This is a genomic window from Mesorhizobium sp. M7A.F.Ca.CA.001.04.2.1 (genome assembly GCF_003998485.1).
Classification (GTDB): domain Bacteria; phylum Pseudomonadota; class Alphaproteobacteria; order Rhizobiales; family Rhizobiaceae; genus Mesorhizobium; species Mesorhizobium ciceri.
In genome coordinates this window covers 1-41,050 of the sequence record NZ_RZQT01000054.1, presented here as the reverse complement: position 1 = coordinate 41,050, position 41,050 = coordinate 1, and the positions used below count along the sequence as shown (strand labels likewise).

Here is a 41,050-nt window from a genome sequence, read left to right as displayed (position 1 = left end):
GCCTGGATCGCCGGCTTCTCGGCCAGGATCTCGGTCAGCCGTTCGGCAGCACCCGCCGCTTGCGCAAGTTCGCCCCACACTTCCGACAGCGCGCCCAGCGCGCCGGCGGCGAACACCGAATAGAGCAGGAACTGGCCGAGCGTGCCTGGCGATATCGAGCCTTCGAGTACGTCGCGCGAGCCGAACCACAGCACCGCCACGACGGACGAGAAGATGGTGAAAATGGCGAAGAAGGTTAAGAAGGAGCGCGCGAAGATCGAGGAGCGTGCCGCCTCGAAAGCAGCTTCCACCGCAGCCGAGAAATGCCCGGTGACCAGCTTCTCATTGGTGAAGGCCTGCAGCGTGCGCACCGCGCCGATCTGCTCGCTGGCATAGGCGGTGGCATCGGCCAGCGTATCCTGCGCCTGGCGTGATTTGCGCCGCACCGAACGGCCGAAGGCGACCAGCGGCAGCACGATCACGGGTATTGCCGCGATGACCAGGCCGGACAGTTTCGGGCTGGTGATGACCATCATCCCCACCGCGCCAAGGCCGAGGATGACATTGCGCAGCGCCACCGAGGCCGTCGCTCCGACCGCCGACTTGACCTGCGTCGTGTCGGCGGCAAGCCGCGACACGATCTCGCCCGACTGGGCGGTGTCGAAGAAGGCAGGCGACAGCGTCGTCACATGGGCAAACACATCGCGCCTGATATCGGCGACGACGCGCTCGCCCAGCGTGATGACGAAATAGTAGCGGCCGGCCGATGCTGCCGCCAGCAGGGCGGCCATAGCCACCAGCGCTGCGAAATATTCGGCAATGAAGGTCGTGCTGGACGACGAGAAGCCATGATCGATCATGCGACGCACCGCCAGCGGCAGCGCCAGCGTGGTTGCCGCCGCGATAACCAGCGAGATAATGGCGCCGACGACCAGCGTGCGGTAGTGCGTGATGTAGGGGAACAGGCGCTTGAGCGGCTTGAGCGAACGCCGGCGCTCGTCTGCGCTGGTGATTTGCGCCATCCCGATGTTTCCTCCAGCCGTCCTTGGGGTCTGCGCCTCAATATGCGCTTGCCGCGGCCTTGTGATTCAATTCCGGCTGATGTATAGGCTCGCCGACCGTTTTAGAAGCCGTGGCTCCTCAATAGCTGCGGCTTCGAGTTTTAAAAAGGGGCGCATCGACGCAGGCTTATGCCCGTCGGCAGCGCCGGCAAGCCAGGAACCGAACCATGAAGACCGACATCCATCCCGATTACCACACCATCAAGGTCGTCATGACCGACGGCACCGAATACACGACCCGTTCGACCTGGGGCAAGGAAGGCGATACGATGAACCTCGATATCGACCCGACCACCCATCCGGCTTGGACCGGCGGCCAGCAGACCCTGCTCGACCGCGGCGGCCGCCTGTCGAAGTTCAAGAAGCGTTTCGAAGGTTTCGGCATCTAATTGCATGTCGCCCAAAAGTGCGAAGCGGTTTTGGGATAACGACTTGCATCAAGTAAGAACTTAAGCCAAACGAGCTTTCACAGATCGAAAACCCGCCCTTGTGGCGGGGTTTTTGTTGCGGCGCGGTCCTACTCGGCCAGCAATTCCCTTAACGCCATGCGCTTGTAGGCGGCGACCAGCCTGTCGCCCTCCTGCCGCTCAACCGAGATCGCCAGCCGCATGGCGGCCTCGCCCATCTGCCAGACCAGAAACGCCGTGGTTTCCAGTGTCGCCGGATCGGCTGCCGGCCGCAGCCGTTTCAGCACCGCGCTGAGGAATTCGGCGTTGGCACGGCTGTCGGCGAGTTCGAGCTGGCGCAGCGCCTTGTCAGCCTGCGTGCCCGACCAGATGTCGCGGATCACCGGCTCGGCCAGGAACAGCCGGTAATAGATGTCGACCAACTCTGAAAACGCGGACTGCAGGCCTTCGGCGTCGCTGATGCCAGCCAGTGCTGCCGAAATGCAGGACTGGCTTTCGGCGGTGTAGCGCTCGGCCAGCGCCCAGATGATCGCCCGCTTGTCCGGAAAGAACTGATAGAGCGACCCGATCGACACCCCAGCGCGCTCCGCCACCTCACCCATGCGCATGGCATCGCTGCCTTGCTCGGCGATCAGCGCCGAGGCAGCCGCCAGCATGCGCTCGACCCGCTCGCGGCTGCGCTGCTGGCTCGGCGCCCGACGCGGTGAAGCAGCCTGCTTCTGTGCGGAAACGGGGGTTGCCGCGTCTTCCATACCTGACTCCAAATGCCGCCAAAATCACTTGACTCGAAAAATACGAGGGTTTATCACGTTTTGCAAATGTGAGGATTAATCACGTTTATGCGGAGGAAAGCACATTGGGCATCTGGAGCAACTGACATGATCGCGAAACTTCTTCCCACTCTCATCTTCATTGCCGCACTTGGCTCAGGCGTCGTCGGCGGCGTCTTCTTTGCTTTCTCCAGCTTCGTCATGCCGGGCCTCGCCCGCATGCCAGCCGCAAGCGGCATTGCCGCGATGAATTCCATCAACGTCACAGCGGTGACGCCGCTGTTCATGACAGCACTGTTCGGCACGGCTCTCGTCTGCATCGTTGTCGCCATCGGTGCGGTGATCGGCTGGAACCAGCCAGGCTCGCTCTGGCTGGTTGCCGGCAGCCTGCTCTATCTCATCGGCATCGTGGTGGTGACGATGATCTTCAACGTCCCGCTCAACGATGCGCTCGCCGCCCTCGATCCGGCCAGCAGCAATGGCGCAAGCCTGTGGTCGCGCTACCTCAACGAGTGGGTGATGTGGAACCATGTCCGCACCATCAGCGGCATAGCCGCGCTGGCATTCTTCTGGTTCGCCGCGCGTTGAAAAGGATGGATGGAGCCACCGATGAAGGGTCAATATTCGAATATGGCCTTCGGCATGGCAATCGGAGTTGGTGTCGGTGCCGCGGTCGGCACCGCTCTGGATGACCTTCCGATGGGCGTCGCCGTGGGTATTGCGATTGGCGCCGCCTTCGGAGCGTGGCGACGCAAGTGACGGCAGCGCCGGCGGCCTCTACGCCTTTGTCTTCCGATCGGAATGACCGAGGTCGCGGTCCGGATCAATGACATCGCGGACCAGTTGCTTCAGCTTGGCCGCGTCCGGAAAACCGCCGTCGCGCTTGCGATCCCAGACAAGCACGTCATTGCAGGAAATGGTGAAGATGCCGCCGGTGCCCGGCACCAGCGTCACCTCGCCAAGGTCCGTGCCGAAGGTCGACAGCAGCTCCTGCGCCATCCAGCCGGCGCGCAGCAGCCACTGGCACTGCGTGCAATAGGTGATGCGGATGGCGGGGAGGATCTGCTCGCTCATGCCGGGCTGAGCTCCGCTCATGCCGCGCTGAGCTTGGCCATGGTCTCGTCGTCGACTTCGAAGTTGGCGTAGACGCTCTGCACGTCGTCGTCGTCCTCGAGCGTGGCGACCAGTTTCATCAGCGACTGTGCCCGCTCCTCGTCGACCGGAACGTTGTTCTGCGGCCGCCAGATCAGCTTCACCGATTCTGCCTCGCCGAGCGAGGTTTCCAGAGCCTTCGACACCTCACCGAGATTCTCGAAGGCGCAATAGATGGTGTGGCCTTCCTCGTCGGTTTCCACGTCGTCGGCGCCGGCTTCGATTGCCGCTTCCATGACCTTGTCGGCGCTGCCGGCCGATGCCGGATAATAGATCTCGCCGACGCGGTCCCACATGAAGGAAACCGAGCCCGTTTCGCCCATCGCGCCGCCGGCCTTGGTGAAGGCAGCACGCACATTGGACGCCGAGCGGTTGCGGTTGTCGGTCAGCGCCTCGACAATGACAGCGACGCCGCCCGGGCCATAGCCCTCATAGCGCACGGCTTCGTAATTCTCGGCATCGCCCATCGAGGCCTTGTTGACGGCGCGCTGGATGTTGTCCTTCGGCATCGACACTGCCTTGGCGTTCTGGATCGCCAGCCGCAAGCGCGGGTTCATCGATGGATCGGGCGTCCCGCTTTTAGCGGCGACGGTGATTTCGCGCGCCAGCTTGGAAAACATTTTCGACCGCACCGCATCCTGGCGGCCCTTGCGGTGCATGATGTTCTTGAACTGTGAATGGCCAGCCATGGCACCCCTGTCGTCTTCTCGGCTAGAGCATCGCGAAGCGAAGTGATCTGACCTCGTCTTCCGCAATGCCCGAATTCAAAATTTCAGAGCGTCCCAGGTGCACCTCTTGGAAGCACGGCGTTCTCTGTCGGAATGGCCGGCTTATAGATAAATCGGCTCAATTCGTCCAGCCGCACCGCGCACGGGACGCGCGCCATGGGCTGCAGCAAGCATTCACGCCTCCAGATCGGATTTCAGCCGGTCGATGATGCTGAGCGCATGGCCGGCATACTGGCTGATCCAGCGGTCGTGGATCTGCTTGATCGGCAGCGCGTTGAGATGGTTCCAGCGCTCGCGGCCGTCGCGCCGCGCAACGATCAGGTCGGCCTCCTCCAGCACCTTCAGATGCAGCATGACCGTGCAGCGATCGATATCGGGAAAGGCCTCGCACAACATGCCGGTCGTCTTCGGCGCGTCCTTCAGCTGATCCAGCATTTCGCGCCGCCGCGGATGCGCCAGCGCCTTGAAAACATTGTCGTCTTGCGATCGGCTTGACATGTTATGTTTATATAACATATTGTTGAACCGATCAAGGGAAGGAGCTGTGGATATGTCACTTGGATTCAGTGTTTCCGGACGCATCGGCAAGCCGGTCGCCGACGTCTTCGACGCAGTCGTCAATCCGAAGAAACTGAGCGGCTATTTCACCACGATCGGCGGCGCCAGCGCCCCGCTGGAAGCCGGCGCCGGCGTCGTCTGGTGGGGCAAGGTGCAGGTCGAGGTCGACGAAGTGGTCAAGGACCGCCGCATCGTGCTGCGCTGGGTTGCCACCGATGAGGACGGCAAGCCGGCCTACAAAACCCGCATCGAGATGAACTTCGAACCGCTGGACGATGGCGGCACCTTCGTCACCATCGCCGAGAGCGGCTGGCAGGAAGGCGCGGTCGGCCTGAAGAAGTCCTACCTCAATTGCGAGGGCTGGTCGCAGATGCTGGCCTGCATGAAGGCCTATCTCGAGTACGGCATCAATTTGCGCGACGGCTACTACCGCAGCGAGATGAAAGGCGAACCCGCCAACGAGACCAATATCTGACCATTAGGAGCATTCCATGGACATCCACGAAAAACCGACCGCCGAAGCCGGCATGCTGATCCGGCGGCCTGTCGCCGAAGTGTTCGAGGCCTTCGTCGACCCGGCCATCACCACAAAATTCTGGTTTACCCATGGCAGCGGCCGGCTGGACAGCGGCGAGCAGATCCACTGGGAATGGCGCATGTACGGCGTCTCGACGACGGTCGACGTCTGCGAGATCGTTCCGAACGAAAAGATCGTCATGCAGTGGAGCGATCCACCGACCACCGTGGTCTGGACTTTCACCGAAATGCCTGGCGAGACAACTTTTCTCGAGGTTCGCAATTTTGGCTTCGCCGGCGATGGCGACGGGCAGGTGAAAGAGGCCGTCGGCTCAACCGGCGGCTTCACGCTGGTACTGGCCGGTGCCAAGGCGTGGCTGGAACAAGGCCTGACGCTCGGCCTGATCGGCGACCGTCACCCGAAGGGCGTGCCGGCTAACTGAACCGGCGGGCTTGGGATCGCCGCTTTTCCTGCTCACGACGAGCTTGAGCCCAATTCTCGGCCGGAGCTTCCGGAATTTCCAAGATATCGATCTCGCTGTCAGGCAATTCAGCCAGCTTGGCCAACTGATCGCGCTGATCCTGGCTAAGGTCCCTGCTGCTCATGCCTCAATGCCCGCCGCCCGGCTTCTTGCGCCGCCGCGCCAGCATGTTGAGCCCCTCGACCAATGCCGAAAAGCCCATCGCCGCATAGATGTAGCCCTTGGGCACATGGTAGCCCATGCCGTCGGCGATCAGTGTCATGCCGATCATCAAAAGGAAGCCCAGCGCCAGCATGACAATGCTCGGGTTCTTGGCGATGAAGTTGGCCAGCGGCCCGGCCGCCAGCATCATCACGCTGACCGCCACGATCACGGCGATGTACATGATAGCGATCTCGTCGGTCATGCCGACGGCGGTGATGATCGAATCGATCGAGAAGACCAGGTCGAGCAGCAGGATCTGGAAGATCGCGCCGGCGAGGCTGATCTGCAGCGTCTCGCCCATCATCGTATCCTTGTGGTCGTCGGGATCGACCGTGTGATGGATCTCCTTGGTCGCCTTCCAGACCAGGAACAGGCCGCCGGCGATCAGGATCAGGTCGCGCCAGGAAAAACCATGGCCGAAGGCCGTGAATACCGGCGTGGTCAGCTGGACGATGATCGAAATGGTGGCCAGCAGCACCAGCCGCATGATCAGCGCCGCCGAGATGCCGAGCCGGCGGGCACGGGCCCGTTGTGCTTCCGGCAGCTTGTTGGTTAGGATCGAGATGAAGATCAGATTGTCGATGCCGAGCACGACCTCGAGCACAATCAGCGTCAGCAGCGCGACCCAGGCGGTTGGATCGGACACAAATTGAAAATGCGGCGCCAGGAATTCGATGAGCTGCATGGAGGTCGTCCCCTCTTTTAACGATCTAGAGCAGTGTCGCCGGCAGTTAGGTACTAAGCGTGCCTATATCAATGTCATGACCAGAAGGACGGTGCGGTTTCCTCCAGCCGCGGGCCGCGACGAAACGGCGCGATCCGCTCGGTCAGCCCGGTGCGGTCGGAAATATCGACGCCGACGCCGCACAAGGTCGCCGGTCCGGTCGCCGCTTCGAAGCGGCCTTTCGGCACTTTCGACAGGAACCGGTTGAGCGGCTCCTCCTTGTCCATGCCGAGCGAGGAATCATAGTCGCCGCACATGCCGGCGTCGGACATATAACCGGTACCGCCATTGAGGATCTGGTGATCGCCGGTCGGCTGGTGGGTGTGGGTGCCGACGACGAGGCTGGCGCGGCCGTCGACGAAATGCGCGAAGCACATCTTTTCCGAGGTCGCCTCGGCGTGGAAGTCGATGATCACGGCATCCGCCTGCTCGCCGAGCGGACAGGCGGCAAGCTCGCGTTCGCCGGCCTGGAAGGGATCGTCGAGTTCGGGATGCATGAACACCCGGCCCATGATGTTGGCGACCAGCACGCGCGCGCCGCTCCTGGCGATGTAGACGCCGGAGCCGCGCCCGGGCGTGCCCTTGGGAAAGTTCGAGGGGCGCAGGAAGCGCTCTTCGCGCGGCGCGAAGGCGAGTGCGTCGCGCTGGTCCCAGACATGGTTGCCGGTTGTGACGACATCCGCACCGGCCGCGATCGTCTCGCGAAAGATATCTTCGGTGATGCCGAAGCCGCCGGCGGCGTTCTCACCGTTGACGATGACGAAATCGAGTTTGAAGTCGGAGATCAAGCCGGGCAGTTGTTCCCACACCGCCGTCCGTCCTGTCTTTCCAACCATGTCACCGAGGAAGAGAAGTCTCATATGATCCCGCACCGAAGGTCAGCGAAGCAAAAGCTGCATGACGTCTGTGAAAGATCATGCGTCCTTTTATCTACAATTTTGACGCGAAGCGGCGCAACCCGCTCTCGGTCAGTATTTCCGGAATGACGACGTCATGTTCCTCATCCGGCACCATTGCCACCTCCTGGCAGTCGAAGGCGATGCCGACCAGCCGCGGCGGCTGTCCCTTGTCGATCAGCTTGGCGATGGCGCGGTCGTAATAGCCGGCACCATAGCCGATGCGATGGCCGCGCGCATCGAAGGCGGCGAGCGGCACCAGCATCACCGAGGGGTCGAGCACTTCTGCTTCTTCATGCGGGCCGACCGTGCCGAAACCCATCTCGACCATCGGCGCGCCGCGCACCAGTTCGCGAAAGACGATCGTGGTTTTGTCGAGAATGGCCGGCAGGCAAAGCCGCGCGCCCCTTTCGCGCAAGGCAAACATCAGCGGCCTGACGTCGACTTCCGAGCGCATCGGCCAGAAGCCGGAAACGATCTGGCCCGGCTCAATGTGGAGGTGATCGCGTGCCGTCTCTGCCATTTCAAGCGCGACCTCCACCCGCCAGAATTCGTCGAGCGCATCGCGGCGTCCGAGGGCCTCGCGGCGAAGCTGCTTTTTCAGGTCTTTGAGAGAGGTCATGCAGTCAGGGTAGAAAAGGTCAGATCTGGATGGAGTGTTGGGAGCGACGTTTTCCACCGCAATCATCCACCGAAATGCGGGACGCGTGGCAGTAAGTGACGATCCACACAACCGGTGGAGAGAGCGATCCCGGGAACCTACAAAGTAGGTGGGCGCCGTGTGAGAAAACCCACGGGTCTTCCCAGGGACAGCTCCCTAAGGATCGTTAAGGCCCCGGGGAAAATGTTCTCCTGCCGGGAAGCACAGACCGTCCCGCCCAATATAGGCTGCCGGCCGGCTAAGCGCCAGTGAGACGGGCACTCTTTCCGTGTTGGGTTCAGGCCCTCGCGCCGCCAACACCTCACCCTTGCACAGGCACGGCCTCGTCCTTACGGTCGCGATGACCAACCGAGGAGCAAGAATGCGTTTCGAAGGCACGGCGGCCTATGTCGCCGACAAGGATCTGATGGTGGCCGTCAATGCAGCGATCGCGCTGGAGCGGCCCTTGCTGATCAAGGGCGAGCCCGGCACCGGCAAGACGGAACTGGCCCGCCAGGTGGCGGCTGCACTCGGCCTCGACCTCATCGAATGGCACGTCAAGTCGACGACGCGGGCGCAGCAGGGCCTGTACGAATATGATGCCGTCTCGCGGCTGCGCGACAGCCAGTTGGGCGACGAGCGCTTTAACGACATCAGGAACTACATCAAGCGCGGCAAACTCTGGGAGGCTTTCGCCGCCGGCAGGAAGGTCGTGCTCTTGATCGACGAGATCGACAAGGCCGACATCGAATTCCCAAACGATCTCCTGCAGGAACTCGATCGGATGGAGTTCTTCGTCTACGAGACCGGCGAAACCATCCGCGCCGCCGTCAGGCCGATCGTCATCATCACCTCCAACAACGAGAAGGAGTTGCCGGACGCGTTCCTGCGCCGCTGCTTCTTCCATTACATCCGCTTTCCCGACGTCGACACGCTGCACAGAATCGTCGACGTCCACTATCCCGGCATCAAACAGAACCTGGTTCGGGCAGCCCTCACCCAGTTCTACGAGATCCGCGAAGTGCCAGGGCTGAAGAAAAAACCGTCGACCTCCGAGGCGCTCGACTGGATCCGCCTGCTGGTCGCCGACGATATCGCGCCCGAGGATCTGCGCGCCGACCCGAAGAACGCGTTGCCCAAGCTGCATGGCGCATTGCTGAAGAACGAACAGGATGTCCATCTGTTCGAGCGGCTTGCCTTCATGGCGCGCAGGCAAGGGTGAGGCGCCGGGCACTGGCTACGATCGAGCTTCGCTTGCGCCCTGAGCACGATGACGGTCCCTTGCCTCTTGCGGCGCGACGTTTCTGGGGCCGAAGACGACGAAGCTGATGACGGCAAGGGCAAGAACGCCGATCCCGCTATAGAGCATGACCCAGCCAAAACCGTTGACTAAGGCGGCATGCGCAAGCGCGCCGGACGGGTCGAGGGTCGCCAGCCTGGGCGAATATTGGGAGAGGCCATCGAGATTTCCGGTGGCGATCTTTTCCGCCAACGCGCGCAATTCGTCCGGGTCAAGGGCAGTGCCCAATGCGGTTTTGAGATAGGAAGCAATTCCCTGCGTCAACAGCAGGCCCAGCACCGCGATGTTGATGGCGAGCGTGATCAGCCGCGCGCTGATATCGATGCCCGAAGCCATGCCGGCGCGATCCGGCGACACCGAACCCGTCGTGGTGTTGGTGGTCGGTGAGTTGGTGAGGCCGATACCGATACCGGCGATCAGCGTACCGGGCAGCATGGTCAGCCAGCTGGCTCCCTCAAGGCTCGAACCTATCCTCATGGCGATAAAGCCGACCCCCAATGTCAGCAACCCGAGCGGGATCGCCACCCGCGCCTGATAGCGGGCGCGCAGGCGCTCGGCGGTCGAGGACATCAGCATCAAGGGAAGCGTGTAGACGAGCAGCAGCAGGCCGGTCGTGGTGCTGTCGTAGCCGAGCACACCCGAAAAATAGATCGGCAGATAGATGATGAACGGCCAATAGCTGAAATTCATGCCGATGCCGCCCATGATCGCTCCCGAAAATTGACGGATCCGGAACACCGAGAAATCGAACATCGGGTAGGGGCTGATCTTCTCGGCAACGAGGAACGCGGCGAAGGCCAGCACGGCAGCACTTGCCACGCCGATGCGGGCGCCAGAGCCGAGATCGGCCCCTTGCGTGATCAGATAGGAGAAGCCGAACACCGCGAACGAGAGCGTCAGGATACCGGCACGGTCAAGCTTCTGGGCATTGTGGTCGCGTGATTCGGTGACACCGGCACCGATGAAGACCAGCGCAAGGATGGCAAGCGGCACATGGATGAGGAACACCCACTGCCAGCTCGAGAACGCGACGATCAATCCACCGATGGCGGGACCAAAGCCAAGCCCGATCCCCGAGACGACGCTCCAGGCCACAAAAGCCTTGCCGCGTTCGCTGCCGTCCTGAAACTGGTGGGACAAGACGGCCACGCTGCAAGTGAACATCGCCCCTCCCGCCAGGCCTTGCAGGAAGCGTGCAATGATGAGGAGCGAAGCGCTCGGCGCGAGGCCGCACAGCAGTGAGGCCAGGCCGAAGGCGATGGTGGCGATCACCATCACCCGTTTGCGGCCGAAGCGGTCGGCCAGCGTTCCTGTCGCCATCAGCACCGTGGTGCAGGCAATGGTGTAGGCGTTCATGATCCATTGCAGATCCTTGAAGTCGGCGGCGAGCACGCTTTCCAGTTTCGGAAGGATCACCGGGACGCTGGAGATTTCGAGGCCGAACAGCAGCGAGGCAAGGCAGGCCCCGGCAAGCGCAACGGTGTTTCGGTCGATTTGAAACGTCATGTCGATCACTTTCTGTCGAAGCATTCTGGAACCGGGCTGGCTCTTCAAACTGCGGTCGAGATGACATAGACGAGGCTTGACCATGAAAAAAGACTATGCATTTCTATTTCAGAGATAACAAAATGGAATGCCGGAGATGGCCAGTCTCGATGTCGATGCCGTGCGCACTTTCGTCATGGTGGCCGACCTGCAGAGCTTCACCCGGGCGGCTGCAGCACTTGGCAGCACCCAGGCGACGATCAGCGTCAAGTTGCGGCGGCTCGAGGAAAAGCTCGGCGCACGTTTGATCGAACGAACCCCGCGCCGCGTGGCACTGTCGGAAAGGGGGGCTGTCTTCCTGCCCGTGGCCCGCGAATTCCTTGCCGCCCATGAACGCGCCGTCGCGGAATTTTCCGCGGCGCCATGTCGGCTTGCGCTCGGCTTCGTCGATCATGTCGCGGGGCCTGAGCTTTCCACGCTGATCGCCCAGCTTCATGCCCACGATCCGTCGCTCGCGCTCAACATACGGATCGATACCAGCTCCATGCTGGAAGAAGCTTTCGATCGCGGCGAACTCGATGCGGTGATTGTGCACCAGGAAGATGACAGTCGACGCGGTGAAGCTTTGTCGCGCACCCACTATGGCTGGTTCGCGGCACCTGGCTTCGAATGGCGACCAGGCACGCCCCTGCGCCTGGCTCTTTTAAGCACCAGATGCAATTGCCCGGACCGTATGAGAGCGGTCGAGGCGCTGGACCGGGCAGGCATCGCCTGGAATGAGGCTTTCGTCGGCGGCGGCGGCGCTGCCGTCAACATCGCGGTATCGGCGGGCTTTGCCCTTTCCGCCCTCGCTTACCGGGTTGTGCCCCCGGGCTTGATCGAGGTGGGCCGCAAACTCGGCCTGCCACCAATTCCCCCCTCCGAGATCGTTTTGCAGTCGCACGCTCTGCCGCCGCGGGCGCGGGAGGCGCTGCACATGCTCGCGACCGCTTTTCGCGAATATAGTTCGCCTGCCGAATAGGCAAGGGTGTTCCTGATCCCGATTCTATTGGTATGGATCGGGTTCCAGACTTCAGAGGGAACGAAATGTCCGAGATAATCGTCCGCCCGCTCGCGCAGTCCGACCACGCCGATTGGCGGCGCCTGTGGACCGACTATCTCACCTTCTATGAGACGAAGCTGCCGGAAGAGGTCTACGCCGTCACCTGGAAGCGGCTGTTCACTCCGGGCGAATTCGAGCCAAAAGGCTTCATCGCCACACTGGACAGCAAGGCGGTCGGTCTCACGCACTACCTGTACCACCGCTCCGGCTGGTCGGAGAAAAACAACTGCTATCTGCAGGATTTGTTCGCCGACCCGAATGTGCGCGGCAAGGGGATCGGCGCCGCCCTTATCAACGCAGTGAAGGAAGAGGCGGCAAAGATCGGCGTCAAGAATGTCTACTGGATGACGCACGAGACCAACGCCACCGCGCGCAAGCTTTACGACCACGTCGCCCGCCGCACGGGCTTCATCGAGTATGATTTGCTGTAACCGGCCATGTTCATCCCCTTCTTCCTTGAACTGAAGGCTGCACGCGTTCCCGTCTCGCTCAGGGAATATCTGTCGCTGCTGGAGGGTCTGGAAGCTGGGCTGGTCGACTACGACGTCGAAGGTTTTTATTACCTCGCCCGCGCCGCCCTGGTGAAGGACGAGCGCCACATCGACCGCTTCGACCAGGTGTTCGCGCATGTCTTCAAGGGCATTGAAGCGCTGGGCGGACCGGATGCAGTCGATATCGCCAACATCCCCGAGGAATGGTTGCGCCGCCTCGCCGAAAAGCACCTGACCGACGAGGAGAAAAAACTGGTTGAAGCGCTCGGCGGTTTCGAGAAACTGATGGAGACATTGAAACAGCGGCTGCAGGAGCAAAAAGGCCGTCACCAGGGCGGCTCGAAATGGATCGGCACCGGCGGCACCTCGCCTTTCGGCGCCTATGGCTACAATCCCGAAGGCGTGCGCATCGGCCAGCATGAAAGCCGCAACCGCCGCGCGGTTAAGGTCTGGGACAAGCGCGAGTTCAGGAATTTCGACGATGCCGTCGAACTCGGCACCCGCAACATCAAGATCGCGCTGAAACGCCTGCGCCGCTGGGTGCGCGAGGGTGCCGAGGAAGAGTTCGACCTGCCCGGAACCATCCACGCCACGGCCGAACACGGCTATCTCGACGTGCAGACGCGGCCAGAGCGGCGCAACGCGGTGAAGCTTTTGATGTTCTTCGATGTCGGCGGTTCGATGGACGACCACATCAAAGGCGTCGAGGAGCTATTCTCGGCCGCCCGCGCCGAATTCCGCCAGCTCGAATATTTCTATTTCCACAACTGCCTCTATGAGGGCGTGTGGAAGGACAATCGCCGCAGGCATGCCGAGGTGATTCCGACCTTCGACCTGCTTCACAAATACGGTCCGGACTACAAGGTGATCGTCGTCGGCGACGCCTCGATGAGCCCTTACGAGATCGCTCACCCCGGCGGTTCGGTCGAGCACTGGAATCCGGAGGCAGGCAGCGTCTGGCTCGGCCGTCTGCTGCAGCAATGGCCGAACGCGGTATGGCTGAACCCCGAAGACCCCAAGAACTGGGGCTACACCCATTCGATTGCGATGATCCGCGACATCTTCGGCGGCCGCATGTTCCCGCTGACGCTGGCCGGGCTGGAGGGCGCGACCAAGCAGCTTTCAAGAAAGCACTGAAAGACCGACAGGAGATCCGATGACCTGCTTCCTCTGCCTGCAATGCGGCGTCCAGTTCGCGGCGACAGAGACGCCGCCAGAACATTGCCCGATCTGCGAGGACGAGCGCCAATATGTGCGCTGGGAGGGCCAAGCGTGGATCACGCCGGAGGAACTTGCCGAAGGGCACCGGCTTGTGATGAAGGACGATGCCGGCGTTCTCGCCTTCGGCATCGAGCCGCGCTTCGCCATCGGCCAACGGGCGCTGCTGGCGCAGACGCCACACGGCAACGTGCTGTGGGACTGCGTTTCGATGGTCAGCGACGAGGCGGTGGCCGAGATCAACCGCCGCGGTGGCCTGGCGGCGATCGCCATCTCGCACTGCCACTATTATTCGGTGATGGCCAGTTGGAGCGAGGCGTTTGGCGGCGTGCCGATTTATCTCCATGCCGACGACCGCCAATGGATCATGCGACCGCACAAGGCGATCGTCAGTTGGGAAGGCGAGACGCTGGCCATAAACCCTTCGCTGACGCTCATCCGCTGCGGCGGCCACTTTGCCGGCGGTCAGGTGCTGCACTGGAAACGCGATGTCGGCGACGTCTTGCTGGCCGGCGATATCTTGCAGGTGACGCCGACGCGCCGCCATGTCAGCTTCATGTACAGCTATCCGAACTACATTCCGCTCAATGCAGCGGCTGTGCGCCGCATCGCGGCGGCACTGGAGCCATTCGCGTTCGACCATATCTATGGTGCATGGTGGAACCAGAGTGTCATCGGGGGCGCAAAAGCGGCCTTGGCTGCTTCGGTCGATCGCTATCTCAGGGCGATCGCATAAAGATCACGATCGAAAATGCGGGCAAATCGCGTAACAAATGCCTATCTTGGTGCGAATATGAGGTTGCAATCCGCGCATGATCCCGAACCTCCGGTTCGGAAAGGATTATGCGCAAAACCAAAGTACTACAGCGTCCCTTTGCGCGTCCGATGGGCGCGCGGCGCTGTAGTGGCGAGCCGGCAAGGCTGAGGAGATCACATGGACACCCACACCTACCCTGTAACCCGCACCGACGCCGAATGGCGCGCCCGGCTGACGCCGGAGCAGTATGCCGTCATGCGCGGCCACGGCACCGAGCGGCCGGGAAGCTGCGCTTTGCTCTACGAGAAGCGCGCCGGCACCTTTTCCTGCGTCGGCTGCGACCAGCCTTTGTTTGAATCCAAGTTGAAGTTCGAGAGCGGCACCGGCTGGCCGAGCTTCAACGACCCGGTGCCGGGTTCGGTCGAAAACACCGTCGACCGCAGCTACGGCATGGTTCGCACCGAATGCCATTGCGCCCGCTGCGGCAGCCATCTCGGCCATGTTTTCGAGGACGGCCCGCCGCCGACCGGCCTGCGCTATTGCATCAACGGCGTGGCGCTGAAATTCGAGCCGGCGGCCTGAACCGAAATTCGATTGAATGAAGGAAAAGGGCGGCTGCGGCCGCCCTTTTCATTGCCCCCCGGCCGAACCCGGCGAACGCGGTGGGCGCCCGTGTCCGCTCTCAGACCACGACCGTCAGGATCAGCCATAATGTGGCGCCGAGCGTCATCAGTGAGGCCTTGGCGCCACCGGCCTTTTCCGTGGTTCGCCATACGGAAAAGGTCAGAAAGAGGTTGTAGGGCACCGGTGCGAAATGCACCGCCAGAACCAGCGCCAGCGGCAGCTTCAGTCCGAGCAGGACGATCGCGGCCACCAGAGATGCGACGTTGAGCGCCGTGCCGACAAGAACAAGGTCGCGCCAGAACAGCCGGTCGAGCGGCACCTGGCCTTGCCAGCGTGAGCGGAAAAAGGAGCCGATACCCTCTGGCAACACCGGATGTCTATCCCTGCCTCAGGACTTCGGTTACCGCGCGCTCGAAGCGCGAACATTCGGTCACCAGCCAGTCGGCCATGGCTGGCCAGTTGTCCTCGGCATAGCAGTTCACCCGCCACATCGAATTGATGCCGAGATCCTCGCAACTCTGTTCCGGCTTGAGCTTCAGCCTGGCTTCGATATCAGGCTGGAACGGTTTCAACCGCGACCACGCTTGCGTGGCGCCGAACTTCTCGTTGCGGCCGAAGAAGACGCCGACCTGGCTCTGCGCCGGCGCGACATACATGGAAAGGACCAAGGCGAAATCGGGCAGCCCGCGCTGCCAGAACCAGGGTCCGCGCCTCGCCATCAGAGCCCTTTCTCCCGGATGCCGCTCGGCGAACAGCGTCCAGAAGCCGCGCTGGCGGAATTCAGAGGCGCGGCGGGCGCCGAAGTCGAATTCGCTCATGGCTCGATGCTCGCTCCGGCATCATGCTCGGCCGGAGACTGTTTCGAAATTCGCTCCGGCGAGTCAGATGGTGGTGGTTTCGAGAACCGGAGCGGAGCGTACTTAAAGTACGTGAGCTCAGTTCTACTGCATTGCAGTAGAACTAGGGAAGCGCAGAAAACGCCACCAGATGGCCGCCGGATTAGAATTTCCAGACGGTCTCTACACCATGCCGAGTGCGGCCTTATACAGATCGAGGATGGTTTCCTCTTCCTGACGCTCGGCCTGGTCCTTCTTGCGCAGCCGGATGATCGTGCGCATCGCCTTGGTGTCGAAGCCTGTGCCCTTGGCCTCGGCGAACACTTCCTTGATGTCGTCGGAAATGGTCTTCTTCTCTTCCTCGAGCCGCTCTATGCGCTCGATGAAGGCACGCAGCTGGCCGGCGGCAACAGTCTGGCTGGTATCGGTGATATCGTCGGCCATATTTTTCTCCACATCGTTTCTGCGCCGCGACTCGGGATGCATGCAGCGGCGAATTGAGCGGGCTCGATGCCCGACCGGCGGCGGCGGGTCAAGCTGTTATCGATGATCGAACTGACGCTGCCGCCACGATGCGGACAGCGATCCCCAGGAAGGTATCAATTAGCTGAAAGCGATCAGCAGATCCTTGGCATCGATCTGGTCGCCTGCCTTGACCAGCACCTCGGCGACCGTGCCGTCGCGCTCGGCATGCAGCGCCGTCTCCATCTTCATCGCTTCGATGGAAAGCAGCACGTCACCGGCCTTCACAGCCTGGCCGGCAGCCACCGAAAGCGCAGAAACGACGCCCGGCATCGGTGCGCCGACATGCGCCTCGTTGCCGGGTTCGGCCTTGCGGCGGGCCTTGGCGGCGGACGCGCCATGCGCCCGGTCGGGCACCTTGACACGGCGCGGCTGGCCGTTGAGCTCGAAGAACACGGTGACCATGCCCTTCTCGTCGACATCGCCGATGGCAAGGCACCGCACCACCAGCGTCTTGCCCTTCTCGATGTCGACGAAAATCTCGTCTTCCGGCTTCATGCCGTAGAAATAGGTCGGCGTCGGCAGCACGCTGACCGGCCCATAGGTTTCCTGTGCGCCGGCGAAATCCGTGAACACCTTCGGATACATCAGCCACGAGGCGAATTCGAACTCCGACAGCTTGCGCTCGAGCTTCTCCTCGATTTCCTTGCGGTTGGCCTTGAGGTCGGCTGGCTTGAGCAGCGAGCCGGGCCGCACCGTGATCGGCTTGTCGCCCTTGAGCGCCTTCCTCTGCAGCGCCGCCGGCCACCCGCCTGGCGACTGGCCGAGATCGCCGCGCAGCATCGAGACGACCGAATCCGGGAAGGCGATATCCCTGTCGGGATTTTCGACATCGGCAACGGTCAGGTCCTGGCTGACCATCATCAATGCCATGTCGCCGACGACCTTGGACGACGGCGTCACCTTGACGATGTCGCCGAACATCAGATTGACGTCGTGATAGGTCTGCGCCACCTCGTGCCAGCGCGTCTCCAATCCGAGCGAGCGAGCCTGTTCCTTCAGATTGGTGAACTGCCCGCCCGGCATCTCGTGCAGATAGACTTCCGAGGCCGGCCCTTTGAGATCGCTTTCGAAGGCGGCGTACTGGTTGCGCACCGCTTCCCAGTAGAACGAGATCTTCCTGATCCATTGCGGGTCGAGACCGGGGTCGCGTTCGGTGCCCTTCAGCGCCTCGACGAGTGAGCCAAGGCATGGCTGCGAGGTGTTGCCGGAGAAGGCATCCATCGCCGCGTCTATGGCGTCGACGCCGCTTTCCACCGCCGCCAGCACCGTCGCCGCCGACAGGCCCGACGTGTCGTGGGTGTGGAAATGGATCGGCAGGTCGGTCGCCTCGCGCAGCGCCTTGAACAGCACGCGTGCTGCGGAAGGCTTCAGCAGACCGGCCATGTCCTTGACGGCGATGATGTGGGCGCCGGCCGCCTGCAATTCCCTGGCTAGGCCGACATAGTATTTGAGGTCGTATTTCGCCCGAGCCGGATCGAGGATATCGCCGGTGTAGCAGATCGCCGCTTCGATCAGCTTGCCCTCGGCGCCGACCGCATCCATGGCGACGCGCATGTTGTCGACCCAGTTCAGGCAATCGAAGACCCGGAACAGGTCGATGCCACCGCTTGCTGCCTGCTTGACGAAATGCTGCACGACATTGTCGGGATAGTTGGTGTAGCCGACGCCATTGGCACCGCGCAGCAGCATCTGCAACAGCAGATTGGGCGCCGCCTCGCGCACCAGCGACAGCCGCTCCCACGGATCCTCGGTGAGGAAGCGCATGGCGACGTCGAAGGTGGCGCCACCCCAGCATTCCAGCGATAGAAGCTGCGGCAAGGCACGCGCATAGGTACCGGCGATGCCGGCAATGTCATGCGTGCGCATGCGCGTCGCCAGCAGCGATTGATGGCCATCACGCATCGTCGTGTCGGTGACCAGAACCTCCTTCTGATCGCGCATCCAGGCGGCGAACTTCTGCGGGCCCAGCACATCCAGCTTCTGCTTGCTGCCGCCGGGCACATTGCCGTTGAGGTAAGGCACCACGGGTGCCGCGGCGTCGGCCTTCGGCTGCGGCCGGCCGCGCGTCTCGGGATGGCCGTTGACGCTGACGTCGGCGAGATAGTTGATGAGCTTGGTGGCGCGGTCCTGGCGCTTGACCTGCTGGAACAGTTCCGGCGTCGTGTCGATGAACTTGGTCGTGTAGGAATTGTCGGCGAAGCTCGGATGGTTGATGATCGCTTCGAGGAAGGTCAAATTGGTGGCGACGCCGCGGATGCGGAACTCGCGCAGCGCCCGATTCATGCGGGCGATCGTCTCGGCCGGCGTCGGCGCCCACGCCGTCACCTTCTCCAGCAGCGGATCGTAGAAGCGGGTGATGACCGCGCCCGAATAAGCGGTGCCGCCATCGAGGCGGATGCCGAAGCCCGTCGCGCCGCGATAGGCGGTGATGCGGCCGTAATCCGGGATGAAATTGTGCTCGGGATCTTCCGTGGTGATACGGCACTGCAGCGCGTGGCCGTTCAGCCTTATGTCCTTCTGCGCCGGCACGCCTGATTCCGGTGTGCCGATGGCAAAGCCGTCGAGGATATGGATCTGCGCCTTGACGATATCGATGCCGGTCACCTGCTCGGTGACGGTGTGCTCGACCTGGATGCGCGGGTTGACCTCGATGAAATAGAATTTGCCGGTGTCGGCATCCTGCAGGAACTCGACCGTGCCGGCGCCGATATAGCTGGTTTCGCGGGCGATCTTGAGCGCATGGCCGCAAAGCTCCTCGCGCTGCGACATTTCGAGATAGGGCGCCGGCGCCCGCTCGACGACCTTCTGGTTGCGGCGCTGGATCGAACAGTCGCGCTCGAACAGGTGCACGGCATTGCCATGGGTATCGCCCAGCACCTGCACCTCGACATGACGGGCGCGTTCGATCAGCTTTTCGAGATAGACCTCGTCCTTGCCGAAGGCGGCTTTCGCCTCGCGCTTGCCTTCGGTGACTTCGCGGGCAAGGTCGGCTTCGGCGCGGATGGCCCGCATGCCGCGGCCGCCGCCGCCCCATGATGCCTTCAGCATCACCGGATAGCCGATTTCCTTGGCCAGTGCCTTGACCGTCTCCATGTCATCCGGCAACGGATCGGTGGCGGGGATCACCGGCACGCCGACCTCGATGGCGAGATTGCGCGCCGCGACCTTGTTGCCGAGCCGCCGCATTGTGTCCGGCCTCGGCCCGATGAAGGTAATGCCGGCTTCGGCACAGGCGTCGGCGAATTCGGGGCTTTCCGACAACAATCCGTAGCCGGGATGGATAGCATCGGCACCCGACAGCCTGGCGACGCGGATCACCTCCTCGATCGACAGATAGCTTTCGATCGGCCCCATGTCCCTGGTCAGATGCGGCCCGCGTCCGACCTGGTAGCTCTCGTCGGCCTTGAAGCGATGCAGGGAGTATTTGTCTTCCTCCGCCCAGATCGCCACGGTTTTGAGTCCGAGTTCGTTGGCCGCGCGGAAGACGCGAATGGCGATTTCGGACCGGTTGGCGACGAGGATCTTCGTGATGGCCAAGGACTGGGCTCCAGCGACGGAAGGAAGAGAAATCGGCGCAATGATTAGCGTGAAAATGCTGCAGTGCAAACGAAATTGACGCGCACTTAAACCGATTGAAATAAAAACATTGCGCCAAGGACCCTTCCCATTCCTCCGAACAGCCAAAAAAGAGCCGGCTTTCCGGTTAATGCACGATCATTCCCCGGCTAAGCATCGGCTCCATCGGCCGCCCCTGAACATGACGATGGCAAAAGAAAATGCCCGGCGCGAGGCGCCGGGCATCCGTAAATGGTCAGGAGACTGACGAGCTTACATCTTCTGGACGTAGGTGTACTTGCCGTCGTCGCCCTTCTTCCATTCGTACATGACGTAGCCGGGCAGCGTCGGGTCGCCCTTGGCGTCATAGGACAGGTCGCCGAGAACGGTCTTGAAGGGGCCGTTTTCATGCAGCGCCTTGGCAACTGCCTGCGGGTCGTTCGACTTGGCAGCGGTCGCTGCTTCCGCGATCGCCTGCACGGCGGCGTAGGAGTAGAGCGTGTAGGCTTCCGGCTCGAAACCCTGCGCGCGGAACTTCTCGACGAGTTCCTTGTTGGCGGGGATCAGGCGCGGATCCGGGCCGAACGTGTTGAGCGTGCCCGCAACTGCGTCGCCAGCGATCGAAGCCAGTTCGTTCGACACGATGCCATCGCCGGAAACCAGCGTCGCCTTGAGGCCCTGGTCGGCCGCCTGACGGATGATCAGGCCGGCTTCGGTGTGCAGGCCGCCCCAATAGATGATGGAAACGCCGGCTTCCTTCATCTTGGCGATCAGCGCCGAGAAGTCCTTGTCGCCGACATTGATGCCTTCATACATGACTTCCGTCACGCCCTTGGCGTTCATCGCCTTCTTGGTTTCGTCGGCAAGGCCCTGACCGTAGGTGGTCTTGTCGTGAACGACAGCGATCTTGGCGTCCTTGAAGTTGGCGGCGAGATACGCGCCGGCAATGCTGCCCTGCTGGTCGTCGCGTCCGCAGGTGCGGAACACGTTCCACAGACCGCGCTCGGTGAATTGCGGGTTGGTCGCGGCCGGCGTCACTTCGACGATGCCGTTTTCCGCATAGACTTCAGATGCCGGGATAGAGACGCCGGAGTTGAAGTGGCCGACCACGAACTTGACGCCGTCGCCGACGAACTTGTTGGCGACCGAGATACCCTGCTTCGGATCGGAGACGTCGTCGCCGACTTCGAGCTTGATCTGCTCGCCGTTGATGCCGCCCTTGGCATTGATGTCGGCGACAGCAGCTTCCGCCCCCTTCTGCAGCTGCGCGCCGAAGGCGGCGTTCGGACCGGTGATCGGGCCCGCGACGCCCATCATTACGTCAGCCCACGCGCTGCCGCCGAACGCGACAAGCGCGGTCAGGGCGACGGCGGACAAAAGTGACTTTTTCATTTAAACGCTCCCATTAACGGAGTGGGCGTGGATGAAGCTTTCATGCGATGCCCACCCTTATCGCAGAAAGCATAGTTTGCCGATTTTCAGGCACTTGTCACGCCGATTCAATTTCGAGGCGGCGTTAATGATGAACGTCAACCTTTCGGTTTCCAGCTCAAGAGTGAAGCTCTTTCGTAGAGCCAATTATACTGTGTCACCATCTGGTTGGTGCGCGTGTATTGATAGCCGACGAAGCCGAGGATCATCAGCACGATGGTGTCGACGACATAATAATGCAGCGAGAACATGGTGCCGCCGAACAGCGCGTGATGGATGAAGCGGATCGCGATGCCGAGGCCCAGCACATAGGCGAACAGCTGGATGAAGCTGCGCCACGTCTGGGCACTGGCCTTGCCCGTCATCCACGCCGCCCAGCCGCCGAGCAGACAGGTGACGAAGAAGAACTGCCAGATCGAGGGTTCCTCGTAAAGAATGCCCTGCATGGTGAAGTCTCCCTAGCATGATCCCGAAAAGTTGCGGACTTTCCGGACAAAGATCATGCGACAAACAAACAATCTGGAGCGGAATAGCGGTGCACGCATTCCGCTTCGAACTCAGTGGTGTCCGCCCTCGAGATAGGCGGCGCGCACTTCCGGATTGGCGAGCAGTTCCTTGCCGGTGCCGCTCATCGTCACATTGCCGTTGACCATGACGTAGCCGCGCGTGGCGAGCTTGAGCGCGCCGAAGGCGTTCTGCTCGACCAGGAACACGGTCAGCCCCTGGGTGCGGTTCAGTTCGCGGATGGCGTCGAAGATCTGTTTGACGATCAGCGGCGCGAGACCCAACGACGGCTCGTCGAGCAAAAGCAGCTTCGGCCGTGCCATCAGCGCGCGTCCGATCGACAGCATCTGCTGCTCACCGCCCGACAGCGTGCCACCGCGCTGGGTGATGCGCTCCTTCAAACGCGGGAACAGCGTGAACACCTTCTCGACGTCCTCGTCATAGTGCTTGAGGTTGTCGAGGCTGGCGCCCATCTGCAGGTTTTCCATCACCGTCATGCGCGGAAAGATCCGCCGGCCCTCGGGCGATTGGGCAATGCGCATGCGCGCGATCTCGTGCGTCGGCATCTGGGTTATGTCGGTGCCGGCAAAGGTGATAGTCCCGGCGCGAGCCCGCGGCGCACCGAAAATAGTCATCATCAGCGTCGACTTGCCGGCGCCATTGGCACCGATCAGCGCCACGATCTCACCCTGCTTGACGGTGACATCGACGCCGTTCAGCGCCCGGATGTTGCCGTAATAGGTCTGCACGCCCTTGATATCGAGCAGCGTTGTCGCGGCCATCACTTGCCCCCTCCACGCTTGCCCGCCACGGGCTTGGCAGCGGTCTTGCTCGCGGTCTTTCCGGAGGCTGCCTTTGCAGTCTTTGCGGAAGCATGGCTCGTCGCCACCTTGCCCGCATCCACGCGGCGCGAAAATTCCGTGTCCCTGCCCTGGCCGAGCAGCCTGGCCTGTTTGACCCATTCCTCGCGCGCGATACGTCCGTCAAAAGCAAGATAGGCTTCGGCGGCCTCGACGTCGGCCTTTTTCCAGGCGCCGATCTGGTCGAAGTGGAAGATGCCGTGATCGTTGAGCTTCTTCTCGTTGACCGTACCGATGCCCTTTATGCGGGTCAAATTGTCGGCCTTGCCGCCGCGAGGCGCAGCCAGCCGGTTGGAGATCTCTCCAGTCTTCGCCGCAGGCTTGGCGGATGCGGTCGACTTCGCCGCCGTGCCGGTTGCCGCCTTCGACGTCGCTTTCGGAGCAGGCTTTGCCTTCGCCGGCGGCACGGCTGCCTGCGAGGCTGCCTTGTTTGCCGCGGCGAGCGACCTGGCGTCGACCTGACCGGCCTTTGACGCTCCCTTGGCCACCGTAACCCGCTCGCCCGAACTATGGCCGACCGTGTCGGTCACCGGCCCGGCGAGATAGGACGACGATGTTCCCGGACCGTGCGCGGCATCCGGCCCCGTATCGAGCTGTTCGATGACATCTTCGTCGCCGACTTCGGTAAGGACCGCTTCGACTTCCTCGTCGTCGACGCCGAGATAGGCGGCGATGACGCGCGGATCGGTGCGCACCGACTGCGGACTGCCGTCGGAGATCTTGCGGCCATACTCCAGCACCACGACATGGTCGGAGATCTGCATGACCACCGACATGTCGTGCTCGATCAACAGGATCGAGGCGCCGGATGTGTTCTTGATGTCGATCAGCAGCTCATTGAGCGCCGCCGATTCCTTCGGATTGAGGCCGGCCGCCGGCTCGTCGAGGCACAGAAGCTCGGGTCCCGTGCACATGGCGCGAGCGATCTCGAGACGGCGCTGCGCGCCATAGGGCAGGTCGCCGGCCGGGTCGTCGGCACGGTCGACAAGATCGGCCTTTTCCAGCCAATGCTTGGCGAGCTCCACCGATTCGGCCGAGGCCTTGCGATAGCCACTGAAGCCGAACAGGCCAAGCACCGTGTAGCCCGATGCCTTCATCAGTTTGTTGTGCTGGGCGACCAGCAGGTTCTCCAGCAGGGTCATGCCGGAGAACAGGCGGATGTTCTGGAAGGTGCGCGCCACCTTGGCGCGCGCCGGGATTTCATGGTTGGGCAGCCGCTCGAGCAGGAAGGTCGAACCATCGTTCCGGTTGAGCGTGATCATGCCTTCCGAGGGCTTGTAGAAGCCGGTGATGCAATTGAACACCGTGGTCTTGCCGGCGCCGTTGGGGCCGATCAGCGCGGTGATCTCGCCGCGCTTGGCGGCGAAAGACAGATCCCCGATGGCCACCAGGCCACCGAACTTCATCGACAGATGATCGACCTGAAGGATAGCGTCGTTCATGCCCGAAGCGGCTTTCTGAACAGGGTTCGCATTCATCAGCCGTGTCCTTCCTTGGTGAAGGAGCTTGAGACGGCCTTTCGCTCCTTCAGGAAGGCGGTTGGTTCACGACTGCCGACGAAGCCGCGCGGCTTCCACAGCATGACGATGACCATGGCCATGCCGAACAGCAGCATGCGGTAGAGTTCCGGTGTGAAGTCCGGTCCGAAGACCTGCTTGAGGAAGTCGAGTTCGCGCAACGCCTCGGTGCCGCCGATCATCACCATTGCGGCGACCGCTATGCCGACCAGCGAGCCCATGCCACCGAGAACCACGATGGCCAGGATAATGGCCGATTCCAGGAAGACGAAGGATTCCGGGCTGACGAAGCCCTGCCGTGCGGCGAAGAATGCGCCGGCGAAGCCGCCGAACATCGCACCCGTGGCAAAGGCCGTAAGCTTCGTGGTGGTGGTGTTGATGCCGAGCGAGCGGCAGGCGATCTCGTCCTCGCGCAACGCTTCCCAGGCACGGCCGACCGGCATGCGCCGCAGCCGGATGGTGACGAAGGCCGTCAGCAGCGCCAGCGCCAGGATCAGGTAATAGAGGAAGATCTTGTAGTAGGCGCTCGATGTCGCCAGATGCAGCACCTTGGCGACGTAATTGGGGTCCGACACGTTGAAGGTCATCAGGCCGAAGAAGGTGACCTTCGGGATGCCGGAAATACCGGCTGAACCGTTGGTGACCTCCCGCCAGTTGATCAGCACCAGGCGGATGATCTCACCGAAAGCCAAGGTGACGATCGCCAGGTAATCGCCGCGCAGGCGCAGCACCGGGAAACCGAGCAGCACGCCCCAGAAGGCGGCCATGGCGCCGGCGGCCGGCAAAAGGATCCAGAACGACAGGCCGTACTGCGTGCCGAGCAGCGCATAGGCATAGGCGCCGACCGCGTAGAAGGCCACATAACCGAGGTCGAGCAGGCCGGCGAGGCCAACGACAATGTTCAGGCCCCAGGCCAGCATCACATAGATCAGGATCTGGATGCCGAAATTGTCGACCCATTTCAGCGAGCCTTGCAGTCCGCCGACAAACGACCAGGACATCAGCGACAGGATCGCCACCACCAGGATCGGATAGAGGATCAGCGCCGCAATGCCGAGTTTGGTGAAGTTGGCATGAATGAAGCCGCGGAAATAATAGATCACGCAGGCCAGCACATAGATGACCGACAAGGCGCGCAGGAACTGCAGATAGCCCGCCGGCTCCGCTCCCACCCATCCGACGAGAGAGCTGTTGACCGCAAACAACACCACCGCCGCGACCAAGGCCACGATGAAGGCCGGCAACTGGAAGAAGCGTGACGCCACGCTGGCCGGCAGCAGGCCGGTGGCGACGTCGGTGATCTTCTGGTTGGCCAGGAAGGGCTGTCCATAGGCGACATAGAGGAAGCGCCCGACAGCCGTGGCGATAACCACGGCGGCAAGCAGGCCCCAGCGTGTCGTCAGGACCAGTTCATTGGAAATGTTCTGGCCGGTCTTCAGGCCGATGAACAGCACGAACAGGCCAAACGATATGGCAGCGGCATAGAGCGCCTCGCGCAACGCGCGCTGCATGGGGGTGGCGACGGTGTCGCGCTCCGGAGATACGGTGACGGCCATGGTCTCAGACCTTTTCGACTTCTGGCCGGCCCAATATGCCGGAAGGCAGGAAGATCAGCACGATGGCCAGGATCGAGAACGCCGCGACATCCTTGTAGTCGATCGAGAAATAGGCCGACCACATGCTCTCGATGAAGCCGATCATCAGCCCGCCTACCACCGCGCCCGGCAGCGAACCGATGCCGCCCAGCACCGCCGCCGTGAAGGCTTTCACGCCCGGCGTGAAACCATCCGAGAAGGCAATGACGCCGTAATACATCAGGAACAAAGTGCCGGCGACCGCGGCAAGGGCCGCACCCATGATGAAGGTGATCGAGATGGTACGGTCGACATCGATGCCGAGCAGCGCCGCCATCTTGCGGTCCTGCTCACAGGCCCGTTGCGCTCGTCCAAGCGAGGTCTTGTTGACCAGATACCAGAACAGCGCCAGCAGCAGCGCCGTGACGACGACAATGATGATCTGCTTCAGCGACACGCTGATGCCGTTGATGTTGTAAACCTGGCTGACCATCGGCGGGATCGGCTTGTTGCGGGGACCCTGCGTCACCTGGACGAAGTTCGACAGCGCGATCGACATGCCGATGGCAGTGATCAGCGGGGCCAGTCGGAACGAACCGCGCAGCGGCCGGTAGGCCACCTTTTCGATCGTCCAGTTGTAGAGGCTGGTGAGCAGCATCGCCACGATCATCATGATCAGCAGCGCCAGCACAACCGGCACGGAATAGAACAGCGCGCCAAGGGCGAGGAAGACGATCAGTGCCGTGAAGGCACCCACCATGAAGATGTCGCCATGGGCGAAATTGATCATACCGATGATGCCGTAGACCATCGTGTAGCCGATCGCGATCAGCCCATAGATCGATCCCAGCGTCAGCCCGTTGATAAGCTGCTGGACAAAGTACTGCATGTGTACATGGCTCCCCTGGAATGTCGCCCATGCAGACGCATTCCTTTTCGTATTTCCCCTAGTCGTAAAGTTTCGAGCCCGGATTGCAACGTCATTTTTCAATCGTCATGCGTGTTTTCGAAGCACGCCGCCCGATTGCCCGTTTTCCATCATCCGACCCCTGGACTATCGCGGACCCTACCATTGGCATAACGCAATGTCTTTGACGATTCGACCGCATCATGCGCCCCGTTTCGAAGAAATCGCCGTCAAAATTAGGTGATGAAAGGAATCCTTGCGTTTTTGGCACGATCCATTTTTCAGGTCGTTGCTTTCCGCAAGGTCAGGATTCCCATCACTTGACAACAAACCCGTGCGCGAACGGGTCGCGGTCGTCGATGAAGATGGTGTTCAGTCCGGTCATGCGCGCCCAGCCGCCGATCGAGGGAATGATGGCCGGCTTGCCGGCCACGCTGACATCCTTTTCGACCTTGCCCTTGAACAGCGAACCGATGATCGATTCATGCACGAAGCTGTCTCCGGCCTTGAGTTTGCCCTTGGCATGAAGCTGCGCCATGCGCGCCGAGGTGCCGGTGCCGCAGGGCGAGCGGTCAATCGCCTTGTCGCCGTAGAACACGGCATTGCGGGCATCCGCCCCATCCACCGTCGGCGCACCGGTCCACAGCATGTGCGACAGCCGGTTGATGCCAGGATTTTCCGGATGCACGAAGGAATATTTCTCGTTGAGCCGCTGCCGCACCACCGGGCTCCAGGCGATGAAGTCGCCCGCCGAATGATCGGCCATGTCGCGATAGTTCTCCTGCGGTTCGACGATGGCGTAGAAGTTGCCGCCATAGGCGACGTCGACGGTGATTTCACCGAGCCCAGGGCATTCGACCGTCAGCCCCTCGGCATGGAGGAAGGATGGCACATTGGTGATGCGCACCTCCTCGACATAGTCGCCGACCTGCTTGTATTCGGCGACGACCAGCCCGGCCGGCGTGTCGAGCCTGAGCACGCCCGGCGTCTTTGGTTTGATCAGTCCGTGCTCGATGGCCATCGTCACCGTACCGATCGTGCCATGGCCGCACATCGGCAGGCAGCCGGAGGTTTCGATGAACAGGATGGCGATGTCGCAATCCTCGCGCGTCGGCGGATAGAGGATCGAACCGGACATCACGTCGTGGCCGCGCGGCTCGAACATCAGCCCGGTGCGGATCCAGTCATACTCGGCCAGAAAATGCGCACGCCGCTCCATCATCGTCGCGCCCTGCAACAGCGGGCCGCCGCCGGCGACCAGCCGCACAGGATTGCCGCAGGTGTGGCCGTCTATGCAGAAGAAGGATTTCTTGGCCATGACGCTCCTCGAAAATCAAAAACCCGAAAAAATCAAAATCGTTGCGGACTGAAGGGGGCCAGATCGATCGGCGGAGTCTGCCCCAGGACAAGATCCCTGATCAACCGTCCGGTGGCCGCCGCCTGGGTCAGGCCGAGATGGCCATGGCCGAAGGCATAGACCACCGACCGCTTTCCCGGCGCGCCGCCGATGACGGGCACTGAATCCGGCAGCGAGGGGCGGAACCCCATCCATTCGCGCCCGCCCGAGGGATCGAGCCCTGGCAGGAATTTCTGTGCCTTCTGCAGCAGCGCCTTCGACCTGGCATAATTGGGCGGCCGCTCGATGCCGCCGAGTTCGACGGCGCCGCCGACGCGCAGGCCCGTTTCGAGCGGCGTGACGACGAAACCATGGCCGGAGAAGATCAGCATCCGCTTCACGTCGAAGGCACTCGTGGGCAAGGTGGTGTTGTAGCCGCGCTCGGTCTCCAGCGGAATGCGATCGCCGAGTTGCTTAGCCAGCAGATGCGACCAGGCGCCGGCGGCGACGACGAGGTGCCGGGCCTGTCTGGTCGTGCCGTCTGCCAACGTCAGCGTCGCTCCATCCTGATCCGCCGCGACTTGGCTGATCCGGACCAGCTCAAAGCGAGCGCCCTTGGCCTGCGCATAGGTCCACACCGCTTTGCCCAGCAGTTTCGGGTCGGCGACCGTCTTCCATCCCGGCACGAACGTGCCTTTGATGAAGCGCGGCGACAGGCCCGGCTGCAAGGCGGCCAGTTCCTCGCCCTCGACGTGGCGGAAACCGATGCCGAAACGCTTACGCGCCGCCCAGCCGGGCAGCCCGGCCTGAAATTCGGCTTCGCTTTCGTAAAGCTCGAGCGAGCCATCCTCGCGCAGCATCGACCGCGTGCCGGAGCGATCGAGCAAGCCCATCCACTCCGCCTCGGCAAGCTTCATCATGCCTGCTTGAGCGGCAAGGCTCGCCTCGTATTTCCCCGGCGCACCGGCGCGCCAGAAGCGGATCAGCCAGGGCAGAAGCGTCGGCAGGTAGGCGGGCGGGATGCTGAGCGGGCCGAGCGGATCGGCCAGCCATTTCGGCAGCTGCCGCATCATGCCCTTGTGCGCCAGCGGCAGCACGTCGGAGAAGGCGAAGGCGGCGGCATTGCCCGAGCTCGTCTCCTCGCAAATGCCTGTGCGATCGAAGACGGTGACCCTGCGTCCCGCCTCAGCGAGAGAAGCAGCGGCACAGATACCGATGATGCCGCCACCGACGATGGCTATGTCCAACCCTTCTCCCCGTTCACGGGGAGAAGGCGCCCGAAGGGCGGATGAGGGGCTGCGCCCCGCTTCTGTCGACCTGGAATTTCCTTGCACGTGGGCGCTGCCCCTTATCTGGCTGCCACCATCTTCTCCCTGCGAACAGGAAAAAGAAGCCTCAGAACTGCGGCAGTGTCGGCCGCACCGCGAGCGCATCCTTGACGATCTTCTCGACGGACTTGCGGCGATCGCCAGACAGCGGCTGTCGCGGCATGCGAACGCGGTCATTTGTGTTGATCGCGAACACTTCGGCAAGCTTGATGTTTTGGACCAGATAGGTCGAGACGTCGAGGTCGAGCAGCGGCCGGAACCAGCGGTAGATGCCGAGCGCCTCTTCGCGGCGACCCTGCTTCATCAGCTGGTAGATGGCGACCGTCTCGCGCGGGAACGCGGTGACCAGTCCGGCCACCCAACCGATGGCGCCGACCGACAGCGCCTCGAAGGCCAGATTGTCGACGCCGGTGAACAGGTCGTAGCGAGTGCCCAGGCGATTGATGATCTCGGTCGAACGACGGATGTCGTCGGAGGATTCCTTGATCGCGACAAAGCGCTCGTCCGACGCCAGCTCCTCCATCTGGTCGACGCTGACGTCGACGCGGTAGGCAAGCCGGTTGGAGTAGATCATGACCGGCAGGTCGCCAGCCTGCGCGACCGCGCGCAGCGCCGCGACCGTCTCTTCCGCATTGGTGTGGTAGATCGGGCTCGGCACGACCATCAGGCCGTTGGCGCCTTCCCGGCTCGCGCGCTTGGCGATGCTGGCCGCCTCGCGTGTGCCGGCCTCGTTGACCGTCAGCAGCACCGGCTTCTTGCCGGCGACCTTTTGTGCGGTCTTCAGCACCTCGATCTTCTCATCGGGCGACAGCATCGGCCCCTCGCCGAGCGATCCGCAAACGATGATGCCGTCGCAGCCAGCTTCCATCTGCAGGTTGAAGCAGCGCTCCATCTCGGCATGATCGAGGCGATCATCCGCGGTGAATTTGGTCGTGACGGCAGGAAAAACTCCGGTCCACATGATCATCTCTCCATCTGATATATCACTGGTATATCTATTAACAAACCCGCTGTCAATGCGGAATCCGTTATGATATATTCAAGATATATCAGGAGAGCGCATTTGATATCCACGGCAGCAAGCACCTCGGCGGAGCCGGCCGCGACTAGGGCCTACCATGTGCTCGAGCACATGATCGTCACGCTCGAACTGGCCCCGGCAAGCTTCGTCACCGAGGGCGCCCTGATCGACAGGCTCGGGCTTGGCAGGACACCGGTGCGCGAGGCGATCCAGCGGCTGGCCTGGGAAGCGCTGCTCGACATCAGGCCGCGCGCCGGCATCGCCATCGCCCCGCTGCATCCCGGCGACTGGCTGCGCGTGCTCGACGCGCGTCGCGGCGTCGAGGTGGTGCTGGCCCGCTCGGCCGCCCGCTTCGTCACCCGCGAGGCCGCCGACCTGTTTCACGAAGCAGCGCTTGCCATGCAGAAAGCGGTGATCTCGGGCAACGTGCTTGCCTTCATTCAGGCCGACAAGGCACTTGACGAAGCGTTGGCACTGGCTGCCGACAATCCCTTCGCCGCCCGTTTGGCCGCCCCGTTGCAGACCCACAGCCGCCGCTTCTGGTTCCGCTACAAGGCCGAGACCGGTCTTGCCGAATCCGCCGAGCACCATGTCGCGCTGATCCGCTCGATCCTTGCCGGCGACGAGGAGGCCGCGGCCAAGGATGCCAAACGCCTGATGGCGCTGCTGCGCGGCCACGCCGAAACGGCGGCGACGCGCTGAGCGTCTTTTAATCCGATGCGCTTTCGTCGCCGGTGCTTCCTCGAAGCTCGGATCACGTCCCTGGCAAGGCAGCCGCCGCCATCAACGAACCGTCCCAGCCTTCGCCCGCCGTGATGACGCAGCTCTGACCATGCGTGTCGGTGGCAAGGATCGTCCAGGTGCCCTGGTCGGAGACGAATATCTCAAGAATGACGCTCGGGTTGACCAGGCCGCGCGCAGCCTCGCTTTCGTGGAATTTTTCCCCGAGCGCTTTGATCATATCCGCACGGGCTGCGCATTGCTCCGCCATCGCCGGGACGGCGGCAAACGCGGAAACCGCCGCGAAAAATAGCGTTGCCACAAGACGGGTCATCTGACACCTCCTTGCGCCAGACGATGTCCCCGAAGCTGTCGCCAGCGCCGTTGCTTGATCTGCCGTACCTCCTTGCGGCAGGACTGCAAACCAAGACGGCAGATGCCCACTTGGTTCCATCACATTAGCGTTCACGCAGATAGGGTCGTCGCCGACCTGCAAAAAAGCCCGGGCGCGAGCGCCCGGGCCTCAAATTCAAAATCAATCTGTTGTCCGGTCAGTTCATCGTCGGGATGACGAATTCGGCACCGTCCTTGATCCCGGACGGCCAGCGCGAGGTCACCGTCTTGGTCTTGGTGTAGAAACGGAACGCGTCCGGGCCGTGCTGGTTGAGGTCGCCGAAGGAAGACGCCTTCCAACCGCCGAAGGTGTAGTAGGCGATCGGCACCGGGATCGGCACATTGATGCCGACCATGCCGACCTGGACACGGCTTGCGAAATCGCGCGCGGCATCGCCGTCACGAGTGAAGATGGCGACGCCATTGCCCATCTCATGGTCGTTGGCGAGCTTGATCGCGCTCTCATAGGTCGGCGCGCGCACAACCGACAGCACCGGCCCAAAGATCTCTTCCTTGTAGATGCGCATGTCCGCGGTGACGTTGTCGAACAGGCAGCCGCCCATATAGTAGCCGTCTTCATAGCCCTGCATGGAGAAGCCGCGGCCGTCGACGACCAGCTTGGCGCCTTCCTTGACGCCGGTGTCGACATAGCCCTTGACCCGCTCCAGGGCTTGGCGCGTCACCAGCGGGCCGAAATCGGCGGAAGAGTCGGTCGAAGGACCGACCTTCAGGCTTTCGACGCGCGGGATCAGCTTTTCCATCAGCCGGTTGGCGGTGTCGTTGCCGACCGGGACGGCAACCGAGATCGCCATGCAGCGTTCGCCGGCCGAGCCGTAGCCGGCGCCGATCAGCGCGTCGACCGTCTGGTCCATGTCGGCATCGGGCATGATGATCATGTGGTTCTTGGCGCCGCCGAAGCACTGCACGCGCTTGCCGGCGGCCGTGCCGCGCGAATAGATGTAGTGGGCGATCGGCGTCGAGCCGACAAAGCCGATGGCCTTGATGTCGGGATCGTCGAGGATGGCGTCGACCACGTCCTTGTCGCCATTGACAACATTGAGGATGCCCGCTGGCAGGCCAGCTTCGAGGAACAGTTCGGCGATGCGCATCGGCACGCCCGGATCGCGCTCCGACGGCTTCAGGATGAAGGCGTTGCCGCAGGCGATGGCCGGCGCGATCTTCCACAGCGGGATCATTGCCGGGAAGTTGAACGGCGTGATGCCGGCGACGACGCCGAGCGGCTGGCGCATCGAATAGACGTCGATGCCGGGGCCGGCGCCGTCGGTGAATTCACCCTTCATCATGTGCGGCGCGCCGATGCAGACTTCGACCACTTCGAGGCCGCGCTGGATGTCGCCCTTGGCGTCGGCGATCGTCTTGCCATGCTCGCGCGCCAGGATGTCGGCCAGTTCGTCATAGTCGCGGGCGACCAGTTCGAGAAACTTCATCAGCACGCGCACGCGACGCTGCGGGTTGGTTGCGGCCCATTTCGGCTGCGCAGCCTTGGCGTTCTCCACCGCAGCGCGCAGTTCCGCCTGTGATGCCAGCGCCACCGTGCCGCGCACGGAGCCATCCATCGGCTGCATGACATCCTGCTTGCGGCCGCTGGTCCCGGCGACGTGCTTGCCGCCGATGAAATGACCATAGTCGATCATGATTTCTCTCCCTTATTTGTGATGCTGCATTGTCCGCCTTTGGCCGGCGGATGGCAACGCGACGGAGAACGCAACCGTTGTGCGGAAAGTAGATAGCGGTTGACGGACGAGCATCAATTCTCGCAAATGCGGAGACCCCGTCTGATAGCAGCAGGGATTGAGAGATTGAGTTCCCACCACAGGACGCGGCGTCAGCGATTGTCATCTGGACCATCCCCATGAACTGGGATGACGTCCGCATCTTCCTTGCCGTGGCGCGTGCCGGCCAGATCCTTGGCGCCGCCAAACGGCTGGAGCTCAACCACGCCACCGTCTCACGCCGCATCGCCGCACTCGAGGATGCGCTGCGGACAAAGCTGTTTCGCCGGCTGACCACCGGCAGCGAGCTGACTCCCGCCGGCGAGCGCTTCCTCGACATTGCCGAGCGCATGGAGGGCGACATGATCGCCGCGCGCTCGACCATATCAGGCGAAGGCGACGATGTTTCCGGCACGGTGCGCATCGGCGCCCCGGACGGCTTTGGCGTCGCCTTCCTGGCCAATCGCCTTGGCGTGCTGACCGCCCTGCACCGCGAACTGACGATCCAGCTTGTGCCGGTGCCGCGCTCCTTCTCCCTGTCGCGCCGCGAGGCGGACATCGCCATCACTGTCGAGCGGCCGACCGAAGGCCGGCTGGTGGCGGGAAAGCTGGTCGACTATTCGCTCGGCCTGTTTGCCTCGCGCGCTTATGTCGATGCCAATGGTCTGCCCAAAACAGCGGCCGAACTCGGCCAGCACACCCTTATCGGCTATGTGCCGGATCTCATTGTCAGCCCTTCGCTCGACTACGCGGCCGAATTCAGCGCGGACTGGCGCACCAGTTTCGCCATCTCCTCGGCGCTCGGCCAGGCCGAAGCAGTGCGCTCGGGCGCCGGCATCGGCATCCTGCACACCTTCGTCGCCCGCTCGATGCCGGAACTCGTGCCGGTCGATGTCGTGGCACCCATCCGCCGCGCCTACTGGCTGGTCTATCACGAATCGGTCAGGCCACTGCGCCGCGTCCAGATCGTCGCCAGCTTCATCACCAAGATGGTGGAGCGGGAGCGGAACCTGTTCGTCTGAGGCATGTCGCCCAAAACTGATCTCGGTTTTGGGCGAACGACATGCATAAACTAAGACGCTAAAGCGCATCGCATGAATCCGATCAAACGCGATACGCTTTGGCCGTGCCGCCTTTTCCTTGCCACAAAACCGGCCAGTGTGGCATCAGGCGTGCGGTCGCCGGCCACGGGCAGGTCGCCGGGTGGGGAACCTTTCAGAAAGCTGGCGCGGATAGACATGCGAGCCGTTCTTGCCATCCTGCCGCTGCTTTTCATTTCCGCTTGCGCCAATCCGTGGACGAAGGTTCCGGAGGCCGAACTGCCCAAACCGATCCGCTACGCCATGGCGCGGCCTTCGCCTTTCGTCTTCGGCAATTATTGCGGCCCCGGCACCCGCACCGGCGATCTGTCGGCCCGGCCGGTCGACCGCCTCGACGCGGCCTGCCAGACGCATGACGCCTGTTACATCGCCCGCCACAACCATTGCGACTGCGACGGCGCCCTGGTCGCCTCGGCGAAAGCGATCCGTGACGACAACGCAACGCCGCGCAAGATGCGCGGCGAGGCCGAACTGCTGATCGCCACCTTTGCCATCCCCGTCTGCAAGGTCTTCCCGCAGGGTTTCATGCCGCCGCGCGATCCGGCGCAATTGAGTGCCCTGAAGACCGGAGCTGCCGGGTGAAGGGTCGCGCATTCATCGCCGTCGTTCTGTTCGGGCTGGCTGTCCTTGCCGGCTGTGCCGGCACTGGTCGCAATGCCTGCGATCTCCTGCAAGGCCAGAGCGCTTGCGCGCGACCCGCGCTCTCCGCGGAGACAGCTGGGCCACGGATCGTCGCCGCGCAGTTTTTCGGCGACGCCGGCACCAGCGACTACGAAAAACGCTTCCTGGCGCTGCTCGCCCGCCATCAGCTTGGCGCCATGGACCGCGCCAACGGCACCGGCCCTTTCGGCCACGACCGCCATGAGATCGCCAACAGCGATTTCCAGGCGACCTACCGGACGCTGCAAAAACTCGCCGGGCCGGTCGCCGAAACGCATCTGCCGCCAGCCGGCGCCAACAGCGGCGAGGGTCATTTTGACGGACGCTGGCGGGTGTCGCGACAGACGCTCTACATCGATGCGGCGGCGCGGCCTTCGGCGCCCAAGACCTTCGATTTCTCCGGCCTGCAAGCGCGCAGCGTCGAGATCGTGCTGCGCCAGGCCGGCAAGCAACCGGCCGACATCGAAGGCGTCTGCGACGGCACGCTGGCGATCCGTGCCGGCGGCGCTTCACGCACCATCGCCACGGGCACGGCATTTCGCTTTCGCCTGTCCGGCGAGGACGATACGGTCAGCCTGTTTCCAAGTGACGGCCTGAACCGCTGCGCGGCAAGAATCCGCTCCAGCCTTGCTCCGGCCGGCGCGCCGCTCACCATCCGACGCGAAGAGACCGCCGATCCGGCGCTTGCCGCTTTCGACAGTCGCTACGAGCGTTGCCCGACGCCAGACCCAACCGGCCTCGATCCTCTCAGCCGCGCCTTCTATGCCAGCCGTTGGCTGTCGCAGACCTGTGCCTTGCCGATCGGAAAGCCGCGCCTGCTGCGCAAATCGCGCGATGGCTTCAACGCCAAGGTCGAGGCGCTGATGGGAGCGCCGCTGTCCGACAGCGCCATCGACAAGGGCGACCCGGAGCTGCCGCTCGACTTCTCCAGGGCCCCAAAACTGAAGCTGATCTATCTGTCATCCCTGGAGTTCAAGGCCGACTTCTCCGGCCGCATCATCGAACGGCTGATCCGTCATCATGCAGCCCTCGGCACCAAGGTGCGCATCCTGGTCACCGACGTGCTGGAGCGCGACAAGGACGACGCCATGCTGCATCGGCTGGCGACCGAATTCCCCAATGTCGGGCTGCAGGAATATCGCTGGCGGGCGGACCGGGGCGCGCCGATCGACGAGCAGATTTCACAATTGCACAAGGTCCATCACGTCAAGATGCTGGCGACGCTTGCCGACGATCCACGGCAGTCGCGCGCCATCATCGGCGGCCGCAACATCCATGACGGCTTCCTGTTCCACCAGCCGATCGATCTGTCGCGCTATCCAGACCTTGAGCAATACGGCAAGACCGACGGGTTCTCGCTGAACTACTATTCGAACTGGAGCGACTTCGACATCGAGTTCGCCGATCCGGCCACGGTCGAGACCCTTGCCGCGCATCTTTCGACAGTGTGGCTGCGCGACGCCGACACCAATCTGGCGCGCCCCTTCTCCATTCCGGCCCGGTCCGCCGGCGGCCGCCCCTCAGGCACGGCGCGGCACTTCATTTCGGTGCCCTACGAGGATGGCCATGCGCTGGAGGATTATTTCGTCGAGCTGGTCGACGCCGCCCGGCACCATATCCAGATCGTCAACCCCTATCTCAACCTGACGCCCAAGCTTGCCCAGGCTGTTGACCGGGCGCTCGCGCGCGGCGTCAGGATCGACATTGTCGGCCGCATCGATCTCAAGGGCGATATCGGCGGCAAGTTCCTCACCGCGCTCAACAAGCTGTTCGTCGAGAAATATGGCGACCGCATCAACATCCGCGAGTTCAAGGCGCCTGACGTGGTGCTGCATTCCAAGATCATGATGATCGACGAAAGGCTGGTCGCCATCTCGTCGGTCAACCTCAACAACCGCAGCTTCTTCCACGACAGTGAGAACGGCATGATGGTGCTCGATCCGGCCTTCTACACCAGGATGAAGCCGATCTATGACGACTATGTCGCCCACTCCAATCCGGTCGCCACCAATGTGACGATCCCATGGGCCTACCGGCTGCTGTTCGACGAGGACTGGGTCCGGCAGGCGTTCTGACTCTCTACCGCAGATAACGCTCCTGCGCGAGGTCGCGGACGTCGATGTCAGGCACCCGGCTGGAGATGATGTCGGCCAGCACCTTGCCCGAGCCGCAAGCCATGGTCCAGCCGAGCGTGCCGTGGCCGGTGTTGAGATAGAGATTGGAAAGCTCGGTGCGGCCGATCAGCGGCGGGCCATCCGGCGTCATCGGCCGCAGCCCGCACCAGAACGTCGCGTCCCGCATCGCGCCGGCGCCCGGAAAGAGATCGCCGACCGAGTGTTCCAGCGTGCGCCGCCGCGATTCGTGCAGCCTGAGGTCGAAGCCGGAAATCTCGGCCGTACCGCCAACCCGGATGCGGTCGCCAAGCCGGGTGATCGCCACCTTGTAGGTCTCGTCCATCACCGTCGAGACCGGCGCCGCCGCCGCGTCCTTGATCGGCACGGTGATCGAATAGCCCTTGACCGGATAGACCGGGATCGGCCGCTTCACCCGGCGCATGAAACCCGCCGAATAACTGCCCAGCGCCATCACATAGGCGTCGGCGGTCTTCCAGCCCTTGCTGGTGCTGAGATTGGCAATGCGGTTGCGGCTGCGGATGACGCGCCAGATCGTCACGTCGTACTCGAACTTGACGCCGCGCGCCACGCAAAGCTCGGCCAGCCTGTCGGTGAACATCTTGCAGTCGCCGGTCTCGTCGTGCGGCAGCCTGAGGCCGCCGACGAACTTTTCGCGCACCCCGGCAAGGCCAGGCTCAGCCGCGATGCAACCGTCCTGGTCGAGGATCTCGTAAGGCACGCCATACTTCTTCAGCACCTCGACATCGCCGCCGGTGCCGTCAAGCTGCTTTTGCGTCCGGAACAGCTGCAGCGTGCCCTGGGTCCGCTCGTCATAGGCGATGCCGGTCGCTTCGCGCAGCGCCTTGAGCGTATCGCGGCTGTATTCGGCCAGCGGCACCATGCGCGCCTTGTTGATCGCATAGCGCTCGGCCGTGCAGTTGCGCAGCATCTTGATGAGCCATGTCCACATATGCGGATCGAAGGCCGGCCGCACCACCAGCGGGCCATGCTTCATCAGCAGCCATTTGATCGCCTTCAGCGGAATGCCGGGACCGGCCCAGGGCGAGGCGTAGCCGGGCGAAATTTCGCCGGCATTGGCGAAGCTGGTTTCCAGCGCCGGGCCTTTCTGGCGGTCGAGAACCGTCACCTCGTGGCCGGCCTCGGCGAGAAAGTACGCCGTGGTCACTCCGATGACGCCGCCGCCCAGCACCATGATCTTCATCGTTCACTCCTTGCCGCGTCGCACGCCCTTGAGGACGCCTGGACGCGGCGCATTTCCGATTTGCGCATGATCCCCGGCGAAAATCGATGCCGATTTTCGAGATCATGCAGTGTTGCCTGTTCACGCCGCCGCAGGACCGGGGTCGTCATCCCCTGTCTGCCGCATTCCGGCCCTTTCGCCAAGGGGCCGCCAATCGGCTGCGGCGCTGTAGACAAGGGTGAGCCCATGCGGCCTTCGCGCCTCGGCCTGGGATTTCTCCCTAACGGCACGCCGCGCGGCCTCCGGCTGGTAGAGCACGGTCGCGATCAGGACCGACTCCCGCCTGCCGTCGGCCTGTTCGATCCACGCAGTCTGGCCCTCGGCCATGCCGAGCATGCAAAGCCCCCGCCTTGTCATGATCGACAGGCTGGAGCCGACCGGGCCGCGCACCTCGTTCTGCACCAGGGTCCGGGTCTGGGCGGGGCCGGCATCGACACGGAATACCAGCCTGCTGTTCAGCGTCACGATATCGGATCCGACCGAATCGATCGCGACGACCTCGGCCTTGGAAAGCTTGTCTTCAAGCATTGGAACAATCGGATCCGCGAAAGCCCGCCGACGCTCCAACATGATTTCGAGGACGGCGAAGTCCTTTGTCGTCAGCTGGAAATTCGCGCCTGTCATCGCCGTCTCCATGATCAAGACCCCTCCCGCCCGCAGGCCGGCGTATCGACCACTTCGATGGTCGCCGACAGTTCCCGGCCGCCACGGCTGCTCCAGCACACCGTCTGCCCAGCGGTCGCGCCGATGAGCGCCGTCCCCATCGGCGTCAGCACCGAGATCCTGTTTTCACTGATGTCTGCTTCGCCGGGATAGACCAGCGTGACGCGCTGGATGTTGCCGCCATCGTTGCGGATTGTCACCGCCGAGCCCATCCGCACCACATTGGCCGGCATGGAAGCCGCCGCCGTGACAACGGCACGGTCCATCTCCGAAAGCAATTCTTCGGCCGTCTCGGGCACGCGGTCGAGCGACGCCCGCGCCAGGCCCGTCAGCCTATGATGGTCGGCATCGGTGACCAGAAGCCGGCTCGGTGGACGCAATCCTGTTGCATGTTGCATGGCAAACCTCATGACTTGGCGCATCGAACAGACGCGCGCCTGCCGCCGCGCAAACGGTGGCTTGATGAAAAACCGGCAGCCGCGAAGCTGTCTGGCTCGGGAATGATAATGTCAGGTAGAAATGCCCCGGTTCGGACGGACGCCAAAAGGCGACCGCGCCGGGGCTACGATCCCGCGATCGGGCAGACCCTGAACAAGGTTCTGATATAAGCTGGGTTGCTCATGCATGGAGCCTTGCCGACAGGCGTCCGCTTGTCAAGCGCGGCCAAACCGCTCAACCGCCGACATAGCGCCGGTGGAAGCGCGGGCCGAGGCTGGTCAGGATCTCGTAGCCGATGGTGCCGGCATGGCCGGCGGCGTCATCGACGCTTTGCGAGGGACCGAGCAGTTCGACCAGATCACCCTCGCGCAGCCTGCCGCCCGGCAGGGCGGAAATGTCGAGAATGATCGAATCCATCGACACCCGCCCGACGAAAGGTAGCCGCACGCCCTCGAACCAGGCGGCGGACGCGGCACGGCGTTGCCAGCCATCAGCGTAGCCGAACGAAATCGTCGCCAGCCTGAGCGGGCCTTGCGCATGATAGGTGTGGCCATAGCCGACGCCGGCGCCCTTTTCGACGCTGCGCGTCTGTGCCACCTTTGCCTGCAGCCGCACCACCGGCAGCATCGGATTGGACTTTGGCGGCGTCGGATTGATGCCGTAGAGGGCGGCACCGGGGCGGGCGAGATCGTAGTGAAAGGACGGCCCAAGAAAGATGCCGGAGGAATTGGTCAGCGAGGCCGGTGCCGCCGGCAGCATCTTGCGCAGCTGCTCGAATGCCAGTCGCTGCTTCTCATTGGCCGGATGCTCCGGCTCGTCGGCGCAGGCCAGATGGCTCATCACGTAACGGATGTCGATGCCGTCGAAAGCCTGCGGATCGGCGGCGATGCGATCCACATCCCGAGGCGCCATGCCGAGCCGCGACATGCCGCTGTCGACCTGGACCGCGGCCGGCAGTTTTCGGCCGGCGCGGCGGGCCGCAGCACGCCAGGCTGCCAGTTGCTCGTGGCTGTTGATAACAACGCAAAGGTTTGCTGCCACAGCGTCCGGCTCGGCACCGGGCGGAATGCCGTTCAACACGAAAATGGCAGGGTCCGCCCCAAGCGAGCGGCGCAGGGCGACGCCTTCGCCCAGAAGCGCAACGAAGAAGATATCGCAGCCTTCGCGCAGCAGTGCCGCCCCGACCTGGCCGGCGCCAAGGCCGTAGCCGTCCGCCTTGAGCACACCAGCGCAGGCAACATCGCCCAACCGCGCCTTCAGCCGCCGGTAGTTTTCACGGATTGCACCGAGATCGATGGTGAGGATGGCCCCAGCCGCCACTTCGCTCGTGGCGGTGACCTCTTCTGGCGGCGATTTTTGGAGGGCGTCGTTCATGGCGACCGTTCTTGTGGTGGATGGGTTAGTCAGTAGTCAGTAGAAATTGGCGCGGACCGCAACAGAACATTCAACCCTACTCCCCTACTCCCCTACTCCCCTACTC

Annotated in this window: 44 protein-coding genes and 1 other RNA gene; 15 read left to right on the top strand and 30 right to left on the bottom strand. The window is 62.9% G+C overall.

Translation table 11 applies throughout. The features are described from left to right. A partial coding sequence (locus EN955_RS18455) for an ABC transporter transmembrane domain-containing protein (protein ID WP_245459447.1) occupies nucleotides 1–1,001 on the bottom strand: 1,001 nt, incomplete at its 3' end. A 206-nt stretch (nucleotides 1,002–1,207) separates the two neighbouring features. Between EN955_RS18455 and rpmE the strand changes: the two genes are divergently transcribed. Beyond that, on the top strand, nucleotides 1,208–1,429 hold the full coding sequence (gene rpmE, locus EN955_RS18450) for a 50S ribosomal protein L31 (RefSeq protein ID WP_013529118.1): 222 nt from the start codon (nucleotides 1,208–1,210) through the stop codon (nucleotides 1,427–1,429). 128 nt (nucleotides 1,430–1,557) lie between these two features. Here the strand turns inward: rpmE and EN955_RS18445 are convergent, their stop codons facing one another. After that, nucleotides 1,558–2,199, bottom strand: coding sequence for a TetR/AcrR family transcriptional regulator (locus EN955_RS18445; protein WP_024502910.1), 642 nt, complete (start codon nucleotides 2,197–2,199; stop codon nucleotides 1,558–1,560). Between the two features lie 126 nt (nucleotides 2,200–2,325). Between EN955_RS18445 and EN955_RS18440 the strand changes: the two genes are divergently transcribed. Continuing rightward, entirely contained in the window at nucleotides 2,326–2,805 is a 480-nt protein-coding gene (locus tag EN955_RS18440) for an anthrone oxygenase family protein (RefSeq protein ID WP_024502909.1), read from the top strand. A gap of 21 nt (nucleotides 2,806–2,826) precedes the next feature. Continuing rightward, nucleotides 2,827–2,976, top strand: coding sequence for a hypothetical protein (locus EN955_RS18435; RefSeq protein ID WP_081714260.1), 150 nt, complete (start codon nucleotides 2,827–2,829; stop codon nucleotides 2,974–2,976). A gap of 18 nt (nucleotides 2,977–2,994) precedes the next feature. Here EN955_RS18435 and EN955_RS18430 read toward each other — a convergent pair whose 3' ends face one another. From EN955_RS18430 to EN955_RS18420, 3 genes are all read right to left on the bottom strand, one after another. Continuing rightward, complete coding sequence (locus tag EN955_RS18430) at nucleotides 2,995–3,291, bottom strand: SelT/SelW/SelH family protein (protein WP_127218697.1); 297 nt, start codon at nucleotides 3,289–3,291, stop codon at nucleotides 2,995–2,997. A gap of 17 nt (nucleotides 3,292–3,308) precedes the next feature. Then, nucleotides 3,309–4,058: a YebC/PmpR family DNA-binding transcriptional regulator gene (locus tag EN955_RS18425; RefSeq protein WP_013529113.1), complete on the bottom strand. Its 750-nt coding sequence runs from the start codon at nucleotides 4,056–4,058 to the stop codon at nucleotides 3,309–3,311. A 213-nt stretch (nucleotides 4,059–4,271) separates the two neighbouring features. Then, nucleotides 4,272–4,595 carry a helix-turn-helix domain-containing protein gene (locus EN955_RS18420; protein ID WP_024502907.1) on the bottom strand — a complete coding sequence of 108 codons (324 nt, stop codon included), beginning with the start codon at nucleotides 4,593–4,595 and terminating at the stop codon, nucleotides 4,272–4,274. A 52-nt stretch (nucleotides 4,596–4,647) separates the two neighbouring features. Between EN955_RS18420 and EN955_RS18415 the strand changes: the two genes are divergently transcribed. Together EN955_RS18415 and EN955_RS18410 are read left to right on the top strand one after the other, a co-directional pair. Beyond that, nucleotides 4,648–5,130, top strand: coding sequence for an SRPBCC domain-containing protein (locus tag EN955_RS18415; RefSeq protein WP_024502906.1), 483 nt, complete (start codon nucleotides 4,648–4,650; stop codon nucleotides 5,128–5,130). Nucleotides 5,131–5,146: 16 nt separating this feature from the next. Next, nucleotides 5,147–5,614 carry an SRPBCC family protein gene (locus tag EN955_RS18410; protein ID WP_024502905.1) on the top strand — a complete coding sequence of 156 codons (468 nt, stop codon included), beginning with the start codon at nucleotides 5,147–5,149 and terminating at the stop codon, nucleotides 5,612–5,614. On the opposite strand, the gene EN955_RS34840 is transcribed toward EN955_RS18410, so the two are convergent. From EN955_RS34840 to ssrS, 5 genes are all read right to left on the bottom strand, one after another. Further along, entirely contained in the window at nucleotides 5,607–5,777 is a 171-nt protein-coding gene (locus EN955_RS34840) for a hypothetical protein (RefSeq protein ID WP_155924945.1), read from the bottom strand. The two genes, EN955_RS18410 and EN955_RS34840, sit on opposite strands and share 8 nt — an antisense overlap. 3 nt (nucleotides 5,778–5,780) lie before the next feature. Then, the gene (locus EN955_RS18405) at nucleotides 5,781–6,542 is read right to left on the bottom strand and encodes a TerC family protein (RefSeq protein WP_013529109.1); all 762 of its coding nucleotides are present in this window, start codon (nucleotides 6,540–6,542) and stop codon (nucleotides 5,781–5,783) included. Between the two features lie 74 nt (nucleotides 6,543–6,616). Beyond that, nucleotides 6,617–7,441 (bottom strand): YmdB family metallophosphoesterase, encoded by an 825-nt coding sequence (locus EN955_RS18400; RefSeq protein ID WP_024502904.1) that lies wholly within the window; start codon nucleotides 7,439–7,441, stop codon nucleotides 6,617–6,619. 70 nt (nucleotides 7,442–7,511) lie between these two features. After that, nucleotides 7,512–8,099, bottom strand: a complete 588-nt coding sequence (locus EN955_RS18395) for a 5-formyltetrahydrofolate cyclo-ligase (RefSeq protein WP_024502903.1) — start codon at nucleotides 8,097–8,099, stop codon at nucleotides 7,512–7,514. A gap of 96 nt (nucleotides 8,100–8,195) precedes the next feature. After that, a non-coding RNA gene (gene ssrS / locus EN955_RS18390) (6S RNA) lies at nucleotides 8,196–8,351 on the bottom strand. Nucleotides 8,352–8,499: 148 nt separating this feature from the next. On the opposite strand from ssrS, the gene EN955_RS18385 reads away from it, so the two are divergent. Beyond that, complete coding sequence (locus EN955_RS18385; RefSeq protein WP_024502902.1) at nucleotides 8,500–9,339, top strand: MoxR family ATPase; 840 nt, start codon at nucleotides 8,500–8,502, stop codon at nucleotides 9,337–9,339. Between the two features lie 15 nt (nucleotides 9,340–9,354). Here EN955_RS18385 and EN955_RS18380 read toward each other — a convergent pair whose 3' ends face one another. Beyond that, entirely contained in the window at nucleotides 9,355–10,923 is a 1,569-nt protein-coding gene (locus tag EN955_RS18380; protein WP_024502901.1) for an MFS transporter, read from the bottom strand. Nucleotides 10,924–11,059: 136 nt separating this feature from the next. Here EN955_RS18380 and EN955_RS18375 point away from each other — a divergent pair, with 136 nt between their 5' ends. From EN955_RS18375 to msrB, 5 genes are all read left to right on the top strand, one after another. Beyond that, nucleotides 11,060–11,923: a LysR family transcriptional regulator gene (locus tag EN955_RS18375; RefSeq protein ID WP_024502900.1), complete on the top strand. Its 864-nt coding sequence runs from the start codon at nucleotides 11,060–11,062 to the stop codon at nucleotides 11,921–11,923. Nucleotides 11,924–11,988: 65 nt separating this feature from the next. Further along, nucleotides 11,989–12,435 carry a GNAT family N-acetyltransferase gene (locus EN955_RS18370; protein ID WP_024502899.1) on the top strand — a complete coding sequence of 149 codons (447 nt, stop codon included), beginning with the start codon at nucleotides 11,989–11,991 and terminating at the stop codon, nucleotides 12,433–12,435. A gap of 6 nt (nucleotides 12,436–12,441) precedes the next feature. After that, nucleotides 12,442–13,632 (top strand): VWA domain-containing protein, encoded by a 1,191-nt coding sequence (locus EN955_RS18365; RefSeq protein ID WP_024502898.1) that lies wholly within the window; start codon nucleotides 12,442–12,444, stop codon nucleotides 13,630–13,632. Between the two features lie 19 nt (nucleotides 13,633–13,651). After that, nucleotides 13,652–14,449 (top strand): MBL fold metallo-hydrolase, encoded by a 798-nt coding sequence (locus EN955_RS18360; RefSeq protein WP_024502897.1) that lies wholly within the window; start codon nucleotides 13,652–13,654, stop codon nucleotides 14,447–14,449. Between the two features lie 198 nt (nucleotides 14,450–14,647). Then, a complete protein-coding gene (msrB, locus tag EN955_RS18355; RefSeq protein WP_013529102.1) occupies nucleotides 14,648–15,052 on the top strand; it encodes a peptide-methionine (R)-S-oxide reductase MsrB in 405 nt (134 codons plus the stop codon). Nucleotides 15,053–15,152: 100 nt separating this feature from the next. On the opposite strand, the gene EN955_RS18350 is transcribed toward msrB, so the two are convergent. From EN955_RS18350 to EN955_RS18290, 13 genes are all read right to left on the bottom strand, one after another. Further along, on the bottom strand, nucleotides 15,153–15,464 hold the full coding sequence (locus EN955_RS18350) for a hypothetical protein (protein WP_024502896.1): 312 nt from the start codon (nucleotides 15,462–15,464) through the stop codon (nucleotides 15,153–15,155). A 7-nt stretch (nucleotides 15,465–15,471) separates the two neighbouring features. Beyond that, on the bottom strand, nucleotides 15,472–15,912 hold the full coding sequence (locus tag EN955_RS18345; RefSeq protein WP_024502895.1) for a hypothetical protein: 441 nt from the start codon (nucleotides 15,910–15,912) through the stop codon (nucleotides 15,472–15,474). Nucleotides 15,913–16,113: 201 nt separating this feature from the next. Beyond that, complete coding sequence (locus EN955_RS18340; RefSeq protein WP_013529099.1) at nucleotides 16,114–16,374, bottom strand: DUF2312 domain-containing protein; 261 nt, start codon at nucleotides 16,372–16,374, stop codon at nucleotides 16,114–16,116. Between the two features lie 159 nt (nucleotides 16,375–16,533). Then, nucleotides 16,534–19,992: a pyruvate carboxylase gene (gene pyc, locus EN955_RS18335; RefSeq protein WP_024502894.1), complete on the bottom strand. Its 3,459-nt coding sequence runs from the start codon at nucleotides 19,990–19,992 to the stop codon at nucleotides 16,534–16,536. Nucleotides 19,993–20,283: 291 nt separating this feature from the next. Continuing rightward, entirely contained in the window at nucleotides 20,284–21,402 is a 1,119-nt protein-coding gene (locus tag EN955_RS18330) for a branched-chain amino acid ABC transporter substrate-binding protein (protein WP_013529097.1), read from the bottom strand. Between the two features lie 137 nt (nucleotides 21,403–21,539). After that, nucleotides 21,540–21,887, bottom strand: a complete 348-nt coding sequence (locus EN955_RS18325) for a DUF6867 family protein (RefSeq protein WP_013529096.1) — start codon at nucleotides 21,885–21,887, stop codon at nucleotides 21,540–21,542. Between the two features lie 111 nt (nucleotides 21,888–21,998). Further along, on the bottom strand, nucleotides 21,999–22,727 hold the full coding sequence (locus EN955_RS18320) for an ABC transporter ATP-binding protein (RefSeq protein WP_013529095.1): 729 nt from the start codon (nucleotides 22,725–22,727) through the stop codon (nucleotides 21,999–22,001). After that, nucleotides 22,727–24,283 carry an ATP-binding cassette domain-containing protein gene (locus EN955_RS18315; protein WP_013529094.1) on the bottom strand — a complete coding sequence of 519 codons (1,557 nt, stop codon included), beginning with the start codon at nucleotides 24,281–24,283 and terminating at the stop codon, nucleotides 22,727–22,729. Before EN955_RS18315 ends, EN955_RS18320 begins: the two co-directional genes overlap by 1 nt. Beyond that, nucleotides 24,283–25,878, bottom strand: a complete 1,596-nt coding sequence (gene livM / locus EN955_RS18310; protein WP_013529093.1) for a high-affinity branched-chain amino acid ABC transporter permease LivM — start codon at nucleotides 25,876–25,878, stop codon at nucleotides 24,283–24,285. Before livM ends, EN955_RS18315 begins: the two co-directional genes overlap by 1 nt. Nucleotides 25,879–25,882: 4 nt before the next feature. Beyond that, a complete protein-coding gene (locus tag EN955_RS18305) occupies nucleotides 25,883–26,785 on the bottom strand; it encodes a branched-chain amino acid ABC transporter permease (protein WP_013529092.1) in 903 nt (300 codons plus the stop codon). Between the two features lie 334 nt (nucleotides 26,786–27,119). Then, the gene (locus EN955_RS18300) at nucleotides 27,120–28,121 is read right to left on the bottom strand and encodes a 4-hydroxyproline epimerase (protein WP_013529091.1); all 1,002 of its coding nucleotides are present in this window, start codon (nucleotides 28,119–28,121) and stop codon (nucleotides 27,120–27,122) included. A 32-nt stretch (nucleotides 28,122–28,153) separates the two neighbouring features. Beyond that, nucleotides 28,154–29,386 carry an FAD-binding oxidoreductase gene (locus EN955_RS18295; protein WP_081714252.1) on the bottom strand — a complete coding sequence of 411 codons (1,233 nt, stop codon included), beginning with the start codon at nucleotides 29,384–29,386 and terminating at the stop codon, nucleotides 28,154–28,156. A gap of 148 nt (nucleotides 29,387–29,534) precedes the next feature. Next, nucleotides 29,535–30,428 (bottom strand): dihydrodipicolinate synthase family protein, encoded by an 894-nt coding sequence (locus EN955_RS18290; RefSeq protein ID WP_024502892.1) that lies wholly within the window; start codon nucleotides 30,426–30,428, stop codon nucleotides 29,535–29,537. A 69-nt stretch (nucleotides 30,429–30,497) separates the two neighbouring features. Between EN955_RS18290 and EN955_RS18285 the strand changes: the two genes are divergently transcribed. Further along, on the top strand, nucleotides 30,498–31,190 hold the full coding sequence (locus EN955_RS18285) for a GntR family transcriptional regulator (protein ID WP_050580451.1): 693 nt from the start codon (nucleotides 30,498–30,500) through the stop codon (nucleotides 31,188–31,190). Nucleotides 31,191–31,242: 52 nt separating this feature from the next. Here EN955_RS18285 and EN955_RS18280 read toward each other — a convergent pair whose 3' ends face one another. Both EN955_RS18280 and EN955_RS18275 read right to left on the bottom strand, forming a co-directional pair. Further along, nucleotides 31,243–31,542, bottom strand: a complete 300-nt coding sequence (locus tag EN955_RS18280; RefSeq protein ID WP_024502890.1) for a hypothetical protein — start codon at nucleotides 31,540–31,542, stop codon at nucleotides 31,243–31,245. Between the two features lie 217 nt (nucleotides 31,543–31,759). Next, complete coding sequence (locus EN955_RS18275; RefSeq protein WP_013529086.1) at nucleotides 31,760–33,256, bottom strand: CoA-acylating methylmalonate-semialdehyde dehydrogenase; 1,497 nt, start codon at nucleotides 33,254–33,256, stop codon at nucleotides 31,760–31,762. A 218-nt stretch (nucleotides 33,257–33,474) separates the two neighbouring features. Between EN955_RS18275 and EN955_RS18270 the strand changes: the two genes are divergently transcribed. The 3 genes from EN955_RS18270 (at nucleotide 33,475) to EN955_RS18260 (ending at nucleotide 37,169) form a co-directional block, all read left to right on the top strand. After that, complete coding sequence (locus EN955_RS18270) at nucleotides 33,475–34,356, top strand: LysR family transcriptional regulator (RefSeq protein ID WP_024502889.1); 882 nt, start codon at nucleotides 33,475–33,477, stop codon at nucleotides 34,354–34,356. Between the two features lie 216 nt (nucleotides 34,357–34,572). Continuing rightward, nucleotides 34,573–35,016: a hypothetical protein gene (locus EN955_RS18265; protein ID WP_024502888.1), complete on the top strand. Its 444-nt coding sequence runs from the start codon at nucleotides 34,573–34,575 to the stop codon at nucleotides 35,014–35,016. Next, nucleotides 35,013–37,169: a phospholipase D-like domain-containing protein gene (locus EN955_RS18260; RefSeq protein WP_024502887.1), complete on the top strand. Its 2,157-nt coding sequence runs from the start codon at nucleotides 35,013–35,015 to the stop codon at nucleotides 37,167–37,169. Before EN955_RS18265 ends, EN955_RS18260 begins: the two co-directional genes overlap by 4 nt. Nucleotides 37,170–37,173: 4 nt before the next feature. Here EN955_RS18260 and EN955_RS18255 read toward each other — a convergent pair whose 3' ends face one another. The 4 genes from EN955_RS18255 to alr form a co-directional block, all read right to left on the bottom strand. Then, nucleotides 37,174–38,430, bottom strand: coding sequence for a D-amino acid dehydrogenase (locus EN955_RS18255; RefSeq protein WP_024502886.1), 1,257 nt, complete (start codon nucleotides 38,428–38,430; stop codon nucleotides 37,174–37,176). 120 nt (nucleotides 38,431–38,550) lie between these two features. Beyond that, complete coding sequence (locus tag EN955_RS18250) at nucleotides 38,551–39,105, bottom strand: nucleoside-diphosphate kinase (RefSeq protein ID WP_081714251.1); 555 nt, start codon at nucleotides 39,103–39,105, stop codon at nucleotides 38,551–38,553. Nucleotides 39,106–39,107: 2 nt separating this feature from the next. Further along, nucleotides 39,108–39,530 carry a nucleoside diphosphate kinase regulator gene (rnk, locus tag EN955_RS18245; RefSeq protein WP_024502884.1) on the bottom strand — a complete coding sequence of 141 codons (423 nt, stop codon included), beginning with the start codon at nucleotides 39,528–39,530 and terminating at the stop codon, nucleotides 39,108–39,110. Between the two features lie 274 nt (nucleotides 39,531–39,804). After that, nucleotides 39,805–40,944 (bottom strand): alanine racemase, encoded by a 1,140-nt coding sequence (alr, locus tag EN955_RS18240; RefSeq protein WP_024502883.1) that lies wholly within the window; start codon nucleotides 40,942–40,944, stop codon nucleotides 39,805–39,807. Between the last annotated feature and the right edge of the window lie 106 nt (nucleotides 40,945–41,050).

Excerpts from the sequence above, each read along its gene's own strand:
- rpmE (WP_013529118.1), top strand. The coding sequence starts at position 1,208 with ATGAAGACCGACATCCATCCCGATTACCACACCATCAAGGTCGTCATG.
- EN955_RS18445 (WP_024502910.1), bottom strand. The coding sequence starts at position 2,199 with ATGGAAGACGCGGCAACCCCCGTTTCCGCACAGAAGCAGGCTGCTTCA.
- EN955_RS18440 (WP_024502909.1), top strand. The coding sequence starts at position 2,326 with ATGATCGCGAAACTTCTTCCCACTCTCATCTTCATTGCCGCACTTGGC.
- EN955_RS18435 (WP_081714260.1), top strand. The coding sequence starts at position 2,827 with ATGAAGGGTCAATATTCGAATATGGCCTTCGGCATGGCAATCGGAGTT.
- EN955_RS18430 (WP_127218697.1), bottom strand. The coding sequence starts at position 3,291 with ATGAGCGAGCAGATCCTCCCCGCCATCCGCATCACCTATTGCACGCAG.
- EN955_RS18425 (WP_013529113.1), bottom strand. The coding sequence starts at position 4,058 with ATGGCTGGCCATTCACAGTTCAAGAACATCATGCACCGCAAGGGCCGC.
- EN955_RS18420 (WP_024502907.1), bottom strand. The coding sequence starts at position 4,595 with ATGTCAAGCCGATCGCAAGACGACAATGTTTTCAAGGCGCTGGCGCAT.
- EN955_RS18415 (WP_024502906.1), top strand. The coding sequence starts at position 4,648 with ATGTCACTTGGATTCAGTGTTTCCGGACGCATCGGCAAGCCGGTCGCC.
- EN955_RS18410 (WP_024502905.1), top strand. The coding sequence starts at position 5,147 with ATGGACATCCACGAAAAACCGACCGCCGAAGCCGGCATGCTGATCCGG.
- EN955_RS34840 (WP_155924945.1), bottom strand. The coding sequence starts at position 5,777 with ATGAGCAGCAGGGACCTTAGCCAGGATCAGCGCGATCAGTTGGCCAAG.
- EN955_RS18405 (WP_013529109.1), bottom strand. The coding sequence starts at position 6,542 with ATGCAGCTCATCGAATTCCTGGCGCCGCATTTTCAATTTGTGTCCGAT.
- EN955_RS18400 (WP_024502904.1), bottom strand. The coding sequence starts at position 7,441 with ATGAGACTTCTCTTCCTCGGTGACATGGTTGGAAAGACAGGACGGACG.
- EN955_RS18395 (WP_024502903.1), bottom strand. The coding sequence starts at position 8,099 with ATGACCTCTCTCAAAGACCTGAAAAAGCAGCTTCGCCGCGAGGCCCTC.
- EN955_RS18385 (WP_024502902.1), top strand. The coding sequence starts at position 8,500 with ATGCGTTTCGAAGGCACGGCGGCCTATGTCGCCGACAAGGATCTGATG.
- EN955_RS18380 (WP_024502901.1), bottom strand. The coding sequence starts at position 10,923 with ATGACGTTTCAAATCGACCGAAACACCGTTGCGCTTGCCGGGGCCTGC.
- EN955_RS18375 (WP_024502900.1), top strand. The coding sequence starts at position 11,060 with ATGGCCAGTCTCGATGTCGATGCCGTGCGCACTTTCGTCATGGTGGCC.
- EN955_RS18370 (WP_024502899.1), top strand. The coding sequence starts at position 11,989 with ATGTCCGAGATAATCGTCCGCCCGCTCGCGCAGTCCGACCACGCCGAT.
- EN955_RS18365 (WP_024502898.1), top strand. The coding sequence starts at position 12,442 with ATGTTCATCCCCTTCTTCCTTGAACTGAAGGCTGCACGCGTTCCCGTC.
- EN955_RS18360 (WP_024502897.1), top strand. The coding sequence starts at position 13,652 with ATGACCTGCTTCCTCTGCCTGCAATGCGGCGTCCAGTTCGCGGCGACA.
- msrB (WP_013529102.1), top strand. The coding sequence starts at position 14,648 with ATGGACACCCACACCTACCCTGTAACCCGCACCGACGCCGAATGGCGC.
- EN955_RS18345 (WP_024502895.1), bottom strand. The coding sequence starts at position 15,912 with ATGAGCGAATTCGACTTCGGCGCCCGCCGCGCCTCTGAATTCCGCCAG.
- EN955_RS18340 (WP_013529099.1), bottom strand. The coding sequence starts at position 16,374 with ATGGCCGACGATATCACCGATACCAGCCAGACTGTTGCCGCCGGCCAG.
- EN955_RS18330 (WP_013529097.1), bottom strand. The coding sequence starts at position 21,402 with ATGAAAAAGTCACTTTTGTCCGCCGTCGCCCTGACCGCGCTTGTCGCG.
- EN955_RS18325 (WP_013529096.1), bottom strand. The coding sequence starts at position 21,887 with ATGCAGGGCATTCTTTACGAGGAACCCTCGATCTGGCAGTTCTTCTTC.
- EN955_RS18320 (WP_013529095.1), bottom strand. The coding sequence starts at position 22,727 with ATGGCCGCGACAACGCTGCTCGATATCAAGGGCGTGCAGACCTATTAC.
- EN955_RS18315 (WP_013529094.1), bottom strand. The coding sequence starts at position 24,283 with ATGAATGCGAACCCTGTTCAGAAAGCCGCTTCGGGCATGAACGACGCT.
- livM (WP_013529093.1), bottom strand. The coding sequence starts at position 25,878 with ATGGCCGTCACCGTATCTCCGGAGCGCGACACCGTCGCCACCCCCATG.
- EN955_RS18305 (WP_013529092.1), bottom strand. The coding sequence starts at position 26,785 with ATGCAGTACTTTGTCCAGCAGCTTATCAACGGGCTGACGCTGGGATCG.
- EN955_RS18300 (WP_013529091.1), bottom strand. The coding sequence starts at position 28,121 with ATGGCCAAGAAATCCTTCTTCTGCATAGACGGCCACACCTGCGGCAAT.
- EN955_RS18290 (WP_024502892.1), bottom strand. The coding sequence starts at position 30,428 with ATGTGGACCGGAGTTTTTCCTGCCGTCACGACCAAATTCACCGCGGAT.
- EN955_RS18285 (WP_050580451.1), top strand. The coding sequence starts at position 30,498 with ATGATATATTCAAGATATATCAGGAGAGCGCATTTGATATCCACGGCA.
- EN955_RS18280 (WP_024502890.1), bottom strand. The coding sequence starts at position 31,542 with ATGACCCGTCTTGTGGCAACGCTATTTTTCGCGGCGGTTTCCGCGTTT.
- EN955_RS18275 (WP_013529086.1), bottom strand. The coding sequence starts at position 33,256 with ATGATCGACTATGGTCATTTCATCGGCGGCAAGCACGTCGCCGGGACC.
- EN955_RS18270 (WP_024502889.1), top strand. The coding sequence starts at position 33,475 with ATGAACTGGGATGACGTCCGCATCTTCCTTGCCGTGGCGCGTGCCGGC.
- EN955_RS18265 (WP_024502888.1), top strand. The coding sequence starts at position 34,573 with ATGCGAGCCGTTCTTGCCATCCTGCCGCTGCTTTTCATTTCCGCTTGC.
- EN955_RS18255 (WP_024502886.1), bottom strand. The coding sequence starts at position 38,430 with ATGAAGATCATGGTGCTGGGCGGCGGCGTCATCGGAGTGACCACGGCG.
- EN955_RS18250 (WP_081714251.1), bottom strand. The coding sequence starts at position 39,105 with ATGGAGACGGCGATGACAGGCGCGAATTTCCAGCTGACGACAAAGGAC.
- rnk (WP_024502884.1), bottom strand. The coding sequence starts at position 39,530 with ATGCAACATGCAACAGGATTGCGTCCACCGAGCCGGCTTCTGGTCACC.
- alr (WP_024502883.1), bottom strand. The coding sequence starts at position 40,944 with ATGAACGACGCCCTCCAAAAATCGCCGCCAGAAGAGGTCACCGCCACG.